At 72.9% G+C, this 55,867-nt stretch carries 54 protein-coding genes (2 of these 54 only partly in view); 26 read left to right on the forward strand and 28 right to left on the reverse strand.

What is annotated here, in order from left to right:
* A protein-coding gene (locus IE257_RS14765) for a CapA family protein (RefSeq protein ID WP_189968667.1) crosses the window boundary here: on the forward strand, positions 1–193 show its 3' portion. 1,007 nt of this gene lie to the left of the window's left edge; the window shows 193 of its 1,200 coding nt (coding positions 1,008–1,200); its start codon lies beyond the left edge, outside the window; it ends in the stop codon at positions 191–193.
* A gap of 73 nt (positions 194–266) precedes the next feature.
* Here IE257_RS14765 and IE257_RS14770 read toward each other — a convergent pair whose 3' ends face one another.
* Positions 267–728, reverse strand: a complete 462-nt coding sequence (locus IE257_RS14770; protein WP_189968669.1) for a universal stress protein — start codon at positions 726–728, stop codon at positions 267–269.
* 60 nt (positions 729–788) lie between these two features.
* On the opposite strand from IE257_RS14770, the gene lysX reads away from it, so the two are divergent.
* Together lysX and IE257_RS14780 are read left to right on the forward strand one after the other, a co-directional pair.
* The gene (gene lysX, locus IE257_RS14775; RefSeq protein WP_229920367.1) at positions 789–4,100 is read left to right on the forward strand and encodes a bifunctional lysylphosphatidylglycerol synthetase/lysine--tRNA ligase LysX; all 3,312 of its coding nucleotides are present in this window, start codon (positions 789–791) and stop codon (positions 4,098–4,100) included.
* 147 nt (positions 4,101–4,247) lie between these two features.
* Positions 4,248–5,150, forward strand: coding sequence for a polysaccharide deacetylase family protein (locus tag IE257_RS14780; protein ID WP_189968671.1), 903 nt, complete (start codon positions 4,248–4,250; stop codon positions 5,148–5,150).
* A 30-nt stretch (positions 5,151–5,180) separates the two neighbouring features.
* On the opposite strand, the gene IE257_RS14785 is transcribed toward IE257_RS14780, so the two are convergent.
* The gene (locus IE257_RS14785; RefSeq protein WP_189968673.1) at positions 5,181–5,843 is read right to left on the reverse strand and encodes a class F sortase; all 663 of its coding nucleotides are present in this window, start codon (positions 5,841–5,843) and stop codon (positions 5,181–5,183) included.
* 365 nt (positions 5,844–6,208) lie between these two features.
* Between IE257_RS14785 and IE257_RS14790 the strand changes: the two genes are divergently transcribed.
* Positions 6,209–6,727: a hypothetical protein gene (locus IE257_RS14790; RefSeq protein WP_189968676.1), complete on the forward strand. Its 519-nt coding sequence runs from the start codon at positions 6,209–6,211 to the stop codon at positions 6,725–6,727.
* 98 nt (positions 6,728–6,825) lie between these two features.
* Here the strand turns inward: IE257_RS14790 and IE257_RS14795 are convergent, their stop codons facing one another.
* From IE257_RS14795 to IE257_RS38915, 3 genes are all read right to left on the reverse strand, one after another.
* Positions 6,826–7,404 (reverse strand): hypothetical protein, encoded by a 579-nt coding sequence (locus IE257_RS14795; RefSeq protein WP_189968678.1) that lies wholly within the window; start codon positions 7,402–7,404, stop codon positions 6,826–6,828.
* A gap of 183 nt (positions 7,405–7,587) precedes the next feature.
* Positions 7,588–8,358, reverse strand: a complete 771-nt coding sequence (locus tag IE257_RS14800) for a bestrophin-like domain (RefSeq protein ID WP_189968680.1) — start codon at positions 8,356–8,358, stop codon at positions 7,588–7,590.
* Between the two features lie 40 nt (positions 8,359–8,398).
* A complete protein-coding gene (locus IE257_RS38915) occupies positions 8,399–8,524 on the reverse strand; it encodes a hypothetical protein (protein WP_268251405.1) in 126 nt (41 codons plus the stop codon).
* 895 nt (positions 8,525–9,419) lie between these two features.
* On the opposite strand from IE257_RS38915, the gene IE257_RS14805 reads away from it, so the two are divergent.
* Together IE257_RS14805 and IE257_RS14810 are read left to right on the forward strand one after the other, a co-directional pair.
* Complete coding sequence (locus IE257_RS14805) at positions 9,420–10,250, forward strand: SAM-dependent methyltransferase (protein ID WP_189969214.1); 831 nt, start codon at positions 9,420–9,422, stop codon at positions 10,248–10,250.
* On the forward strand, positions 10,247–12,484 hold the full coding sequence (locus tag IE257_RS14810; RefSeq protein WP_308277843.1) for a putative bifunctional diguanylate cyclase/phosphodiesterase: 2,238 nt from the start codon (positions 10,247–10,249) through the stop codon (positions 12,482–12,484). The genes IE257_RS14805 and IE257_RS14810 overlap by 4 nt, the downstream gene beginning before the upstream one ends.
* 112 nt (positions 12,485–12,596) lie before the next feature.
* Here the strand turns inward: IE257_RS14810 and IE257_RS14815 are convergent, their stop codons facing one another.
* A complete protein-coding gene (locus IE257_RS14815) occupies positions 12,597–13,688 on the reverse strand; it encodes an FAD-dependent monooxygenase (RefSeq protein WP_189968682.1) in 1,092 nt (363 codons plus the stop codon).
* Between the two features lie 105 nt (positions 13,689–13,793).
* On the opposite strand from IE257_RS14815, the gene IE257_RS14820 reads away from it, so the two are divergent.
* On the forward strand, positions 13,794–14,468 hold the full coding sequence (locus tag IE257_RS14820) for a TetR/AcrR family transcriptional regulator (RefSeq protein ID WP_189968684.1): 675 nt from the start codon (positions 13,794–13,796) through the stop codon (positions 14,466–14,468).
* A gap of 46 nt (positions 14,469–14,514) precedes the next feature.
* On the opposite strand, the gene IE257_RS14825 is transcribed toward IE257_RS14820, so the two are convergent.
* A complete protein-coding gene (locus IE257_RS14825; RefSeq protein ID WP_189968686.1) occupies positions 14,515–15,393 on the reverse strand; it encodes a LysR family transcriptional regulator in 879 nt (292 codons plus the stop codon).
* Positions 15,394–15,486: 93 nt separating this feature from the next.
* Between IE257_RS14825 and IE257_RS14830 the strand changes: the two genes are divergently transcribed.
* The 4 genes from IE257_RS14830 (at position 15,487) to IE257_RS14845 (ending at position 19,752) form a co-directional block, all read left to right on the forward strand.
* On the forward strand, positions 15,487–16,191 hold the full coding sequence (locus IE257_RS14830) for a succinate dehydrogenase (RefSeq protein WP_189968688.1): 705 nt from the start codon (positions 15,487–15,489) through the stop codon (positions 16,189–16,191).
* 2 nt (positions 16,192–16,193) lie between these two features.
* Complete coding sequence (locus tag IE257_RS14835; protein ID WP_189968689.1) at positions 16,194–18,173, forward strand: fumarate reductase/succinate dehydrogenase flavoprotein subunit; 1,980 nt, start codon at positions 16,194–16,196, stop codon at positions 18,171–18,173.
* Positions 18,170–18,916 (forward strand): succinate dehydrogenase/fumarate reductase iron-sulfur subunit, encoded by a 747-nt coding sequence (locus IE257_RS14840; protein WP_189968691.1) that lies wholly within the window; start codon positions 18,170–18,172, stop codon positions 18,914–18,916. Before IE257_RS14835 ends, IE257_RS14840 begins: the two co-directional genes overlap by 4 nt.
* Before the next feature lie 185 nt (positions 18,917–19,101).
* Complete coding sequence (locus IE257_RS14845) at positions 19,102–19,752, forward strand: hypothetical protein (RefSeq protein WP_229920368.1); 651 nt, start codon at positions 19,102–19,104, stop codon at positions 19,750–19,752.
* 5 nt (positions 19,753–19,757) lie between these two features.
* On the opposite strand, the gene IE257_RS14850 is transcribed toward IE257_RS14845, so the two are convergent.
* Together IE257_RS14850 and IE257_RS14855 are read right to left on the reverse strand one after the other, a co-directional pair.
* On the reverse strand, positions 19,758–22,178 hold the full coding sequence (locus tag IE257_RS14850) for an excinuclease ABC subunit UvrA (protein WP_189968693.1): 2,421 nt from the start codon (positions 22,176–22,178) through the stop codon (positions 19,758–19,760).
* 135 nt (positions 22,179–22,313) lie between these two features.
* Entirely contained in the window at positions 22,314–23,318 is a 1,005-nt protein-coding gene (locus IE257_RS14855) for an LLM class flavin-dependent oxidoreductase (RefSeq protein ID WP_189968695.1), read from the reverse strand.
* Between the two features lie 59 nt (positions 23,319–23,377).
* Here IE257_RS14855 and IE257_RS14860 point away from each other — a divergent pair, with 59 nt between their 5' ends.
* Positions 23,378–23,869 carry a phosphatase domain-containing protein gene (locus IE257_RS14860; protein WP_189968696.1) on the forward strand — a complete coding sequence of 164 codons (492 nt, stop codon included), beginning with the start codon at positions 23,378–23,380 and terminating at the stop codon, positions 23,867–23,869.
* Positions 23,870–23,911: 42 nt separating this feature from the next.
* On the opposite strand, the gene IE257_RS14865 is transcribed toward IE257_RS14860, so the two are convergent.
* Positions 23,912–24,127 (reverse strand): dodecin, encoded by a 216-nt coding sequence (locus tag IE257_RS14865; protein WP_189968698.1) that lies wholly within the window; start codon positions 24,125–24,127, stop codon positions 23,912–23,914.
* A 164-nt stretch (positions 24,128–24,291) separates the two neighbouring features.
* Between IE257_RS14865 and IE257_RS14870 the strand changes: the two genes are divergently transcribed.
* The 3 genes from IE257_RS14870 (at position 24,292) to IE257_RS14880 (ending at position 27,583) form a co-directional block, all read left to right on the forward strand.
* On the forward strand, positions 24,292–25,554 hold the full coding sequence (locus tag IE257_RS14870) for an extracellular solute-binding protein (RefSeq protein ID WP_372452977.1): 1,263 nt from the start codon (positions 24,292–24,294) through the stop codon (positions 25,552–25,554).
* Positions 25,555–25,784: 230 nt separating this feature from the next.
* Positions 25,785–26,636, forward strand: a complete 852-nt coding sequence (locus IE257_RS14875; RefSeq protein WP_189968700.1) for a GNAT family N-acetyltransferase — start codon at positions 25,785–25,787, stop codon at positions 26,634–26,636.
* On the forward strand, positions 26,633–27,583 hold the full coding sequence (locus IE257_RS14880) for a lysophospholipid acyltransferase family protein (RefSeq protein WP_189968702.1): 951 nt from the start codon (positions 26,633–26,635) through the stop codon (positions 27,581–27,583). The genes IE257_RS14875 and IE257_RS14880 overlap by 4 nt, the downstream gene beginning before the upstream one ends.
* Here IE257_RS14880 and egtD read toward each other — a convergent pair.
* From egtD to egtA, 4 genes are read right to left on the reverse strand one after another with little or no spacing between them, the layout of a single operon-like run.
* Positions 27,466–28,440 (reverse strand): L-histidine N(alpha)-methyltransferase, encoded by a 975-nt coding sequence (gene egtD, locus IE257_RS14885; RefSeq protein WP_189968704.1) that lies wholly within the window; start codon positions 28,438–28,440, stop codon positions 27,466–27,468. The two genes, IE257_RS14880 and egtD, sit on opposite strands and share 118 nt — an antisense overlap.
* Entirely contained in the window at positions 28,437–29,195 is a 759-nt protein-coding gene (egtC, locus tag IE257_RS14890; RefSeq protein WP_189968706.1) for an ergothioneine biosynthesis protein EgtC, read from the reverse strand. The genes egtD and egtC overlap by 4 nt, the downstream gene beginning before the upstream one ends.
* Complete coding sequence (egtB, locus tag IE257_RS14895; protein ID WP_189968709.1) at positions 29,195–30,541, reverse strand: ergothioneine biosynthesis protein EgtB; 1,347 nt, start codon at positions 30,539–30,541, stop codon at positions 29,195–29,197. The genes egtC and egtB overlap by 1 nt, the downstream gene beginning before the upstream one ends.
* Positions 30,538–31,848, reverse strand: coding sequence for an ergothioneine biosynthesis glutamate--cysteine ligase EgtA (gene egtA, locus IE257_RS14900; RefSeq protein WP_189968710.1), 1,311 nt, complete (start codon positions 31,846–31,848; stop codon positions 30,538–30,540). The genes egtB and egtA overlap by 4 nt, the downstream gene beginning before the upstream one ends.
* A 107-nt stretch (positions 31,849–31,955) precedes the next feature.
* On the opposite strand from egtA, the gene IE257_RS14905 reads away from it, so the two are divergent.
* Complete coding sequence (locus tag IE257_RS14905) at positions 31,956–32,789, forward strand: TIGR02452 family protein (protein WP_189968712.1); 834 nt, start codon at positions 31,956–31,958, stop codon at positions 32,787–32,789.
* 27 nt (positions 32,790–32,816) lie between these two features.
* On the opposite strand, the gene IE257_RS14910 is transcribed toward IE257_RS14905, so the two are convergent.
* The 6 genes from IE257_RS14910 to IE257_RS14935 all read right to left on the reverse strand — a co-directional run bounded on the left by IE257_RS14910 (position 32,817) and on the right by IE257_RS14935 (position 39,486).
* Positions 32,817–34,403, reverse strand: coding sequence for an immunity 49 family protein (locus IE257_RS14910; RefSeq protein WP_189968714.1), 1,587 nt, complete (start codon positions 34,401–34,403; stop codon positions 32,817–32,819).
* 161 nt (positions 34,404–34,564) lie between these two features.
* Positions 34,565–35,029, reverse strand: coding sequence for a type II toxin-antitoxin system PemK/MazF family toxin (locus IE257_RS14915; RefSeq protein ID WP_189968716.1), 465 nt, complete (start codon positions 35,027–35,029; stop codon positions 34,565–34,567).
* A gap of 92 nt (positions 35,030–35,121) precedes the next feature.
* Positions 35,122–35,784, reverse strand: a complete 663-nt coding sequence (locus IE257_RS14920; protein ID WP_189968718.1) for an O-methyltransferase — start codon at positions 35,782–35,784, stop codon at positions 35,122–35,124.
* A 116-nt stretch (positions 35,785–35,900) separates the two neighbouring features.
* Entirely contained in the window at positions 35,901–37,307 is a 1,407-nt protein-coding gene (locus tag IE257_RS14925) for an amidase (RefSeq protein WP_189968720.1), read from the reverse strand.
* Positions 37,308–37,368: 61 nt separating this feature from the next.
* The gene (locus tag IE257_RS14930; protein WP_189968722.1) at positions 37,369–38,064 is read right to left on the reverse strand and encodes an alpha/beta fold hydrolase; all 696 of its coding nucleotides are present in this window, start codon (positions 38,062–38,064) and stop codon (positions 37,369–37,371) included.
* A 129-nt stretch (positions 38,065–38,193) separates the two neighbouring features.
* The gene (locus IE257_RS14935) at positions 38,194–39,486 is read right to left on the reverse strand and encodes an MFS transporter (RefSeq protein ID WP_229920369.1); all 1,293 of its coding nucleotides are present in this window, start codon (positions 39,484–39,486) and stop codon (positions 38,194–38,196) included.
* A 306-nt stretch (positions 39,487–39,792) separates the two neighbouring features.
* Here IE257_RS14935 and IE257_RS14940 point away from each other — a divergent pair, with 306 nt between their 5' ends.
* The 8 genes from IE257_RS14940 (at position 39,793) to IE257_RS14975 (ending at position 49,290) form a co-directional block, all read left to right on the forward strand.
* Positions 39,793–40,875 (forward strand): LacI family DNA-binding transcriptional regulator, encoded by a 1,083-nt coding sequence (locus IE257_RS14940; protein WP_189968724.1) that lies wholly within the window; start codon positions 39,793–39,795, stop codon positions 40,873–40,875.
* A gap of 218 nt (positions 40,876–41,093) precedes the next feature.
* Positions 41,094–42,293, forward strand: a complete 1,200-nt coding sequence (locus IE257_RS14945; RefSeq protein ID WP_189968726.1) for a thiolase family protein — start codon at positions 41,094–41,096, stop codon at positions 42,291–42,293.
* 173 nt (positions 42,294–42,466) lie between these two features.
* A complete protein-coding gene (locus IE257_RS14950; protein ID WP_189968728.1) occupies positions 42,467–43,906 on the forward strand; it encodes an aldehyde dehydrogenase family protein in 1,440 nt (479 codons plus the stop codon).
* A gap of 81 nt (positions 43,907–43,987) precedes the next feature.
* Complete coding sequence (locus IE257_RS14955) at positions 43,988–44,395, forward strand: thioredoxin family protein (RefSeq protein WP_189968730.1); 408 nt, start codon at positions 43,988–43,990, stop codon at positions 44,393–44,395.
* 41 nt (positions 44,396–44,436) lie between these two features.
* On the forward strand, positions 44,437–45,864 hold the full coding sequence (locus IE257_RS14960) for a dihydrolipoyl dehydrogenase family protein (protein WP_189968732.1): 1,428 nt from the start codon (positions 44,437–44,439) through the stop codon (positions 45,862–45,864).
* 219 nt (positions 45,865–46,083) lie between these two features.
* Entirely contained in the window at positions 46,084–46,623 is a 540-nt protein-coding gene (locus tag IE257_RS14965) for a hypothetical protein (protein WP_189968734.1), read from the forward strand.
* Positions 46,624–46,679: 56 nt separating this feature from the next.
* Complete coding sequence (locus IE257_RS14970; RefSeq protein ID WP_189968736.1) at positions 46,680–48,434, forward strand: immunoglobulin domain-containing protein; 1,755 nt, start codon at positions 46,680–46,682, stop codon at positions 48,432–48,434.
* A gap of 91 nt (positions 48,435–48,525) precedes the next feature.
* Positions 48,526–49,290, forward strand: a complete 765-nt coding sequence (locus IE257_RS14975; protein ID WP_189968739.1) for a metallophosphoesterase — start codon at positions 48,526–48,528, stop codon at positions 49,288–49,290.
* Here the strand turns inward: IE257_RS14975 and IE257_RS14980 are convergent.
* On the reverse strand, positions 49,263–49,580 hold the full coding sequence (locus IE257_RS14980; protein ID WP_189968741.1) for a DUF2087 domain-containing protein: 318 nt from the start codon (positions 49,578–49,580) through the stop codon (positions 49,263–49,265). The two genes, IE257_RS14975 and IE257_RS14980, sit on opposite strands and share 28 nt — an antisense overlap.
* A gap of 165 nt (positions 49,581–49,745) precedes the next feature.
* Between IE257_RS14980 and IE257_RS14985 the strand changes: the two genes are divergently transcribed.
* Positions 49,746–50,150, forward strand: a complete 405-nt coding sequence (locus IE257_RS14985) for a hypothetical protein (RefSeq protein ID WP_189968743.1) — start codon at positions 49,746–49,748, stop codon at positions 50,148–50,150.
* A gap of 109 nt (positions 50,151–50,259) precedes the next feature.
* On the opposite strand, the gene IE257_RS14990 is transcribed toward IE257_RS14985, so the two are convergent.
* The 6 genes from IE257_RS14990 to IE257_RS15015 all read right to left on the reverse strand — a co-directional run bounded on the left by IE257_RS14990 (position 50,260) and on the right by IE257_RS15015 (position 54,524).
* Positions 50,260–50,910: a hypothetical protein gene (locus tag IE257_RS14990; protein ID WP_189968745.1), complete on the reverse strand. Its 651-nt coding sequence runs from the start codon at positions 50,908–50,910 to the stop codon at positions 50,260–50,262.
* Positions 50,907–51,365: a DUF6114 domain-containing protein gene (locus tag IE257_RS14995; RefSeq protein ID WP_189968747.1), complete on the reverse strand. Its 459-nt coding sequence runs from the start codon at positions 51,363–51,365 to the stop codon at positions 50,907–50,909. Before IE257_RS14995 ends, IE257_RS14990 begins: the two co-directional genes overlap by 4 nt.
* Positions 51,356–52,000, reverse strand: a complete 645-nt coding sequence (locus IE257_RS15000) for a DUF6230 family protein (RefSeq protein WP_189968749.1) — start codon at positions 51,998–52,000, stop codon at positions 51,356–51,358. Before IE257_RS15000 ends, IE257_RS14995 begins: the two co-directional genes overlap by 10 nt.
* 107 nt (positions 52,001–52,107) lie before the next feature.
* Positions 52,108–52,878 carry a MerR family transcriptional regulator gene (locus IE257_RS15005; protein ID WP_229920370.1) on the reverse strand — a complete coding sequence of 257 codons (771 nt, stop codon included), beginning with the start codon at positions 52,876–52,878 and terminating at the stop codon, positions 52,108–52,110.
* A 28-nt stretch (positions 52,879–52,906) separates the two neighbouring features.
* Positions 52,907–54,103 (reverse strand): methyltransferase, encoded by a 1,197-nt coding sequence (locus tag IE257_RS15010; protein WP_189969227.1) that lies wholly within the window; start codon positions 54,101–54,103, stop codon positions 52,907–52,909.
* Positions 54,104–54,173: 70 nt separating this feature from the next.
* Positions 54,174–54,524 (reverse strand): tetratricopeptide repeat protein, encoded by a 351-nt coding sequence (locus IE257_RS15015; protein WP_189968751.1) that lies wholly within the window; start codon positions 54,522–54,524, stop codon positions 54,174–54,176.
* A 105-nt stretch (positions 54,525–54,629) separates the two neighbouring features.
* On the opposite strand from IE257_RS15015, the gene IE257_RS15020 reads away from it, so the two are divergent.
* On the forward strand, positions 54,630–55,595 hold the full coding sequence (locus IE257_RS15020) for a pirin family protein (protein ID WP_189968753.1): 966 nt from the start codon (positions 54,630–54,632) through the stop codon (positions 55,593–55,595).
* Between the two features lie 36 nt (positions 55,596–55,631).
* Here IE257_RS15020 and IE257_RS15025 read toward each other — a convergent pair whose 3' ends face one another.
* Positions 55,632–55,867: the 3' portion of a hypothetical protein gene (locus IE257_RS15025; RefSeq protein ID WP_189969289.1), read on the reverse strand. It continues 157 nt past the right edge of the window; 236 of the gene's 393 nt are visible here — the last part of the coding sequence; the start codon falls outside the window, past its right edge — the gene reads right to left on this strand; the stop codon is at positions 55,632–55,634.

Here is a 55,867-nt window from a genome sequence, read left to right on the forward strand (position 1 = left end):
GCAGCGCTGGCAGGTCACCAAGGCCGAGTTCGTGCCGCAGATGATGGACCTGTCCGCGGGCCGGGTCGTCCACCTGCCCGACGCCCTCGCCAAGGGCCCCGGCCGCGAGGACTACGAGAGCGCCCGGGACGCCATCAGCGAGGCCGTGCTCAGCCGCGGCGCCGCCAAGGACGGCCTGACCATGGGCAAGTAGGACCGGGGAAGGAGCGGGAAACGACGGGGGAGGGGCCGGAGAGGGGCCGGGGAGGCTCTGGGGACCCGGGAGGCTACGGAACCACGGTGACGGGCCAGCGGCCCGCCTTGACCAGGCGGATCGCCACCGACCCCACGATGCGGTGGCCCGCCTGCTCGGAGGCGCCGACCACGACCGCGTCCGCCATCAGTTCGTCCGCCGCGCTCACCAGACCGGCGTACGGGTCGCCGCGGAAGGTGTGGAACTGCCAGCGCACCTCGTAGATGCCCCTGAGCCGCTCCGCCGACGCGCGGATCTCGGCCACCAGGCCCTCCGCGATCTCCCCGGTGGCGTCCGTGACCGGCGCGCCCATCGCGGCCCCGGCCGCGATCACCGGCTGGACGTACACCAGCGCCAGCAGGGTGTTCTGCCGCCGGGCCAGCCCCGCCGCGTAGGCCGCGGCCCGCAGTGAGGACTCCGACCCGTCCACCCCGGCCAGGATCACCTTGGGGCCGTCCGTACCGCGTTCGAATGCAGCGTTCACGTGCTCCGTCACCCTGCCGAGGATAGGCGGCTCGCCGCGCGCGCCGACGCCGCCCTCCCTACAGTGCGAACCATGAGTGCCATCAGTGCCACCGTGGAGGAGAAGCACGGGACCCGGAACCGCTTCCTGAACCGGGTGCCCGACGGATTCGGCGCGTTCTTCGGCGCGCTCGGCCTGCTGTGCGCCCTGCTCGCACTCTCGCCCACGCTGCGCCGCCTCCTGCGGCACATCGTGCGCTTCCTCGACCTGATCGTCGTCCCGGTCAGCGCGAACCTCGCCTACGCGGTCTTCCTCTTCCTCCTGGCCGCCGCCCTCGGCACCCGCAAGAAGGTCGCCTGGTGGATCGTCATCACCTATCTGGCCCTGCTGATCGTCGACGACGTGCTGGAAATGGCCGTCGGCGAGTACTGGATCGGCGTCCCCTCCATGATCATCGCGGTTGCCGCGCTGGCCGTGCTGATCGCCGCCCGCGACGAGTTCTACGCCGCCTCCCGGCCCGGGGCCCTGTGGCACGCCCTGTTCGTCCTCGGCCTCGGCCTGCTCGCCGCCGTCCTCGCGGGCTGGGCGCTCGTCGCCCTCTTCCCCGGGACCCTCCCCAAGGGCCAGTGGCTGGACTGGGCAGCCAAGGAGGTCTTCGGCGGTCTCTTCTCCGCACGGGAGTTCGACGGCCGCCCACCCCGCCCGCTCTCCTTCCTCCTCGGCCTCTTCGGCGCCGCCGCCCTGCTGAACGCGGCCATGACCCTCTTCCGCTCCCAGCGCCTGACCGCCGCCCTGCACGGGGACGAGGAACCCCGGATCCGCGCCCTCCTCGGCGCCTACGGACGCAACGACTCCCTGGGCTACTTCGCCACCCGGCGCGACAAGGCCGTCGTCTTCGCCCCCAACGGCAAGGCCGGCGTCACCTATCGCGTCGAGGCCGGCGTCTGCCTCGCCAGCGGGGACCCGGTGGGCGACCCCGCCGCCTGGACCGCCGCCATCGACGCCTGGCTGGCCGTGGCCCGCCGCTACGGCTGGCAGCCCGCCGTCATGGGCGCCTCCGAGGACGGCGCCACCGCCTACGCCCGCTCCGGACTCGGCGCCCTGCAACTCGGCGACGAGGCCATCCTGCACGTGGCCCACTTCGACCTCGACGGCCGCGACATGCGCGTCACCCGCCAGGCCGTCAACCGGGTCAGGCGCACCGGGGCCACCACCGTCATCCGCCGCCACTCCGCCCTCTCCGAGGACGAGATGCAGATGATCGTGGAGAGCGCCGACAAATGGCGCGACACCGAGACCGAACGCGGCTTCTCCATGGCCCTGGACCGGCTCGGCGACCGCGCCGACGGGGACTGCCTGCTGGTCGAGGCCTTCGACGACAAGGGAGAGCTGATCGCCCTGCTCTCCTTCGTCCCCTGGGGCAACGACGGGATCTCCCTCGACCTGATGCGCCGCGACCGCACCGCCCCCAACGGGGTCATGGAGTTCATGGTGGCCCAGCTCTGCGCCGCGGCCCCGGGCCTCGGCGTGCACCGGATCTCCCTGAACTTCGCCGTCTTCCGCTCCGCCTTCGAGGAGGGCGGCCGGATCGGCGCCGGGCCCGTGCTGAAGCTGTGGCGCAGGCTCCTGCTGTTCTTCTCGCGCTGGTGGCAGCTGGAGGCGTTGTACCGCTCGAACGTCAAGTACAACCCCGAGTGGTACCCGCGGTTCCTCTGCTACCAGGACGCCGGCTCGCTCGCCCGGGTCAGCCTCGCCTCCGGTATCGCCGAGGGCTTCGTCTCCGTACCCAGCCTGCGCACCCTGTGGGGCAACGGCCATCCCAAGGGCCTCACCGCCATCGCCTCCACCGAGGGACTGCCCTCGATCGAATCCCTCGGCCTGGACGCGGTGGAGCAGGAGACCGCGGGTGCCCCGGCCGAGCGGCTGCCCGAGCAGGTCCGCGTCCGCCACGCCAAACTGGACCGCATCCGGGCCACGGGCACCGACCCCTACCCGGTGGGCATCCGCCCGCGGACGCACACCGTCCTGGAGCTGAAGGCGGCCCACCCCGGCCACCCGCCCGGCGCCCGTACCGGTGCAGAGGCCACGCTCGCCGGGCGCGTGATGCTCGTACGCGACCTCGGCGGAGTGGTCTTCGCCGTCCTGCGCGACTGGTCCGGCGACATCCAGCTGATGCTGACCCGGGACGAGGCCGGCGCCGGCGTACTGGACTCGTTCACCTCCCAGGTCGACTTCGGCGACCACGTGCTCGTCAGCGGTGAGGTCGGCGCCAGCAAGGCCGGTGAACTGTCCCTCGTGGTCCGCTCCTGGCAGCTCACCGGCAAGTGCCTGCGCCCCCTCCCCGACAAGCGCAAGGGTCTCGCCGACCCGGAGGCCCGGGTCCGGCGCCGCTACCTCGACCTCGTCGCGAGCCCCGAGGCGCGCGACGTCGTACGGGCCCGCTCCAGCGCGGTCCAGGCCCTGCGCCAGGGACTCCTCGACCGCGGCTACCTGGAGGTCGAGACCCCGATGCTCCAGCAGATCCACGGCGGCGCCAACGCCCGGCCCTTCCGCACCCACATCAACGCCTACGACCTCGACCTGTACCTGCGCATCGCGCCCGAGCTCTACCTCAAGCGGCTCTGCGTCGGCGGCATGGAGAAGGTCTTCGAGATGGGCCGCACCTTCCGCAACGAGGGCGTCTCCTACAAGCACAACCCCGAGTTCACGATGCTGGAGGCCTATCAGGCCTTCGCCGACTACGACGTGATGCTCGACCTCACCCGCGAGCTGATCCAGGGCGCCGCGACCGCCGCCTTCGGCTCGCCCATCGCGCACAAGGCGGGGCCGGACGGGAAGCTCGTCGTCCACGACATCTCCGGAACCTGGCCGGTCAAGACCATGTACGGGGCCATCGGCGAGGCACTCGGGGAGGAGGTGGACGCCGACACCGAGGAACACGTCCTGCGCAGGCTGTGCGACCGCGCGTCCGTCCCGCACGCCCCCGAGGACACCCGCGGCGACGTCGTGCTGGAGATGTACGAGCGCCTCGTCGAGGAGCGCACCAAGCTGCCCACCTTCTACAAGGACTTCCCCACCGACGTCTCCCCGCTCACCCGCCAGCACCGCCGGGACCCCCGGCTCGCCGAGCGCTGGGACCTGGTGGCCTTCGGTACCGAACTGGGCACCGCCTACTCGGAGCTGACCGACCCGGTCGAACAGCGCCGCCGCCTCACCGCCCAGTCCCTGCTCGCGGCAGGCGGCGACCCGGAGGCCATGGAGCTCGACAACGACTTCCTGGACGCCCTGGAGTACGCGATGCCCCCCACCGGCGGCCTCGGTATCGGCGTGGACCGCCTCGTCATGTTCCTGACGGGCCTGACGATCCGCGAAACGCTCCCCTTCCCCCTGGTCCGCCGCGGCTGAGCCGGCGCCGAGGCCGGGGGCGCCCCGGCCGCGGCGCCGGCGCCCGGGGCGCCGGCGGATTGTGCCGCGTGGGCCGACCGGGTGAGGGGCAGAGGGTGCTTCCGCGCCTCTCGACAACTTCGGCCACGTCGTTGATACGTAGTAATAATGAAAAATGACGAGCCGACAGTAGGGCGGCGCGCGGTCCTGCGTACCGCCGTCTTCCTCGGAGTCGCCGCCGCCTCCGGACTGCTCAGCGTGGGTGGTGAGGACGGCGCTCCCGGACCCGGACCCGGACCCGGAGCGGGCGGCGGGACCGGGCCGCAGGCCGGCCCCGGGGCGCGGCCCGCGGCCGGTGCACCGGGGCTGCGGGCGCAGGCACTGCCCGAGAAGTCGTACCGGCTGCGACCCATGACCGCCGAGGAGCCGATGCGGCCGGCCGCCGTCAAGCCGGCCGTACGGACCCGGCCCATCCTGGAACTCCCCGCCGAAGCCGCCGCGTCGGGGGGCATGGTGCTCACCTTCGACGACGGGCCGGACCCCCGCTACACCCCTGCCATCCTCGACACCCTCGCCCGGTACGGCGTACGTGCCATGTTCTTCGTCTGCGGCGAGATGGCCACCGAGAACCGGGACCTGCTGCGCCGGATGGTCGCCGAGGGCCACGTCATCGGCAACCACACCTGGACCCACCCGCTCATCCCCAAGCTCAGCCGGCCCGCCCTCGCCTCCGAGATCGGCCGCACGAGCGAGGTCGTGCTGCAGGCCATCGGCGAGGCGCCGCTGTGGTTCCGGGCGCCCTATGGGGCCTGGAACCGGGCCGCCTTCGAGATCGGGTCCGAGCTGGGCATGGAGCCGCTCGCCTGGACCGTGGACACCCTGGACTGGAAGGAGCCGGGCACCCCGACGATCATCTCCAGGGTCCTGGGCGGCGCCGCCCCCGGCGTGATCGTCCTCTCGCACGACGCGGGCGGCAACCGTTCGCAGAGCGTCCAGGCGATCTCCTCGTACCTGCCCCAACTGCTCGCGCGGGGCTACCGGATGACCCTCCCGACGCTGCCGCCCCGCTGAGCCGGAGCCGCCCGGCGGATGCTCACCCGCTCAGCGGGTGGCCACCATGCGGGCGAAGACGACCACGTTGCCGTCGTAGCCGCGGGCCTTCGAGTATCCGCCGCCGCAGGTGATCACCCGGAGTTCGGGGTGCCCGGTGTCCCCGTACACCCGGGCTCCGGGGAAGGCCTCCTTGGAGAACACCTCCACGCCGTAGACCTCGAACACCGCCGTGCGGCCGTCGTACCGCTCCACCTCGATCTGGTTGCCCGGTTTGACCGAGCCCAGGCCGTAGAAGACCGCGGGGCCCTGCGCGTTGTCCACGTGACCCACGATCACCGCCGAGCCCCGCTGGCCCGGTGAGATGCCGTTGAGGTACCAGCCGGCGAGATTGCGGTCCTGCGGGGGCGGGGCGTCGATCCAGCCCTCCGCGTCCAGCCCGACCGTCATCACCGGCGCGTCCACGTTGATCGTGGGAATCCGGACGCGCTGCACCGACGAGTGCTCCAGCACCTCCATGTCCGCCGGCGGCGTCGGTGGATTCGCCGGCAACTGGTCCGCCGTCACCGCGACGGCCGAGGCCGCGGTGGGCTGGGGCGGTCCGTCGCCGACGGCCACACCGTTTCGCACCATGGCGAGGCCGGTGAGCATGACCAGGGCGAGTACGCCCCACGGTGAGCGTTTGCGTGACTGCCCGGTCTCGTCCTCGCCCATCGTTCTCCCTTCCCGACGCGGGGGTCCCGACCCGCGTTCCTGTCCCGCCCCCGTACGCCCTACTTCACGCACGCTAAGGCTGAGTCGGCAGGACGGCGAGGGGGGAGGGGGCGAACGGGTGGCCGCCACCCGGAGGGAGCCGGACGGGGTGCGGCCATCCAGGTAATCGTCACATAAATGGCTGACGGGTCGTGACCTGCGGATCCGTCAGTTGCATTTCCCGTGCTTCGGCGTGTCGCTCAACCGGGCGGCCCAAAGCCGGAAATGCGGAGGTTGCGGGTCCGCCCGAGGGTTCGACGTGGGAGGCGTTCTCGTCGATCATCCGGGGCCGACGCTCCGGGGCGCTTTCCGCTGGAGGTTCCACCATGCGTGTCTTGCGCGCTCTTACCGTGACGGCGGCAGCCTGCGCCGTGATCGGCCTCAGTGCCCCACTCGCCTCCGCGAACCAGGACCCCGGGGGCCGGGGTGGGAACGGGGGTGGGAACGGCCCCAGCAACATCTCCGTCAACCCGTACTCCGTGCACCAGGGATCCACGATGCAGGTGAGCGCCGCGGGCTGCGGCCACGGCGGTACCGTCACCTCGCACGGAAACTTTCCGCCGGCCAACCTCTCCGCGGGCTCGATCGGCTTCGCGACCGTCCGGATCTTCAACCACGCCTCTCCGGGCCACCACACGCTGTCGGTCAAGTGCAACGACAGCAACCTGGTCGCCACGCACCGCTTCACGATCTTGGAGGGCAACCCCTCGCAGGGCGGCATCGGCGGGTCCATCGGCCCGTCCACCGCCGAGACCGCCATCGGCGCGGGCCTCGTCGGCGCCGCGGCGCTCGGTGCGGGTGCCCACGTGCTGCGCCGTCGCCGTCCGCTCCGCAGCCGGGCCTGATCGGCCTCCCCGGACGCAGGTCCCCCGCTACCGCCGGTCGCCCCGAGTCCTGACCAGGACTCGGGGCGACCGGCGGTAGCGGGGGATGTCCGGCGGGTTCAGTGACTACGGTCCGACCCCCTGCGGCGCAGTGCGAACACGGCGCCGCCCGCGGCGGCGAGGAACAGGCCGGCGCCGGCGCCGAACTCCACGGGGTCCATGCCCGCCACGCTGCCGCCCAGACCGCCGCGGACGCCGAGGGCGGAGGACGGGGTCGGGAGGGCGGCCGCGCCGGTGGCGGTCCGGGTGGAGCTCGTGGTCGGTGTCGTGGTGCCGCCGGCGATCGTCAGGTCGGCCGAGCCGGTCTCGCCGTTGCAGGTGAAGGAGACGGAGTAGACGGCTCCGCGCCGCGCGTCGCGGTCCACGGTGACCCGTACGGTCTGGCCCCGCGCGATGCTCACGGTGTCGAAGACCCCGGAGGAGGCGGTGGCGTAGGCGGCGTTGCAGCGACTGACCGCGAGGGCCGTCTGCCCCCCGGGGGCGACGGTCGACGGTGTGAGGGTGAAGCCGAACGAGGTGATCGTGGGCCGGTCCTCGGCCGCGGTCGCGGCGGGCGCGCCGAGGGCGCCGAGCGCGAGTACGGCGCCCGTGGCACCGGCGCTGAGCAGGGCGGTGGCGGAGGTAGGTATCGCACCCATGGTTGGTTCTCCGGATCCCCGAGGAGCAGCCGCGGAACGGTTTCCGCACGTGGGGGGTCGTGCGCCTCGATGTCCGACACGCTAGGTCCGGGTGCGGTGACCCGCGATCAGGAACGGGCGAATGGGGCACAGCCGTAGGCCGAACCGGGGACGGGAGGCCCGTCCCCGGTTTGCGGGCGGCCCTCAGCCGACGAGGTCGAGGTGGGGGAACTGGGCGAGGAACGGTTCGGCGGTGGCGGAGATGCCCCGCCCGAACGGCGCGTCGAAGTCCCAGATGAGGAAGAGCAGGAAGGCGATGAGGGCGCTGAACAGGCCCGCCAGCAGCATCTCCCGGAACGACCGCCTGATCTGCAGGGTGAAGATCAGCCCGACCGTCACCAGGGCGCCGACGATCAGCCCGAACCACACCACCCCCGGCATGGTCGCCCCGGCGCTGGAGCCGCGGGCGCTGCGGGCGTCGTCGGCCACCGCGACCTGGTCGACCAGCGGCTGGTACGCCTGCCCCTCGTGGTCGGTCTGCGGCTCGTAGTCGGTGACGTCGCGGCGGATACGTTCCAGCAGCTCCCCGCCGCGCTCGGTGAGCTCGCCGTGGTCGGCCATCCGCTGCCACTCCGTGTCCACGACGTGGGTCACGTACGCGTCGACGTCGGCGCGGATCCTCTTGCGCACCTCGGCCGGGTAGACCTCGGAGCGGACACTGATCTCGTGCAGGGCCTGCGCCTCCTGGCGCACGTACTCCTGGGCGGCCCCGCGGCCCTCCCAGACGCCCGCGATCGCCAGGCCCAGCACGATCGCGTAGATCACCCCGATCATCATCGTCATGTACTCGATGACGTCCGGGGTCTCGTTCGGATCGTCGTCCTCGCCGATCCTGCGGTGGTTGAAGAAGGCGATGGACAGCACCACGGCACACGCCGCGGCCATCGCGAGGGACAGGACGAGCCATTCCGACAAGATGACTCCCATATCGGTTACTGGTGGGGCGGAAGAAGCGCTAGCGGGAGCGCAGGGCGACGATCGCGAGCACCGCGGGAGCGGCGGTCATCAGGGTGAAAGTCACCGGCGAGATGTGGTGCTCGACGGGTTTGCGGGCCGCGGCGTGATAGGCGGGTCGGGCCACCGGTTTCGGCGGTGCGGGTTTCACCTCCGGGGCGGGTGGGGGCGGTGGGGCGAGTGGGGCGGGTGGTGGCGGTGCGGGAGCCCTGACCACGCGCGGCGGAGCGGGAGCGGGCTTCGGCGGGGGAGGCGCGGGCAGGACCGGCTTCGGCGCGGGCTTCGGTAGCGGCTTCGGCGGCGGCGGTGGCGGCGGAGGGGTGGGCTTCGGGGGCGGCGTGGGCTCGGGCGGGGGAGTCGGCTTCGGTGGTGGCGTGGGCTTCGGCGGCGGCTTCGGCGGGCAGGGCGGCGGGGGCGGCGGCGGTGGGCAGTGCGGGTGGCCGTGACGGCCCCCGCCATGACCGCCCCCACGGCGTTTCCCGTGGTCGGAGCCCTGGTCGTCACCGTGATGTCCGCCACGCGGGCCGCGTCCCCTGTCGCTGCCGCCGGCCGCCGCGGCCACTACGGTGGCGGCCGGGCCGTCGCCGGAGTCGGTCGTCGCGTAGGCGCGGCTATCAGCCACGGCCGGCGTGACGGACAAGGCCGCCCACAGCAGGACCGGGACTGCCAGCAGGCGCCTGGCACAGGCTCTGTTCACCCCGGGAGCATGGGGCCGCGCGCGCCCGGGCACGCGAGGCTCAGCCCCGGTTCGCCTGAACGGGTGGACCGGCGACCAGAAAGGTTTGAGCCAGTCCTGGGTCGCTCCTGTCGTCGGTCCGATCGTCCGCCGGCCAATTCCCATAAGGGACTTGTCGGTATCGGTCATTCCCTCACCCGGCGCGGTGGCGCCTTTGGTGTGTGACGAAGAACGGATCGCCAATTTCCGCTTTTGCTCGCCCTGTTGGGAAATGATCAGTACATTCGGCTCGGACAGGAGTCCGACCTCACACGGACGACCGCAGGACCAACGCTTGGAGACCCCGATGGAGCGCCCCGCCTGGGCCCCGCCAGGCATCGACATATCGGTGCCGAGCGTGTCCCGCATCTATGATTACTACCTGGGCGGGTCCCACAATTTCGAGGTCGACCGCCAGACGGCTCGCCGCGCCATGGAATTCATGCCGGGACTGCCCAAGATCATGCAGGCCAACCGGGCATTCATGCGCCGCGCCGTCAGGCATGCCGTCGCCGAGGGCGTGACCCAGTTCCTCGACATCGGCTCCGGCATCCCCACCTTCGGCAATGTCCACGAGATCGCCCGGGCCGCCACGCCGCAGGCGCGTGTCGTCTACGTCGACCACGACCCCGTGGCCGTCGCGCACAGCCGCGCCGTCCTCACGGGGGACGAGCACACCGACATCGTCGCCGCCGACCTGCGCAGGCCCAAGGAGATCCTGGCCGCCCCCGAGGTCGGCCGGCTGCTCGACCTCGGCCGCCCCGTCGCCCTGCTGCTCGTCGCCGTCCTGCACTTCCTGGAGGACACGGACGACCCGTACGCCGCCGTCGCCGAGCTGCGCGACGCCCTGGCCCCCGGCAGCCTGCTGATCCTCACGCACGCCTCGTACGAGGGCATCCCGCTCCCCGAGGAGGTCGCCGGCGGCACCGTGAGCGTCTACCGGGACATCCGCAACCCCCTCGTCATGCGCACCGGCGAGCAGATCCGCGGCTTCTTCGACGGGTTCGAGTTGCTGGAGCCCGGCCTCGTGTCCATGCCCGACTGGCGGCCGGACCGGGCCGAGGACGGCGCGGACGCGGAGTCGCCGGAAGACCCCTACGCCTTCTCGGGCTTCGGCGGCGTGGGACGCAAGGCGTGAGACTTCCGGCACAGACGGCGGGCGCGCCGAAGGCCGCCGCGGCGCCCACCGCGGCACCGGTCACCGGGGCGTCGGCGGCCCCGCACGGCGGCATCGAGGACCGGATCGCCCGCTTCGCGACGATCTGGGGGCGGGCGATCTTCCCGGTCACGGCGACCTCGCTGACCCGCACCGAGTTCGAACGGCACCTCCTGCCGCTCACCCGCAGGCTCACCGAGGCCCTGCACGCCCGGCCGTTCGACGCCTCGGTCGCCCAGCAGGTGGGGGCGGAACTCGTCGCCGTGCACTGCACCGACCCCGAGGCCCTGGCCGGCACCCTCGGCGTGATCGAGTCGTACCTGGTGCTCTACTGCGGCCCGGACGGGCCCGAGGGCTCCGGCGTGGAGGGCACCGAGGAGTACCGCTCCCGCTGCGCCCGGCTCCAGCACGCCATCGCGGCGGGATACGCCCGGGCCCTGCGCGAGCGCACCCTCAGGGAGCAGGAGGCCATCGCGCGCTCGGCGCTGACCGCCCGCACCGACGCGCAGCAGGCCCTGCACGCGAGCGAGGAGCGCTTCCGGGCGGTCTTCGAGGGCGCGGCCGTCGGCATCGGCATCGCCGACCTCGACGGGAACGTCCTGGAGGTCAACGACACCCTGCTGCAGATGTTCGGCGGCCTGGAAGGGCACGTCCGCAGCCGCAACGTCAGCGAGTGGGGGCACCCCGACGACACCCCGCACGTGTGGCGGATGTACGGCGAGCTGGTGCGCGGCGAGCGCGAGAGCTACCGCGTGGAGAAGCCGTACTACCGGCACGACGGGACCGTGCTCTGGACCAATCTGACGGTGTCGCTGCTGCGTGACGCCGACGGGACGCCGCAGTACCAGCTGGCGCTGATGGAGGACACCACCGAACGCCGGCTGCTGAACCTGCGCCTGCGCTACGAGGCCACTCACGACGCCCTCACCGGCCTGCCCAACCGGACGCTGTTCTTCGAGCGGCTGGAGAAGGCCCTCGGCGGCGCCGGGGGCGACCGCTACGGGCTGTGCTACCTGGACCTCGACGGCTTCAAGGCGGTCAACGACAGCCTCGGGCACTCGGCGGGGGACCGGCTGCTGGTCGAGGTCGCCGACCGGCTCCAGAGCTGCGCCACCGGCCCCGGCGAGGTGGTGGCCCGGCTCGGCGGCGACGAGTTCGTCGCCCTGACCACCGGCTCGGACACCGAGCAGAAGGTCACCGATCTCGCGATCCGCATCCTGACCGCCCTGTCCACCCCGATCCGGCTGGAGGGCCGGGAACTGACGGTCCGGGGCAGCATCGGCATCGTCGAGGGCCGGGCCAAGGAACGCACCCCGGCGGAGGTCCTGCGCAGCGCCGACATCACGATGTACCGGGCCAAGGCGGCCGGCGGCAACCGCTTCGAATTCGCCGACGCCGAGGCCGACGCCCGCGCGATCACCCGCCACGGCCTCACCAACGCCCTGCCGGCGGCGCTGGAACGCGGCGAGTTCTTCATCGAGTACCAGCCGCTGGTCCACATGCGCGACGGCAGCGTGCACGGAGCCGAGGCCCTGGTGCGCTGGTCGCACCCGCAGTACGGGGTACTCGGACCGGACCGCTTCATCCCGCTCGCCGAACGGACCGGGCTGATCGTGCCGCTCGGCCGCTGGGTGCTGGAGGAGGCCGTCCGCCAGGCCCGCATCTGGCAGCGCCAGCACGGAGGCTCCGCCCTGCGGATCAACGTCAACCTCTCCCCGACCCAGCTGCACCACCCGGGCCTGGTCGCCGACACCGTGGCGGTGCTGGAGAAGTCCGGCCTCGCCCCGGGCGCATTGTGCCTGGAGGTCACCGAGTCGGCGCTGATAGGAGCCGACGACGAGCTCCTGGAACCGCTGCGCCGGCTCGCCGCCCTCGGCGTGGACATCGCGCTCGACGACTTCGGCACCGGCTACTCGAACCTGGCCAACCTCCGGCGGCTGCCCGTCAGCGTCCTCAAGCTCGATCGCTCCTTCACCCAGGGGATGCAGCAGCAGCCGGCCAACCCGGTCGACGTCAAGATCGTGGAAGGGATCGTCGCCCTGGCCCACAGCCTCGAACTCGCCGTGACCGTCGAGGGTGTGGAGACCGGAGCCCAGGCCGCCCAGCTGCGCGCCCTCGGCTGCGACACTGCGCAGGGCTGGTACTACGCCCGGCCCGGCGCCCCCGACCGCATCCACACCCTCTCCCTCTCGGACGCCGTGCCCACACCCTCCTGACGATGCCCGCCCCGCCGGGGGCCAGGCTCCAAGACCGGGAACCCCGGGGCGGGAACCCCGGGGCCGGGATGCCGGGGCGGGGATGCCGGGGCGGGGGCCGGCCGGGGCCGCTTCAGGCCCCGGCGGGCGGCTGCGCCCGGTTCATGCCGACCTCCGTCCCCTGGCCGGGGGTCCGGACGGCCTCCACGACCCGCTCGTACCGCTCCGCCGTGTCGGCCAGGACGTCGGCGACCACCGGCAGCCGCTCCGCCTCGTACGCGTCGAGCACCTCCTCACCGCCGGGCCCGCTCAGCGCGGCGGCCAGCGTCCGGCCGAGGGCGGCCGCGTCCTGGATACCGGTGTTCATACCGAGCCCGCCGGCTATGGGCTGCACGTGCGCGGCGTCCCCGGCGAGGAAGACCCGGCCCTCCCGCATCCGCGTGGCCATCCGGACATTGACCCGCCAGGCCGAGATCCAAGTGGCATCGACGAGCCGGATCCCGGGTACTCGGGCATGGCGGTCGAAGAGCCGCTGGAAGCTCTCCAGGGAGGGCGGGACCGGCTCGCCCCGCTCGCCCCGCTCGGGCGAGGCCTGCAGCTGGAAGCTGTCCGTCCCCGGCATCGGGCAGAGCAGCATGCCGCCGCCGTCCGAGGTGAACCACTGGTGCCAGGCGTCCCGGCCGAGCCCGGGTGCCCGGACGTCCCCGATGACCATCGCGGGCTCCTCCTGGCCGTTCCCCTCGAAGGGGATGCCGAGCAGCTTGCGGGTGGTGCTGCGCCCGCCGTCGCACCCGGCGACATAGCGGGCTCCGATCACGGTGCCGTCCGCCAGCTCCGTGTGCACACCGGACTCGTCCTGGCTGATGCCGGCGAGCTCCGATCCGTACTCGACCCGCACCCCCAGCCCGGCGAGCCGGTCGCGCAGGGCCGCCTCGATCTGCCACTGCCCGAGCAACAGACCGGCTTCGGTGGGGGTGTCGTTGATGTGCTCGCCGTCGAAGTACTTGCGCAGGACCACCTTCTTGTTGCCGGTGGCTTCGAGGGCCTCGAGCACGCCGAGCCGCCGGAAGACATCGAGGCTGCCCGGCAGCAGCCCCTTGCCGCGGGATTCGTGGTGCGGCTCGGTGCGCCGGTCGATGACACGCACGGCGAAGCCGCGCAGCGCCAGGTCGCAGGCGAGCGTCAGTCCGGTGGGGCCGGAACCGGTGATCAGTACGTCGGTCATGGGTTGTCCTCTCCTCGTCGATGTCTCAAGGAAAGCGGCTCCCGACAGAAAAAGCAACCCGGTTACAAAAGTAACTCGGTCACGAATCCATGCTACGCTGTGCGCATGGAGAACACGACGGGTCTGCGCGAGAACAAGAAGCTCCGAACGCGTCACCGCCTGGCGGCCACGGCGCTGGAGCTCTTCCTGGAGCGTGGCTTCGATGCGGTGTCGGTGGCGGACGTCGCCGCGGCGGCCGAGGTCTCCAAGCCCACCCTCTTCCGGTACTTCCCGAGCAAGGAGGACCTGCTGCTCGACCGGTTCGCCGACCATCAGGACGAGGCGGCGCGCATCGTGCGCGAACGGCCCGCCGGCTGCACGCCGGTGGGTGCGGTGCACGCGCACTTCCTGTCGGCGCTGGCCGAGCGGGACCCGATCACCGGGCTGTGCGACCACCCGAACGTGATGGCCTTCCAGCAGCTGGTCTACAGCACCGCCAGCCTGCAGACCCGGCTGAGGAGCTACACCGACCGCGAGGTGGAGTTGCTCGCCCTCGTGCTGGAGGCGGAAGCCGTCCCGCCGCTCGCCGCCCGCCTGGCGGCCATGCATCTGGTGGCGGTTCGCCGCGAGCTGGGCCGGGAGAACTGGCGGCGGATCGCATCTGGGCAGAGCGCCGACGAGGCTCACGCGGCCGCGGTGGCCGAGGCCGATCAGGTCTTCGGGATGCTCGCCGAGGGGCTCGACAGAACCCTGCCGACAGCCCCGGCTTCCGCCCCGGCCACGGCTTCCGCCCCGGAGTGACCGCAAGTTCCCCCCGGGGGCGGCCGGTGCCCCCGCCGCGGCGGAATCAGCCGGTCAGTATGCGCTGCAGCTCGCGAGCCGCGCGCGGGGGAGCCACGTCGGTGCGGTGGGCCAGGGCGATCGTGCGGCGCAGCGGGGAGCCGGCCAGCGGGGTCACCCGCAGGCCGGGTCCGGCCCGGTCCACCACCATCGCCGGGACCACTGCGATACCGAGGCCCGCCCGGGCGAAGCCCAGGACCGCGTCCATCTCCCCGCCCTCCACGGTGAAGACCGGCTCGAACCCCTCCGCGCGGCAGGCCGCCACCGTGAGCTCACGCAGGTCGTAGCCGTGCCGGAACATCACCATCGGCTCGTCCCGCAGCCCCCGGATGGTCAGCTCGCCGCCCCCGCCGGGCGCCGGACGGTCCGCCGACGAGACCACCACGAGGTCTTCCGTCAGTAGCTCGACCGTGGTCAGGGCCGGGGCCGAAGGGGGGAGCGGCAGCGCGATCAGGGCCAGGTCCAGGGCCCCGCGCGCGAGCTCCCGTACGAGGTCGAGCGAGCCGCTCTCCTCGATCAGCAGCTCGATCCCCGGGTGCGCGTCGTGGAAGGCGCGCAGCACGTCCGGCAGCATGCCCGTGCAGATGCTGGGTGTGACGCCCAGCCGGACGCGGCCCCGGCGCAGCTGCGCCAGTTCCTGCACCTCCAGCCGCGCGGTATCCGCGTCCGCCAGGATCCGCCGGGCCAGCGGCAGTAGCGTCTCGCCCGCGTCGGTGAGCGTGATGTTGCCCCGCGCCCGGCTGAACAGCTCGGCCCCGAGTTCCCGTTCGAGCGCCTTGATCTGCTGGGAGAGCGAGGGCTGGGCCACGTGCACCCGCTCCGCGGCCCGGGTGAAATGCCGGGTCTCGGCGACCGCCACGAAGTACAGGAGCTGCTGGAACTGCATCGGCCCAGGGTACGCCCCGATAGCCATCCTCTATCGATATCAGCTCCATCATGTCTTGGACCTTTCGGCGCCTCCGTCCGTACCGTCGAGGACATGGCTCTGGCAACCCGGACGGATCGACGGCCGTCCACCACGCGCACGATCTGGGACTCCTCCGTCGGCAAGAAGTCCGTGATGGCCGTCTCCGGCCTGGTGATGCTCGGCTACCTCGTCGTGCACATGCTCGGCAACCTCAAGATCTTCTTCGGGGCGGACGAGTTCAACGGCTACGCCCACTGGCTGCGCACGCTCGGCTCGCCCTTCCTGCACCACGAGTGGGCCCTGTGGATCGTCCGCGTGGGACTGCTCGCCGCCGTCGTCGCCCACGCGGTGTCCGCGTACCAGCTCAGCCGCCGCGACATCAGGGCGCGCCCGGTGAAGTACGCCCACAAGCGCCGCCGCGCGAGCTACGCCACCCGCACCATGCGGTGGGGCGGGGTCATCCTCGGCCTGTTCATCGTCTGGCACCTGCTCGACCTGACCACGCTCACCGTCAACGAACGTGCCTGGGCCGGCCACCCGTACGAGAACGTCCTGTCCACCTTCTCCACCTGGTACGGGAACACGATCTACATCGTGGCGATGGCCGCCCTCGGCCTGCACGTCCGGCACGGCTTCTGGAGCGCGGCGCAGACCCTCGGCGCGGGCAGCGCTCGACGCGACCGGACGCTGAAGTTCCTGGCCAACGGGCTGGCCCTCGTCCTCTTCGCCGGTTTCGTGTCCGTCCCCGTAGCCGTCATGACCGGAGTGGTGAACTGACCATGAGCGACCCGCAGCACGACCACAGGCGTCACCCCGCTTTCGCCGACTACACCACCGGTGAGCCCGTCGCCGACACCAAGGCCCCCGAGGGCCCGATCGCCGACCGTTGGGACCGCCGCCGCTTCGAGGCGAAGCTCGTCAACCCGGCCAACCGCCGCAAGCACACCGTCATCGTCGTCGGCACCGGTCTGGCGGGCGGCGCAGCCGGCGCGACCCTCGCCGAACAGGGCTACCACGTGGTCCAGTTCTGCTTCTCCGACTCGCCGCGCCGCGCCCACTCCATCGCCGCCCAGGGCGGCATCAACGCAGCCAAGAACTACCGCAACGACGGCGACTCGGTGCACCGCCTCTTCTACGACACGGTCAAGGGCGGCGACTTCCGCGCCCGCGAGTCCAACGTCCACCGCCTCGCCCAGATCTCGGTCGAGATCATCGACCAGTGCGTGGCCCAGGGCGTCCCCTTCGCCCGCGAGTACGGCGGCCTCCTCGACACCCGCTCCTTCGGCGGCGTCCAGGTGTCCCGCACCTTCTACGCCCGCGGCCAGACCGGCCAGCAGCTGCTCCTCGGCGCCTACCAGGCACTCTCCCGGCAGATCGCCGCGGGCAATGTCGAGATGCACGCCCGCACCGAGATGCTCGACCTGATCGTCGTCGACGGCGTGGCACGCGGCATCGTCGCCCGCGACCTGATCACCGGTGAGATCTCCGCCCACTACGCCGACGCGGTGGTGCTGGCCAGTGGCGGCTACGGCAACGTCTTCTACCTCTCCACCAACGCCATGAACTCCAACGCGACCGCCGTCTGGCGGGCGCACCGGCGCGGCGCCCATTTCGCCAACCCCTGCTTCACCCAGATCCACCCCACCTGTATCCCGCGCACCGGTGACCACCAGTCCAAGCTCACCCTGATGAGCGAGTCCCTGCGCAACGACGGCCGTATCTGGGTGCCCAAGGCCAAGGGCGACACCCGCGCCGCGGCCGACATCCCCGAGCCGGAGCGCGACTACTACCTGGAGCGGATCTATCCCTCCTTCGGCAACCTCGTGCCCCGCGACATCGCCTCCCGCGCCGCGAAGAACGTCTGCGACGAGGGCCGCGGAGTGGGCCCCGGCGGCCAGGGCGTCTACCTCGACTTCGCGGACGCCATCCGCCGCATGGGCCGTGACAAGGTCGCCGAGAAGTACGGGAACCTCTTCGAGATGTACGAGCGGATCACCGCGGAGAACCCGTACGAGGTCCCGATGCGGATCTACCCCGCCGTCCACTACACGATGGGCGGCCTGTGGGTCGACTACGACCTCCAGACCACCCTGCCCGGCCTCTTCGCCATCGGCGAGGCCAACTTCTCCGACCACGGCGCCAACCGCCTCGGCGCCTCCGCCCTGATGCAGGGCCTCGCCGACGGGTACTTCGTACTGCCCTCCACGATCAACGACTACCTGGCCCGCCACCCGCACCGGGACACCGTGGACGACAGCCACCCCGAGGCCGCGGCGGCGATCCGCGAGACCCGCGACTGCCTGGCGAAACTCCTCGCCGTCGACGGCGACCGCACCCCCGACTCCTTCCACCGGGAGATCGGCGAACTGATGTGGGAGTACTGCGGCATGGCCCGCAGCGAGGAGGGCCTGCGCAAGGCGCTCGACCGCATCCCCGAGATCCGCGAGGAGTTCTGGCGCCGCATCAAGGTCCCCGGCCGCGGCGAGGAGTTCAACCAGTCACTGGAGAAGGCCAACCGCATCGTGGACTACCTCGAACTGGCCGAGCTGATGTGCCTCGACGCGCTCCACCGCGCCGAATCCTGCGGCGGCCACTTCCGCGAGGAGTCCCAGACCCCCGACGGCGAAGCAGCCCGCCGCGACGAGGAGTTCGGTTACGCGGCCGCCTGGGAGTACCAGGGCACAGGCGCCGCCCCCGTCCTGCACAAGGAAGACCTCGTCTTCGAGTACGTCCACCCCACCCAGCGGAGCTACGCATGAAGCTCACCCTGCGCGTCTGGCGCCAGCGCGGCGCCGACGCCCCCGGCCACATGGCGTCCTACGAGGTCGACGGCATCTCGGAGGACATGTCCTTCCTGGAGATGCTCGACACCCTCAACGAGGACCTGATCCTGCGCGGCGAGGACCCGGTCGCCTTCGACCACGACTGCCGCGAGGGCATCTGCGGCGCCTGCAGCCTCGTCATCAACGGCGACGCCCACGGCCCGGAACGCACCACCACCTGCCAGCTCCACATGCGGTCCTTCGACGACGGCGACACCATCGACGTCGAGCCGTGGCGGGCGGCCGCCTTCCCGGTGGTCAAGGACCTGGTCGTCGACCGCGGCTCCTTCGACCGGATCATCCAGGCCGGCGGCTACATCACCGCACCCACCGGCGCCGCCCCCGAGGCGCACGCCACCGCCGTGCCCAAGGCCGACGCCGACTTCGCCTTCGAGCACGCCGAGTGCATCGGCTGCGGTGCGTGCGTGGCGGCCTGCCCGAACGGCTCCGCGATGCTCTTCACCTCCGCCAAGGTGAACCACCTGAACGTGCTGCCGCAGGGCTCGCCGGAGCGCGAGACCCGGGTGCTGGACATGGTGGCCCGGATGGACGAGGAGGGCTTCGGCGGCTGCACCCTGACCGGCGAGTGCGCCACGGCCTGCCCGAAGGGGATCCCGCTGCCCTCAATCGCCGCGATGAACAAGGAGTGGCTGCGGGCCGTGCGCAAGGGCCCCCGCTGACCCGCGTCGTCCGGGCCTGAGCGGGGTGTCCTGCCGGTCGGGCCCCGGCCGCTGCACCCGGCTGTTCGGCCCCCCGGCCGCTGTACCCGGCCGCCGCATCCCGCCCGTGCGCCGATCGGCTGACCGGTGCGGCCCGCGCCGCGCCGGACCCCGCCGCCACCGGGGCCATGGGGGACAGTGACCCCATGCCAGAAGCCCCCGCCGGGTCCGGACCCCGCCGCCGAGCCGTACTGGCCGCCGCCCTCACCCCGCTGGCCGGGTCCGGGTGCTCCGGCGGGGAAGCCCCCCGCACCCCGGCGCCCGGCGCGCAGGCCGGGCCCAAGGACGCCCTGATCATGGTGATCCGGCACGCGGAGAAACCGTACGCCGGTGACGTCGGCCGGGACGCGGAGGGCGAGGACGATCCCGGCTCGCTGGCCGGCCGGGGCTGGCGCCGCGCCGAGGAGCTCCCGCGCCTCTTCCCGCCGGCCCGCAGCTCCTCGCTGCCCCGCCCCGCGGCGGTGTTCGCGGCCGGCGGTGAACGGGGCGCCCCCGCGCGGTGCCGGCAGACCGTGACGGCGCTGGCCGCCGCGCTGCGCACCCCCGTCCGTACCGAGTTCGCCGTCGGCGCCGAAGCCGCCCTCGCGCAGGCCGCGTCGGCCGCGCCCATGCCCGTACTCGTCTGCTGGGAGCACACCGGGATCCCGCGCCTGGTCAGCGCCCTCGGCGCCGGCGGCGTCCCCGGCGTCCCGGCCACCTGGCCCGACCGCCACGACCTCGTCTGGATGTTCACCCGCCGCCGGGGTCGGTGGAGCTTCCGCGAACTGCCGCAGCACCTGCTCCCCGGCGACGCCTGAACCGCCTACGCGCGCCCGGCCTCCCCCTCCCGGCCGGCCCCGAGGGCGCGCGCCAGGTACGGAGCGGTACGGCTGTCCACCGCCCGGGCCACCTCCGACGGAGTGCCGGCGGCGACCACCCGGCCGCCCGCCGCGCCGCCGCCCGGTCCCAGGTCGATCACCCAGTCCGCGCCCGCCACCACCTCCATGTCGTGCTCCACGACCACGACCGAGTGCCCGGCGTCCACCAACCCGTGCAACTGCCGCAGCAGCACCCGTACGTCGGCCGGATGCAGCCCGGTCGTCGGCTCGTCCAGCAGGTACAGGGTGTGGTCCCGGCGCAGCCGTTGCAGCTCCGTCGCCAGCTTGATCCGCTGCGCCTCGCCGCCCGACAGCTCGGTGGCCGGCTGCCCCAGCCGCAGGTAGCCGAGCCCGATCTCCTCCAGCGCCCGCAGGCTCCGCGCCGCCGCCGGAACCTCCGCGAAGAAGCCGGCCGCCGACTCCACCGTCAGGCCCAGTACCTCCGCGATGTTCAGCCCCGCGTACCGGACCTCCAGCGTCTCGGCGTTGTACCGGGCTCCCGCGCACTCGGGGCACGGGGCGTACGTACTCGGCAGGAACAGCAGCTCCACCGAGACGAAGCCCTCGCCCTGGCAGGTCTCGCACCGTCCGCCCGGCACGTTGAAGGAGAACCGGCCGGCCTTCCAGCCGCGCGCCCGCGCCTCGGGTGCCGCCGTGAACAGCTTGCGCACGACGTCGAACAGTCCGGTGTACGTGGCCAGGTTGGACCGAGGGGTCCGGCCGATCGGCTTCTGGTCCACCTCCACCAGCCGCCGTACGGGGAAGTCCGTGTCCGTGAGCCGCTCGCCGACCTCCCGGGCCAGTACCTGTCCCACCAGTGTGGACTTGCCCGACCCCGATACTCCGGTGACGGCCGTGAACACCCCCAGCGGGAACTGCGCCTCCAGGTCCCGCAGATTGTGCCGGTCCACCCCGGTCAGCCGCACCGTCCCGGTCGCGGGGCGCACCGCCCGCGGCGCACCGGCCGCCTCCCGCGCCGCGAACAGGTGCCGGGCCGTCGCCGACTCCGCCACAGCGGCCAGGGCCTGCGGCGGCCCGCTGTGCAGCACCCGGCCGCCGTGTTCTCCGGCCAGCGGCCCCACGTCCACCAGCCAGTCCGCGTGCCGGACCACGTCGAGGTGGTGCTCCACGACGAAGACCGTGTTGCCGGCCTCCTTCAGCCGGTCCAGTACGCCGAGCAGCGCCTCGGTATCGGCCGGGTGCAGCCCCGCCGAGGGTTCGTCCAGTACGTACACCACGCCGAACAGCCCCGACCGCAGCTGCGTGGCCAGCCGCAGCCGCTGCAGCTCGCCCGCGGACAGGGTGGGTGCGGTCCGGTCCAGGCTCAGGTAGCCCAGCCCGAGCTCGGTGACGGGTCCGATCCGGGAGCGCAGGTCCTCGGCGAGCACCCGCGCGGCCTCCCCGTCGAGGGACGCGGAGGCCAGTACGGCGTCCAGGTCGGTCAGAGCCAGTGCCGCGAGCTCCGCGATGGTCCGCCCCGCGAAGGTGACGGCGAGGGCCTCCGGCCGCAGCCGCCGCCCCTCGCAGGCCGGGCACGGGGAATCGGCGAGGAACTTCTCCGCACGGGCCCGCAGGGTGGCGCTCCTGCTGTCGGCGAAGGTCCGCATGACATAGCGGTGGGCGCTCATGTACGTGCCCTGGTACGGCCGTTGGATCCGGTCGGCCTCCCGCACCGGGTGCACGGTCACCACCGGCTGATCCTCGGTGAACAGGATCCACTCGCGATCCTCCGCCGGCAGCTCACGCCAGGGCCGGTCCACGTCGTGGCCGAGGGTCTCCAGGATGTCCCGCAGGTTCTTGCCCTGCCAGGCACCCGGCCAGGCGGCGATGGCACCCTGACGGATCGACAGTCCCGGATCGGGGACGAGGAGTTCCTCACTGGTGCGGTGGATCCGGCCCAGCCCGTGGCAGGAAGGGCAGGCACCGGCAGCGGTGTTGGGCGAGAAGGCGTCGGAGTCGAGCCGCTCCGCCCCCGGCGGATAGGTCCCGGCCCGCGAGTACAGCATCCGCAGGGAGTTGGACAGCAGGGTCACCGTCCCGACCGAGGAGCGGGAGCCGGGGGAGGAGCGCCGCTGCTCCAACGAGACGGCCGGGGGCAGCCCGGTGACGGAATCCACCTTCGGCGCGCCGATCTGGTGGATGAGACGGCGGGCGTACGGGGCCACGGACTCGAAGTACCGGCGCTGGGCCTCGGCGTAGAGCGTGCCGAAGGCGAGCGAGCTCTTCCCGGACCCGGAGACCCCGGTGAACACGGTCAGCGCGTCGCGCGGGATGTCCACGTCGACGCCGCGCAGATTGTGCTCCCGGGCGCCCCGGACCCGTACGTAGCGGTCGCCATGGGCCGTAGGTGCAGTGGGCTGGTGCATTCGTCCCAGTTTAGGGCCCTGCCGGTGGGGGCCCGGCCCCGGGGGCGGCGGGCGATGTCGATCGCGGGCCGATCCGCCACCCCGGCCGGCACCGGGACCGGCGTGCCCGTCGGGAGGACCGCGACGCCATGGACGTCAGTGCGCCGGGTCCCGGAGGCCGGCGATCCGGGCCAGTCGTGCGTAGGAGTCCAGGAGTGCCGTGCGGTCGAACGTGGAGGTGGTGACCAGTAGTTCGTCCGCTCCGGTCCGCTCCGCCACCTCGGTCAGCTCGGCCGCCACCCGGTCCTCCGTGCCGTGGATGTGGCCGGTGAGGGCGCCCTCGTAGAGCTCGTGCTCCTTCGGGGCCATCTCCAGGGATTCGATCTCCTCGGCCGGGCGCAGCGGTGGGAAGCTGCCCCGGGTGCGGGAGTGCGCGAGGGACCAGGCCTCCGGGACCAGGATGCGGCGGGCCTCCTCCTCGGTGGCCGCGACCGCCACCGTGCCCGAGACCACGACGTACGGCTCCGCGCCGTGGGCGGACGGCCGGAACTCCTTGCGGTACGCCCGGGCGATCTCGCTCACCCGGTCGCGGGCCCGGAGGTCGCCCACGACCAGCGGCAGCCCCGCCCGGGCGGCGATCCCGGCCCCTTCGCCGGTGGCCAGGACGTAGGCGGGGATGTGCAGTCCCTCGGCGGGGCGGGCGTGCACCTCGGGGTGGGCCCGCTGGGTGCCGTCGAGCCAGCCCAGCAGTTCGGTCAGCTGTTCCTCGAAGCGGTCGGCGTCGCCGGTGTCGCGTCCCAGCGCGCGCCGGATGCCGCCCGTGAAGCCGACCGAGCGGCCGAGCCCCATGTCGATCCGGCCGGGGAACAGGGACTCCAGGACCCCGAACTGCTCGGCGACCACCAGCGGCTGGTGGTTGGGCAGCATGACCCCGCCCGTGCCGACCCGGATCCGGTCGGTCGCTCCGGCGACAGCCGCGGCCAGCACGGTCGGCGCCGAGCCGGCGACACCGGGCACGCTGTGGTGTTCCGACACCCAGAAGCGGTGGTAGCCGAGCTGTTCGGCCGTCCGGGCCAGCTCCACGGTGTCGCGCAGGGCCTGCGGGGCCGGGTGGCCCCGGCGGGTGCGCGACCGGTCGAGTATCGAGAGTTTTCGGATCACACAGGACTCAACGCCGGCCGGCCGTGAGGATTCCCGTTCGGCTCTCCTACGCTGGCGGGATGAGCGAGCACACCACCCGGCCGCTGGCCGTCTTCGACCTCGACAACACCCTGGCGGACACCGGTCATCGCCAGCACTTCCTGGAGAGCCGGCCCAGGGACTGGACGGGCTTCTTCGCGGCGGCCCCGGCCGATCCGCCGCTCGGGCGCGGGGTCGCGCTGGCCGTGGAGAGCGCGGCCGACTGCGAGGTCGTGTACCTGACCGGGCGGCCGGAACGGTGTCGTGCGGCCACGCTCGACTGGCTCGCCCGGCACGATCTGCCCGAGGGGCGGCTGTTCATGCGCGGGAACCAGGACCGCCGGCCGGCGCGCACGACCAAGATCGAGGTGCTGCGGCGGATCTCCCGTGGCCGCGAGGTGCGGATGCTCGTCGACGACGACGAGCTCGTCTGCCGGGCCGCGCGCGCCGCCGGGTTCCGGGTGGTCCTGGCCGACTGGGCGGCGGACGCGCCGGAGCTGGAGACCGCCCAGGAGGTCGACGGCCGGACGTGATCGGGACTCGGGCTCCGGGGATGCGAAAGCCCGCGGCCCTCCTCAGTCCTCGCCGTCGAGACGGAAGCCGACCTTGAGCCCCACCTGGTAGTGGGCGATCTCCCCGTTCTCGATGTGGCCGCGTACCTGAACCACCTCGAACCAGTCCAGATTCCGCACGGTCTGGCCCGCCCGGGCGATCCCGTTGCTGATGGCCTGATCGATGCCCTCGTGGGAGGTGCCGACGATCTCGGTCACCCGGTACGTGTGATTGGACATGGAAGTCTCCCGACAGTGGGTGGCTTTTGCCTGGTTCTACGGTGCCCCAGTAAGTCCGACTGCGCGAACTTTGGGCGAACAATCCCGAGCGAAAGGCTCTTGACCGGCCTATTGGTCTATGCCAATTTCGAGCCATCTGAGATCGAGCCCAGAAGGTGACCCTCTTGAAGATGCGCTTCCTCGCCGTGTGCACCGCCCTCGCGGCCGCTGCCGCCCTCACGGGATGCAGCCAGTCGGCCGACTCGGCCGGAGGGTCGCAAAAGGTCACGCTCTGGCTGATGAAGGGCAGCGCCTCGGACGACTTCATCACCGAGTTCACCGCGGCGTTCGAGCAGGAACACCCCGGGATCGACCTGGACGTCAGGATCCAGGAGTGGACGGGCATCGGCGACAAGGTCAACGCCGTCCTCGACGGCACGAGCAAGGAGAGCGCCGACGTCATCGAGGTCGGCAACACCCAGGTCGCCACATACGTCGAGACCGGCGGCCTCGAAGAGCTCACCCTCGAAGGCCTGCGCGAGTGGGGCAGCAAGGACTGGCTCAAGGGCCTCGCCGACCCCGCGACCATCAACGGCGCCCAGTACGGAGTGCCCTGGTACGCCGCCAACCGGGTGGTCATCTACCACAAGGACCTCTTCGCGAACGCCGGGATCAAGACCCCGCCCAAGAACCGCCAGGAGTGGATCCAGGCCACGCAGAAGCTCGACAAGGGCGACCAGCAGGGCATCTACCTCGCGGGCCAGAACTGGTACGTCCTCGCCGGCTTCATCTGGGACGAGGGCGGCGAACTCGCCGTCGAGACCGGCGGCAAGTGGGTCGGCGCCCTCGACGACGACAAGGCACTGGCCGGCATGGACTTCTACAAGCAGCTCCAGGCCCTCGGCGACGGCCCCAAGGGCGCCGACGAGGAGACGCCCCCGCAGTCGCAGGTTTTCGCCGGCGGCGGGGTCGCCCAGATCATCGCCCCGCCCGGCCAGGCCGCCGAGATCGAGGCGGCCAATCCCGCCCTCAAGGGCAAACTCGGCTTCTTCCCGATACCCGGCAAGACCTCCGACAAGGTCGGCGCCGTCTTCACCGGCGGTTCCGACCTGATCATCCCGGAGCGGACGAAGCGGCGGAAGGAGGCGGTGGACGTGATCACGGCCCTCGTCAGTGAGAGGTGGCAGACCGAACTCGCCCGCACGATGAGCTACGTGCCCAACAAGACCACCCTCGCGCACGTCGTCGAGGGCAATGAGGGCGCCGCCAACATGGCCCCCGGCGCCGCCCAGGGCCGCGCCACCCCCACCTCCGCCCGTTGGGCCGAGGTCGAGGCGAAGAACCCGATCAAGCCCTTCATGACGGCAGTGCTCACCGGCCGGGATCCCAAGCAGGCCGCCCGGGCCGCCTCGGAGGAGATCGGCAAGGTACTCAGCTCCGACCGCTGATCCGGGGGCGCCGCCCGAGACGGGGCCGCCCGACCCGGGGACGGCGCCCGACCCGGGGACGGCGCCCGACCCGGCGGCACCTCCCGGGACGGGGGTACCGCCGAGTTCAGCGTCCGCACATCCGAGGGCCGCTGAGCGGTCATGTCGAATCCAGCCGGTCACGGAAGAAGTAAAGGAGCCGGGCCACGCACCTGCGGGCCCGGCCCTCCGTGCCCGGATCAGGAGCCGCCATGACCATCGCACCCCTGTCCCCGTCCCCCCTCACCGCCCCGCAGCTGTCCCCCTCGGCCGCACCCTCCACCCGCCTCGCCCCCGCCGGGACCCGGCGCCCGGCGCCCGGCGCGCCGTCCCAAGGACCGCGCTACGCCGTGCGCCTCGCCCGCGACGAGGACGAGGTCCGCGCCGCCCAGCGGCTGCGCCACCAGGTCTTCGCCGGCGAGCTCGGCGCCCGCCTGGACGGCCCCGAGCCCGGCCTCGACGCCGACGCCTTCGACGCGTACTGCGACCACCTCCTCGTCATCGACGAGGAGGCCGAGCAGGTCGTCGGCACCTACCGGCTGCTGCCCCCGGAGCGCGCCGCTGTCGCGGGCCGCCTGTACTCCGAGGGCGAATTCGACCTCTCGGCCCTCGCCCCCATCCGCCCCGACCTCGTCGAGGTCGGCCGCTCCTGCGTCCACCCCGACCACCGCAACGGCGCCGTCATCGCCCTCATCTGGGCCGGCCTCGCCCACTACATGGACCGCACCGGGCACAACTGGCTCGCCGGCTGCTGCTCGATACCGCTCGCCGACGGCGGGGTCCTGGCCGCCGCCACCCGGGAGACCGCCCTGACCCGCAGCCTCGCCCCCGAGGAGTACCGGGTCACCCCCCACCTCCCCTGGAGCCCCGAGGGCATCACCTTCCCCGACCGCATGGAGCTGCCCCCGCTGCTGCGCGGCTACCTCCGCCTCGGTGCCTGGGTGTGCGGCGAGCCCGCTCTCGACGCCGAGTTCGGCTGCGCCGACCTGTACGTCCTGCTCTCCCTGCGCCGGACCAACCCGCGCTACCTGAAGCACTTCCGCTCGCTCGTCCCGGGCGCATGAGCGTCTGGCTGCCCACCTCGCCCTGCACCCCCGAGGCCTGCGCCGGCCACGAGGGGGACAGCGCGAGCCTCCCGCACGCGGTGCTCAGACTCGCCGCCGCTGTCGCGCTGATCGTGCTGGGGATCCTGGGCGCCCCGCCGGTCCGGCTGCTGCCGGCCGGCCCCCGGCACCGGGTGGTACGGGCCTGGTCCACCGCGCTCGTACGGGCCTTCGGCATACGGATCACCGTGCACGGCAGCCCGGGCCCCGGCGGCGGCCGGCTCCTGGTCGCCAACCACATCTCCTGGCTGGACATCCCGCTCGTGGCCGCCGCCCTGCCCTGCCGGATGCTGGCCAAGAGCGACATCCGGGCCTGGCCGGTCCTCGGCCGCCTCGCGAGCCGGGCCGGCACCCTGTTCATCGAGCGCGACCGGATCCGCGCCCTGCCCGCCACCGTCGAGACCATCACCGGCGCACTGCTGGCCGGCGACCGGGTCACCGTCTTCCCCGAGGGCTCCACCTGGTGCGGGCGCGCCCAGGGCACCTTCCGCAGGGCCGCCTTCCAGTCGGCCCTGGACGCGCAGGTCCCCGTACAACCCCTGCGGCTCACGTACCTGCGGTGCGACGGGAACCCGGCCGGGGCGCCCGCCTTCGTCGGGGACGACCCGCTGACCGCCTCGCTGTGGCGGATCGCCCGGGCCCGCGGGGTGCGGGCCGAGGTCAGGCTGCTGCCGCGGATCCCGCCGGGCCGGTACGCGCACCGGCGGGACCTCGCGGCAGCGGCTCAGCGGGCGGTCGTCGGCACCTGTACGCGCCCCACCGACCCGAACCCGCTACCGGGCATCCCCGCTCAGCCGGCCACCCCGTCGGCCACCGACAAGGACAGCGCGAACCGGCCGGCCGCGTCCGTCCACCACTGGGTCAGCTCCAGCCCGGCCGCGGCCAGCTCCTTGCGCACGCCCTCCTGACGGAACTTCGCGGAGACCTCCGTCAGGATCTCCTCACCCGCCGCGAACGGCACCACCAGATCCAGCGCCCGGATCTTCACCACCAGGTCCGACCGGGCCCGCAGCCGCATTTCGATCCACTCCTGCTCCTCGTTCCACACCGCCACGTGCGAGAAGTCGGCCGTGTGGAAGTCCGCCCCCAACTCCCGGTTGATGACCGCCAGCACGTTCTTGTTGAACTCGGCCGTCACCCCCCGCGCATCGTCGTACGCCGCCACCAGCACGGCCTCGTCCTTCACCAGGTCCGTCCCCATCAGCAGCGCGTCCCCGGGCGACAGCATCGCCCGTACGGACGCCAGGAACACCGCCCGCTCCGGCGGCAGCAGATTTCCGATCGTCCCGCCCAGGAACACCACCAGCCGGGGCCCGGGCGAGTCCGGCAGCCGCAGCGCGCGGGTGAAGTCGGCCAGCAGGGCGTGCACCCGCAGCCCCGGATGATCCGCGAGCAGCGACTCGGCAGCACCGCGCAGCGCGCTCTCGCTGACGTCCACCGGGACGTACGTGTCCAGCGCAGGCATCGCCTCGATGAGGTGCCGGGTCTTCTCCGAGGACCCGGAGCCCAGCTCCACCAGGGTGCGGGCGCCGCTCTCGGTGGCGATCTCCCGCGCCCGCTCCAGCAGGATCTCCCGCTCCGCGCGCGTCGGATAGTACTCCGACAACCGGGTGATCTCCTCGAAGAGCTCACTGCCCCGCGCGTCGTAGAACCACTTGGGCGGCAGCACCTTCGGGGTGTGGGTCAGCCCGTGCAGCACGTCCGTCCGCAGCGCCGTCTCCGCGGTGCGCTCGTCGAGTGTCCGGGTCAACTGAAAGTCGTTCACGGGGAGTTCTCCTTGAGCGGGGTCAGTTCGACCCGCGTACGGGTGGCGGTCAGCAGGGTCCGGTCGGGCACTTCGCGCCACCGGGTGTCGTCGTCGTGCGGCTCGGAGGCCACCACGGTGCGCCGCTGCTCCGCGTCGGCCAGGTACCAGAGCGAATCGCCCCAGGCCGTCGCGGCGATCGTGGCGCCGTCCGTGAGCAGCAGGTTCAGCCGGGAGCCCGGCGCGGCCGTGGCCAGTTCCCGGACCGGCTCGGCCAGCGCCGTGCCCAGGTCGTCCCCGGCCCGCAGCCGGTGCAGGACCAGGGCCCAGATCAGCGCCGAGTCCGTGCGAGCGGCCAGCCGGAGCAGCTCCGCGGGCGACAGCGCGGCCGCGAGCGGGGCGGCGGAGTCCGGCCAGTTCCGCACCGCGCCGTTGTGGCTGAACAGCCACGGCCCGTCCGAGAACGGCGCGGCCGCCGCCTCCCCGTCCGCCCCGGGGTTCGTGGCGTCCCGCACGGCGGCCAGCACCGCCCCGGTCCGGACCACGCGGGCCAGGTCGGTGAAGGTCAGGTCGCCCCAGATCGGCCCGGACCGCCGGTAGCGGGCGGGCACCGGGTCGTCCGGCGCGTACCAGCCGATGCCGAAGCCGTCGGCGTTGACCGTCCCGGACCGCTGCCGGCGCGGCTCCCACGACTGGCGCACCAGCGAGTGCTCCGGCTCACTGAGAAGCTCCTCGAGCGCCACCACCGGCCCCAGGTAGGCCAGATGACGGCACATCAGACATCCCTCGCGGTCCGGAAGCCGGAGAAGATCTGCCGCCGCACCGGAAGGTCCCAGTTGCGGAAGGTGCCCCGGCAGGCCACCGGGTCCACCGCGAAGGAGCCACCGCGCAGCACCTTGTGCTCCGGACCGAAGAACACCTGCGAGTACTCCTTGTACGGGAAGGCGCGGAATCCGGGGTACGGCAGGAAATCGGAGGACGTCCACTCCCACACGTCGCCGATGAGCTGGTGCACCCCGAGCGGGGAGGCGCCTGCCGGGTAGCTGCCCGCCCGCGCCGGGCGCAGGTGGCGCTGGCCGAGGTTGGCGTGTGCGGGAGTCGGGTCGGCGTCGCCCCACGGATAGCGCGTGGAACGGCCGGTCCCCGGGTCGTGCCGGGCGGCCTTCTCCCACTCCGTCTCCGTGGGCAGCCGCCGCCCCGCCCAGCGGGCGTAGGCGTCCGCCTCGTACCAGCTGACGTGCAGCACGGGCTCCTCGTCCGGCACCGGTTCGACCACCCCGAAGCGGCGGCGCAGCCACTGGCCGGCCTCCTGGTGCCAGAACAGCGGGGCCTCGATGGAGTGCGCGCGGATCTGCTCCCAGCCCGGCGCCGCCCACCAGCGGGGGTCGCGGTAGCCGCCGTCCGCGATGAACGCCAGGTACGCGGCGTTCGTCACCGGCGCTGTGTCGATCCAGAAGGGCGCGGTGTCCCGGACGTGCGCCGGCCGCTCGTTGTCCAGGGACCACGGCTCGGCCGAGGTGCCCATGGTGAACGGGCCCCCGGGGACGAGGACTTCGGCGGCGACCGGCGGGTCGAAGGGGGCGTCCGGTTCCGGCGCGGTCAGCACGGGGGTTCCGGCCCGCAGCTGATGCGTGATCAGCATGGTCTCGTCGTGCTGCTGTTCGTGCTGGGCGATCATTCCGAAGGCGAAGCCGTCGTCGAGGAGCGTGCTGCCCTCCAGTGGGGTCTTCTCCAGGAGGTCGAAGACCCGGCCGCGCACTTCGGCCGCGTACCTGCGTGCCTCGGCGGGCCCGAGCAGCGGCAGCTTGGGCCGCTCGGCGCGCGGGTGCTCGAAGGCGTCGTAGAGCGGGTTGATCTCGGGGCGCATCGACTCGCGTCCGGCGACCCGGCGGAGCAGCCAGAGCTCCTCCTGGTTCCCGATGTGCGCCAGGTCCCAGACCAGCGGGGACATCAGCGGGGAGTGCTGGGCGGTGAGGTCCTCGTCGGTCACCGCGTCGGTGAGCCCGGCCGTCCTGACGCGCGCAGCGGTCAGGGCGGCTGCCGCCCGCTCCCGCAGGTCGGAGTCGGCGCGGGTCCCGGTGTGTCCGGTGGGTGCGGTGTGTCCGGTGGGTGCGGTGGTCATCGGCGGACCTCTTTCCCGGTGAGCACCTCGGTGGACTCGTCGTCGGCCGGACATCGGCCGCGCAGTGCGTAGCGTTCGGTGAAGGCGCCGACCACCTCCTGGACGTGCCTGCTCGCGCCCAGTCGGGGCAGGGCCTCGGCGGCGGCCCGGAAGCAGGCCTTCGCGGAGGCCCGGAGCTCGGGATCGGCCAGACCGTGCCGGGCCGCCGACCGCCAGAGCGGATTGCGCGGCGCCGGCCGGGTGCCGTAGGTGTCGGCCAGCCCCTTGGCCACCCGGTACGCGGTCTCGGCGGCCTCCGGGTCGTCGAACAGCGCGTGCACGACCGCCACCGGGACCAGCCAGCCGTCGTCACCGGGCTGCGCGTCGATCATCCGCAGTTCCAGGTGGCCGCGCGGCCGGACGGGCGGGAACAGCGTGGTCAGGTGGTAGTCCAGGTCCTCGAACGTGGGCGCCCGCAGCGCGGGGCCTCCGCCCGAGCGCAGCCAGTCGCGGAAGGTCGTGCCGCGCGGGATCTCCCACGGGTCGCCGTCGTAGGACCGGACGCACATGACCTCGGTGTCCAGCGCCTGCCGCGTCCACGCGGCCCGGGGATCCACGTCGAGGGGCGGGGCGAGCGCGCGCCGGCTGTCCAGGTCGCTCCAGATGCCCTGGCGGGCACAGCGCCACCCGGCGTACGGGCCCTCGTGCGCGGGGGAGTTGGCGAACGCGGCCACCATGACCGCGCCCAGCAGGTGCGCCAGCCGCCAGCGCCGGCCGTGGCCGAGTACGCCCGGTTCCTCGTATCCGGCGTCCACGCAGACCTGCACGGAGGCAGAGGCGCACATCATGGCGCGCCCGGCCGGGCCGGTGCGGTCGAAGTAGGCCTCCATCGCGTCGTACCGCGGACTGCTCAGCAGCCGGTGGTAGGGGCGGCGGGGATCGCGGCCGAGGCCGCGCAGGACCAGGCCCTGGGTCAGCAGGGCGGCGCGCACGGCGGTGAGGTCGGCCTGCAGGCCGTCCACGCAGCCGGTGAGGGAGGTGGCGGGGGCCGAGCTGAGTTCGAGCTGGCCGCCCGGTTCGACGGTCAGCCGGGAGTTCAGGGGCAGCGCGCGGGCCGCGGTGTGGGCGGCGCGCAGCCGTTCGGGAGGCAGCGGCTGCTCCGGGCGCTCTGCGTCCAGGACCAGCCATTCCAGCTCGGCGCCTATCAGGCGCGGCGGGCCGGTCTTGAAGCAGATGCCGTGGAGCAGGTCCTCGGCCTGCGTCTCGCTGATCGAGGGTGGCGGGCTCGGGTCGGGCGCGGGTGGGGGAGCGGTTGAGTCCTGGGACATGACCGGGTCCTCGTCTCCTGTCGTCGGCTGTGACATCACCCGTGCCTACCCCTCCTCGCGGCACAAATTCCTTTGCCGCCGGGAATCGAACGGTGGAGCATGACGGCGTGAGCAGCAGATTGCGCGAAATCGCGCGGGAGAACGCGCAGATCCTGGCGGCCGGGGGGTACCGAACGCGGTCGGGACGGCAGGTCGAGCTGGCCGCCGCCCTGGCGGAAGCCAAGGCAGGAACCAGGATATATGGACCAAACCGGGTCATTCCAGATGGGCAACCCGTTTCCGGCGGCAGCGTGACGGTCGTCGAGGTCACCGGGGAGAGCAGCACGGTCGCCGCCCGCAGGCTCGCGACCGCCACTCCGGCCGACCCGGATCCCGCTGCCGTGGCGGTCCTGAACTTCGCCTCGGCCCGTAATCCCGGGGGCGGTTACGTCCGCGGGGCCAAGGCCCAGGAGGAAGCGCTGTGCCGCGCGTCGGCGCTGTACGAGACCCTGCTCGAAGCTCCGGAGTACTACGAGGTCCACCGCGCGGAGCGCAGTACCTTCTACACCGACCGGGTGATTCACTCGCCCGGGGTCCCCGTTTTCCGCGACGACCGGGGCGGGCTGCTGGAAGCCGCCTTCCGGGTCGGCTTCCTCACCTCTCCGGCGCCGAACGCGGGCACGATCCGGCGGCAGGAACCGGAGCGGGTCGCCGAGATCCCGGGGGCGCTGGCACGGCGCGCGGAGCTCGTACTGGAGGTCGCGGCCGTGCACGGCTACCGGCGGCTGGTGCTGGGCGCCTGGGGCTGCGGGGTGTTCCGCAACGACCCGGAGCAGGTGGCCGAGGCCTTCCGGGGCCTGCTGGCCGGCCGTTTCGCCGGAGCCTTCGACCGGGTCGTGTTCGGCATCCTGGACCCCGCCCCCGCCACCCGCGAAGCCTTCGCCCGGGCATTTCCGGCCTGAGGTCCAGGTGTGCGGGGTCCGCGGTGCTCAGAACGGTTGCGCCGCCCCCAGCAGGCTCTCCGGGAGGTAGGGCGACGAGACGCGGATCCGCCAGCCGCGGCGGCGGGCGTGGCAGGCCAGGGCCAGGACGTCGAGATTGACCGCGGCGGCGGCCCCGACCGCCCGGTCGGACACCGAGTAGTGGTCGCGATGGGCTTCCAGGGCATCGGCCAGGGCCAGGTTGAAGCTTTCCTCGTCACCCTCCACCAGCTGGGAGAAGGCCACGGCGGGCGCCGGCAGGAAGCCCCAGTCGCGGGACCGCGCGACGTCGGCGACGGCCCGGTCGGTGGCGGGCTCCGGATCCTCACCCCGCAGGTAGTTGTGCAGGGCCCGCCGGTAGGAGGCGTACGCGGAACGATCCTCCTGCCGGGCGGTGGGCCCGCTGATGACGAGCGGGGCGAGGTCGGCGCGGCTGCCGGTGATCAGCGCCCGGTTCAGGGCCGCGCCCCACGAACCCGGGTCGAGCGGGCTGTCCCGGTGGGTGGCGCCCCCGGCCGCGGCCCCTGCGCGCGTGGCCTCGTGCAGCTCGTGCACCAGGGCGTCGGCTGCCGCAGTGCACCGCGGCAGCTCCGGGCGCTCGACGACCAGGGGACCCGCGGCCAGCGCCGCGACGGCGTCCGCGCGCCGCTCGCGCCCGTACGGCCCCACCCGCGGCGGAGGAGCCTCGAAACCGGTGACCAGCGCCTGCGGCAGGTAGTCCGAGTCGACGGGCGGCTGCCAGCCCTCGCGGCGGTACCCGAGCGCGGCCAGCGCCAGCGGCAGCAGCGGCAGCAGGGTGCGCGGCTCGGCCCGGCGGTCCTCCAGGTGGGAGTACGGGAGCAGCAGCGCGGCCAGCTCGGCGCCGAACCTCTCCCGGTCCCGGGCGGCCAACGCACGCAGTGCGCGGAGCGCGCCGGTGGCGGGGTCGGCCGATTCGGCCGTATCGGCGGCCTCGGGCTCATGGGCCGCGGCCCGGGCTCCGGCCCGTCGCCCGGCGACCCGGGCCAGTGCGGCGTCCAGGGCGGCGAGCTTCTCCTGCGGGGAGGGCGGGAACGTCTGGTCCTCGACCCCCAGATCCCCGCTGACATACGCCAGCAGGCCGTTGATCAGCTCCACCGACGGGAGGCCGGGCCCGCCGGTCCGCTGGGGTGTCAGACGGGCGAAGTGGAAGGCCTCGCCGTGCCGTTCGGCCTTGTCGGCGAGGATCGCCACACAGAACGCGTCGATCCAGCGGGCCGCGCTGACCGGTTGCGGGTCGCCCCCCGATCCGGAGTCGTAGTCGCGTCCGTAGTCGACGTAGGTGAGGAAAACGTGGAACGACACCTTCGGGTAGTAGGCGGCGAACGACACGGCGCCGGCGGCCGCTTCGGCCGCGTCGCTCAGGATGGCCTTCGCCTCCGGGGTGTCGAGGCCGCGGGGCGCCGCCGACAGCGCGCCGAGACCATCGAGGAACCCCAGCGTGATCTGCCACCAGTCGTAGGCGTCGATCAGGCCGGCCCTGGACCTGGAGTACACGTCCGAGATCATCCGGTTCGCGAAGTCATCGCGCACCGCTGCCAGGGCGGCCTCGCTCACCCGGTGTCGTTCTATCCGCATGCCCGCTACTCCCTGTGTCCGTCTACGGGCCTCACCCTAGAAGACCACCGGACCGCTCGCGGACGCTGAGGGCCGGGGCAGAGCAGGCCGGGCGCTGTCGGTGCCCCGGCCGGTGGCGGGCGGGCGGGCGGGCGTGACAGGCCCGCCCGGCCCGGTGGACGTCACTGCCAGTCGTAGCGTTCGCGCAGGCAGGTCACCACCAGGTCGAAGCGGCCGCGGTCGAGCGCGCAGGCCTCGCGGCGCATCCCCGACTCGTGCACCCGCAGCACCCGGTCCACGTCCACCCAGGACTCGCGCCCGGCGCTGTCCCACGGGCCCGTCCCGATCGGCACCCACTCACGGTCGTGGTCGTGCCGCTTGCTCGACAGCTGTACGGCCAGCAGCGTGCGTCCGCCCGCCTCCCGGGCCACGACCAGCACGGGGCGGTCCTTGCCGCGGCCGTCGTTCTCCTCGAAGGGGACCCAGGTCCAGACGATCTCGCCGGGGTCGGGGTCGCCGTCGGGGTCCGGGGCGTACTCCGTCCGGACCCGGCCGATGGCGCGCGGGTCGGCTTCCGTGGTCGCGGTGTCGCCGCCCTGCCCGGGCTGGTCGGCTCGGCCGTTGCTGTGGTGGGAGAGTGCCGTCATCCGGGTGAGGCTACTGGTTGCGGTGCCTGCGGTGCCTGCGGTGCCTGCGGTGCCTGCGGTGGAGGAGGCGGGCGCGCCGCCCGTGCCGCGGGTCAGTCGGTGACCAGGGCCAAGATGAGGCCGTCGTAGCCCTTGCCGCCGACGGTCTGCAGGGCGGTGGCCGTCAACCGGGGGTGCTCGGCGATGAGTTCCGTGAACCGGCGGACGCCCTGGACGCGAGGGTCGGGACTGTCCACCTCGACCACGGCGCCGTCGCGGACGACGTTGTCGCCGATGATGATGCTGCCGGGCCGGGTCAGCTCGATCGCCCACCGAAGGTACGCGGGGTTGGAGGGCTTGTCGGCATCGATGAAGACCAGGTCGAACGGAGCTTCCCCGGCGAGGCCGGGCAGCAGGTCCAGGGCGTGTCCGCGCCGGACCTCGACGACGGCGTCCAGGCCGGCCCGGGCGATGTTCGCGGCCGCGACGTCGGCGCACCGCTCGTCGACCTCCAGTGTCACCAGCCGGCCGCCGGCCGGGAGCGCGCGGGCCAGCCAGATGGTGCTGTAGCCGCCCAGGGTGCCGATCTCCAGGATGCGGCGGGCGCCGCGGATGCGGGCGAGGAGGTTCAGCAGCTTGCCCTGGTTGGGGGCCACTTGGTGGGCGGGCAGGCCGGCGGCCTCGGAATCGGCGGCCGCGGCGACCAGGGCCTTGTCCTCTTCGACCAGGAGACCGTCGAAGTAGTCGTCGACGGCCGTCCACGTCTGCTGCACCATGGTTCGCTCTTTCCGGTGAGGAGGCGCTTATCAGTTCCCACTGGGAACGTACATGAGTGAAGAGGTTTCAGCAGTGCGTTGAAGTGAGGGGCCTCCCCGGCGGGCCCCTGGCGCTCCTACCGGCCCGGCCGCAGTGCGGCCCAGTCCTCCGCCGCCTCCACCTGCGCGGCCAGCCCCAGCAGCAGCGGCTCCGAGTGGGCCGGGCCCAGCAGTTGGGCCCCCATGGGCAGTCCGTCGTCCGTGAGGCCCGCCGGAATGTTCACCCCGGGCCAGCCGAGGACGTTCCACGTCCAGGCGTACGGGCACGCGGCGATCATCGCCCGGTCCGTGGCCAGGGCTCCCAGCCCGGCCAGCGCGCCGATCCGTAGCGGCGGCGTGGCCGTCGTCGGGGTCAGCACCACGTCGAAGCGGCCGAAGATCTCGCCGACCCGCCGCCGCAGCACCGTCTCCGCCCGGCGGGACACCCGCAGCCCGAGCCCGCCCAGGACACGGGCGGTCCGTACGGCCTCGTGCGTGCGCGGATCCAGCAGCGCCGGATCCGGCACCCGCGCCACCCAGTCCCGTACGCCACTGGTCGCGCGGGGTACGAAGGTCAGCCCGATCGGGCCGTAGCGGGGGTCCTCCGGAATCACCTCGTGGCCCAGCGACTCCAGTCGCGCGGCCAGCCGCTCCACCGCCGAACGGACCTCCGGATCCAATGACTTGGGCGTCGCCGTGAAGGCCATGCCGAAGGAGAGGGCGATCCGCAGCCGGCGGGGCGTGCGGCGGGCCGCCTCCACGGCGCGGATACGTGCCGGGCGGTGCAGGTCCTCGGGATGCGGGCCGCTCGCCGCGTCCAGCAGGAGCGCCGCGTCGGCCACGGTGCGGGCCAGGACGCCGTTGACCGTGAGGCCGTGGAAGGACTCCGGCTCCGGCCAGGTGGATATGCGCCCGCGCTGGGGTTTCACCCCCACCAGGTGGGTCCAGGCCGCGGGGATCCGGACCGATCCGGCCCCGTCGGAGCCCAGGGCGGCCGGGACCAGCCCCGCCGCCACGGCCGCCGCCGAGCCGCCCGAGGAGCCGCCGGGCGTGTAGGCCCGGTTCCACGGATTGCGGGTCTCGCCGAAAGCTCCGCCCTCGGTGAAGGGCCACTGCCCCAACTCCGGTGTCTGGGTCTTGCCGACGATCACCGAGCCGGCCGCGCGCAGCCTTCGTACCGCCTCGCTGTCGGCGGTCTTCGGGGCGAAGGCCCCCGCGCAGCCGAAGGCGGTCGGCTCCCCGGTCACGTCCATGTCGTCCTTGACCGCCAGCGGTACCCCCAGCAGCGGCAGCCGCTCGCCCGCGGCCAGCCGCCGGTCCGCCGCGTCCGCCTCGGCGAGCGCGGCGTCGGCGCGCACGCTCCGGAAGGCGTTGAGCTCCGGCTGGGACGCGGCGATCCGGCGCAGTGTCTCCTCGGTCAACTGCCGGGACGAGAGCGTCCCTTCGGCGAGCGCACCGACCATGTCCACCAGGCCGTAGGCCGTCGGGACCGCTGTATCCGACATCGCGAACCACTCCCCATTACCGATCGGTAGGGAGACCGTAGTGGGGAGTGGTCGCGCAGTTCTAGAGCCAGCCCTCCAGGGAGGCCATGAACCCGTCGAAGTCGTCCCGGTGGATGGTGTGTCCGGCCCCGGGGACCGACCGCACCTCGAAACCACGGCTCTCCAGTACCTGCGCCCGCTCCTCGCTGATCAGGGCGCTCGGGTCGGCGAGCTGCACGAGCGAGGGGACCACCGGCGCGGCCGGCATCAGGTCGGTGCCGACCAGCGGGGCGAGGCTCAGTGCGGTCTGCTCGTCCCAGACCGCCAGGGTGGCCAGTTCGATGTCGACGTCCACCTCCTCCCAGCGCGGGCTCATCGCCCGTATCTGCTCCCTGGTCGCCGATTTGAACTGCGCGAACAGTTCCGGACCGAAGCCCTCGGCGGGGGCGGCCAGGTGCCACGCCGGGTCGGAGAACACCGCCCTGGCCGGGCGCAGCCGGTCCACCGCCAGCGACAGGGTCAGGCCGCCGAGGGAGTGGCCGATGGCGAGCTCGGCGCCGACCGGGAGGGACTCGACCACGTCGTCGGCGTAGAGCGCGGGGCCGTACTCGCCGCGACCGCTGGCGCCGTGGCCCCGCAGGTCGACGGCGATGACGCGGTAACCGCGGTCGGCGAGGGCGGGGCCGACCCGGCGCCAGGTCCGGTGGTCGGCCATCAGGCCGTGGATCAGGAGGGCGACGCGGTCGCCCTCGCCCCAGGTCTGGGTGTGCAGTTGCACGGTGGTGTTGCCTCTCTAGACGGATCTCGACGGATCTTGACGGCGAATTTCGGTCGAAGGTACGGACCAGGGAAGTGCGGTGCGCGTCGGCGTGCGCCACGCGTCGGCGCGCACGGCGCGCACGGCGCGTCAGCGCACGCTGCGGATCGGCTTCACGGCCAGGGCCCCCGCCACGGCGAGCACGGCCGCAACGACGAACAGCGCGGTGTACCCGCCGCTGATCGAGACGATCACCGAGGCGATGAAGGGCGCGATGATCTGCGGGCCGGCGTTGGCGATGTTGAGCACGCCCATGTCCCGGGCGGCGTCCTCCGCCTTGGGCAGCACCATCGTCACCAGCGCCGTGTCCACCGCCATGTAGCAGCCGAACGCCAGCCCGTTGACCGCGGCGAAGGACAGCATCGCGGTCCAGCTGGTCGACACGGCAGGGATGACGAGCGCGACGGCGGACAGCAGCGCGGAGGCGCCGACGAAGAGCTTGCGGCGGTCGAACCGGTCGGACAGGTAGCCGCCGAGCACCGTGGAGACGACCATCGCCACGCTGGTCAGCGGCATCAGCACGGCCACCGCGGCCTCCGGCTTCATACCGTCGGGCAGCACGGTGTGGTCCTGCAGGATGTAGAGCTGGTAGCCGCTCACGGCGAAGTACCCGAGGACGAGCAGCGCCCGGCCGATGAAGGCCCAGCGGAAGTCGTGGTCGCGCAGCGCGCTCGTGAAGGCGGCGAGCTGGGCCCTGACGGGCATCGGGGCGCGGGCAGGGAGCCGCCCCTCGCGGCCGCAGGCGGTGAACAGGACGGCCGCGCCCGCCACCAGCGCGCCGAAGACGAGGTACCCGGTGCGGTAGTCCTCGGAGAAGGCGGCGCCGATCAGGGCGCCGAGGGTGGAGCCGAAGGGCAGGCCGAGACCCACGGCCGCGGAGGCCTTGCCCCGGGCGTCCAGGGGCACCCGGTCGGGGACCACGGAGGTGATGGCCGCCTGGTAGACGTTCATGACGGCCTGCCCGAGGCACCAGGCGATCGTGATCAGCAGGATCGTGTCGGCGAGGCCGAGCAGGAACATCGCCGGTACGGCGGCGAGTCCACCACCGAGGATCCAGGGGTTGCGGCGTCCGCTGCGGTCGGACAGGGCGCCCGCGACGGGGTTGAAGACCGTGGCGAAGATCGCCGAGACCCCCGCGATCAGGCCGAAGTTCGCGACCTTGTCCGCCGGGTCGATCTCCTCGACCTGGAGCGCGAGCAGGACGCCGGCCACCCCGATGTAGAGCGCGTACATGGCGCTGTTGCCGACGAGCAGCAGGGGCAGCAGGCCGCGCCGCGCGAGGCCGGGACCGGCGCCGGGCCCGGGGGACGCGTCGGCGGTGGTGGCGGCGGAGCCGGTGTCGGATCCGGTGTCGGATCCGGTGTCGGAGGGGAAAAGGGCCACGGTGCCCTCCTGGGCAGATGAGGGTGGACGAGGGGAGGTACGGGCTGGTGGAGGCGATGTGGAGTGGCTCGAAGGCGGGCCGGGGCGGGGTGGGGCGAGGGTGCGCGCCGCCCCGTCACGACGGCGGGGGTGCGACGGAGCGCGACAGGGCGGCGGCACGGCGGGGCACGGCATCGGCACATCGACCGAAGGGGGATGCGACGCCGTGGTTACACGTGTCAATGACTCGTGTAACCACTGTGTAGCATTCGTTTCCGGCCATCCGCCAGCCCCCGGGCGCAATCGGTCTGGAAAGATGCCACGGCAATGTCTCAGTCATCGAAATCGCCGAAGCCGCCGACGCCGGCCTCCGGATCGGCCGCCGCATCCGCCTCGGGATCGGCCTCCGGATCGACGGCCCCGCCGCCCCCTGTTCCGACGAGCGCCGATGTCGCCCGCCTCGCCGGCGTCTCGCGCGCGACGGTCTCGTACGTCCTGAACAACGCGGAAGCCGTACGCATCAGCGAGCCGACCCGGCGCAAGGTTCGTGAGGCCGCCGAGGAACTCGGCTACGTCCCGCACGCGGCAGCCCGCAGCCTGCGCGCCGGACACACCAGGATCGTCCTGCTGCCCACCTCCCACGTGCCGATCGGGCCGCTCTACAGCACCTTCCTCAACGAGCTCCAGTGGGCGCTGCGCCGCCTCGACTACACCGTGGTGCAGTACGGGAGCCTCGGACTCAGCGGTGACGAAGCCGTGCGGGCCTGGGCGGAACTGCGCCCGGTGGCCGTCATCTCCCTCGGCGAGATCTCCCTCTCCGCGCGCAACGTCGCCACCCTCAAGCGGGCCGGGGCCCGCGCGGTGATCACGATGGGGCCGGTCGGGGTACCGGGGGCGCACGCGCTGGTCATGGACCAGCAGGAGGTCGGCGTCCGGGCAGCCGCCCACCTCGTCGAGCGCGGACGCGGGCGGATCGGTGTGGTGGTCCCGGAGGAGGAGGGCCTGGAGCTGTTCTCCGTGCCCCGGCTGACGGGCGCCCGGTCGGTGGAGGGCGCCGAGGTCTCGGCCCTCCCGATGGCCTACTCCGAGGAGTCGGCCGCGGCCCTCGCGGCCCGCTGGCGCGGGCTCGGGCTGGACGCCGCCTTCGCGTACAACGACGAGTACGCGATGCTCCTGATGCGGGCCCTCCAGGACGAGGGGCTCCGCGTTCCCGAGGACGTGGCCGTCATCGGCGCCGACGATCTGCTCATCGGGCGGCTGCTGCGGCCGCGGCTGAGCACGGTACGACTGGAGATGCCGACCGGCGCCCATCTGGCCTCGCTGGTGGACCACGCGGTGCGCGAGCCGTCGGAGGTCACCGAGCGGCACGACCTGATGGCGGCCGCCGCCATTCCCCGGGAGTCGACCTGACGGTGCCCCCCTGCGGGCCGTGCGGGCCGTCCGCGCAGTCCGGGCCGTGCGTGTCGGGAGCCGGCCGGCCCGGGTCGCACCGGGGGGCCGTTGACAGGCGGTGACGTGCGGACGGAGACTGCGGGCGCGCCCCACCGGGCGTGCCCGGCGGCGTGCCCCGGTGCCCACACCGGCACCGCCGCGCCGCCGCCCGTACGGATCCGCCCAGGAGAGCCCCCATGAGCATCCGCACCGTCCGCGACGTCTACGTCGTCGACGCCGTCCGCACACCGATCGGCAAGTTCGGCGGCGCCCTCGCCGGGGTCAGGCCGGACGACCTGGCAGCGCACGTCGTGCGCGCGCTCGTGGACCGTACGCCCGACCTCGATCCGGCCCGTATCGACGACGTCGTCTTCGGTGACGCCAACGGCGCGGGCGAGGACAACCGGGACGTGGCCCGCATGGCGGTGCTGCTGGCGGGGCTGCCCGTGAGTGTCCCCGGGGTCACCGTCAACCGGCTGTGCGGATCCGGTCTCGAAGCCGTGATCCAGGCCGCCCGCGCCATCGCGCTGGGCGACGCCTCCGTGGCCATCGCGGGCGGGGTCGAGTCGATGAGCCGCGCCCCCTGGGTCGTGCAGAAGCCGGAACGGGCCTTCCCGGCCGGGCACCAGCAGATGTGGTCCACCACCCTGGGCTGGCGGATGACCAACCCGCGGATGCCCGAGGAGTGGACCGGCTCGCTCGGCGAGGGCGCCGAACTCGTCGCGGACAAGCACGGCATCACCCGGGAGGCGCAGGACGCCTTCGCCCTGGAGAGCCACCGCAAGGCGGCGGCCGCCTGGTCCGCCGGGCTGTACGACAACGAGGTCGTCCCGTACGCCGGCGTCGACCTGGTGCGCGACGAATGCATCCGGGAGGGTTCCACGCCCGAGGCGATGGCCCGGCTCAAGCCGGCCTTCCGCTCGGACGGCACCGGCACGGTCACGGCCGGCAACGCCTCCCCGCTCAACGACGGGGCCGCCGCCCTGCTGCTGACCGACGAGGCGGGGCTGGCGGCCACCGGCCGGGAGCCGCTCGCCCGGATCAGCGCCTCGGCCGTCACCGGGATCGAGCCCCAGCTCTTCGGCCTCGGACCGGTGGACGCCGTGCAACGGGCGCTCGCCAAGTCCGGCCGCGGGCTCGCCGATCTCGCCGCCTTCGAGCTCAACGAGGCTTTCGCGGCGCAGGCGTTGGGATGTCTCGCTGCCTGGCCCGAGCTCGACCCTGCCGTGGTCAACCCGCGCGGCGGCGCCATCGCCATCGGCCATCCGCTCGGTGCCTCCGGTGCCCGGCTGGCCGGCTCGGTCGCGCACCAGTTGGCGGCGGCGGGTTCCGGCACCGGTATGGCGGCGCTGTGCATCGGGGTCGGGCAGGGCATCGCGCTCGTCCTGGAGCGCTGACGCCCGCCGTGGCCCCGCCGTGACCCCCGCCCCACCTGGGCGTCGATCGTTTCCGGTCAGCGGCACTCCTCAACTGCCCAATAACTGAACAGAAGTGGAGCCTCCGGTCTGGCACGATGGCGCGTGCTGCCGCCCCCCGCCGCCCGCCCATCCCCACCCGGAGGCCCCGCGCCATGCCGCTCCTCGACCCGACGCTCTGGCAGGACGGACCCACCCTCACCGGCGGCGCCGCCCCGGTCGTCGAACCCGCCACCGGCCGCACCCTCGCCACCATCGACCTCGCCGCGCCCGCCGATGTCGCGGAGGCCGCCGTACGGGCCCGCGCGGCGCAGGGGGACTGGGCGCGCGCCACCCACCCGGAGCGGGCGGCCGTGCTGCGCCGCGCCGGTGACCTGTTCACCGCCCACGCCGACGAGCTGCGGGAATGGCTGGTCCGCGAGTCCGGTTCGATCCCCGGCAAGGCCGACTTCGAGCTGCACGTCGCCGCCCAGGAGTGCTACGAGGCCGCCGCGCTGGCCTCCCGCCCCACCGGGCAGGTGCTTCCGAGCGAAGCGCCCCGGCTGTCCTTCACCCGCCGGGTGCCGGCCGGCGTGGTCGGGGTCGTGGCCCCCTTCAACGCCCCGCTGATCCTGTCCATCCGCTCGGTCGCGCCCGCGCTGGCCCTCGGCAACGCGGTGCTGCTCAAGCCGGACCGGCGCACCGCCGTCTGCGGTGGCCTGGCCCCCGCCGCCGTCCTGGCGGCGGCCGGACTGCCGTGCGGGCTGCTGCAGGTCCTGCCGGGCGGCGCCGGGACGGGCGCGGCCGTGGTCGCCGACCCGCGGGTCCGGGTGGTGTCCTTCACCGGATCCACCGCTGCCGGCCGCTCCGTCGGGGAACTGGCGGGACGTCACCTCAAGCGTGTGCACCTGGAGTTGGGTGGCAACTCCGCCCTCGTCGTGCTCCGCGACGCCGACATCGAGTCCGCCGTGGCCCAGGCCTCCTGGGGCTCCTTCTTCCACCAGGGCCAGATCTGCATGACGGCCGGGCGCCACCTCGTCCACGCCTCGCTCTACGACGAGTACGTCGAGCGGCTCGCCGCGCGGGCGGAGGAGCTCGCGGTGGGGGACCCGTACCGCGAGCAGGTCCACCTGGGCCCGCTGATCGACCGGGCCCAGCTGGAGCGCGTGCACGCCCTGGTGGAGGCCAGCACCGAGCGGGGCGCCAAGCTCGTCGCCGGCGGCACGTACCGGGACCTCTTCTACCGGCCGACCGTCCTGGCGGGCGTCGCCGACGACACCCCCGCGTACGCCGAGGAGGTCTTCGGGCCCGTGGCGCCCGTACGGTCCTTCGCGACGGAGGAGGAGGCGGTGGCCCTGGCCTCGGCGGGCCCGTACGGCCTCTCCCTCGGGATCGTGACCCGGGACGCGGCGCGCGGGCTCGACCTGGCCGAGCGGATCCCGACCGGAATCGCGCACGTCAACGACCAGACGGTCAACGACGAGGCCGTCGCCCCGTTCGGCGGAGTCGGCGCCTCCGGCACGGGCGCCCGCTTCGGCGGCGAGGCGAACCTGGACGCCTTCACCGAGCTGCGCTGGACCACGGCCCGCAGCACCCCCGCCGGGCACCCGTTCTAGGCAGCCCCCGTTCGGGGCGGAATGCACGGGACAGGTCGTTCGTTCAAGGAGCAGACGGCTCAATCAGGAGGTCTGGAAACCGTGGCTACAGTCGAGCTCACCAAGGAAAACTTCGACCAGACGGTCAGCGAGAATCCGTTCGTGCTGATCGACTTCTGGGCGGGCTGGTGCCGGCCGTGCCTGCAGTTCGCCCCGGTCTACGAGCGGGCTTCCGAGGCGCACCCGGACCTCCTCTTCGCCAAGGTGGACACCGAGGCGCAGCAGGAGCTGGCCGGGGCCTTCCAGATCACCTCGATCCCGACCCTGATGATCGTCCGGGACCAGGTGGCCATCTTCGCGCAGCCCGGCGCACTGCCGGAGGCGGCGCTCACGGACCTCATCCGGCAGGCCCGTGACCTCGACATGGACGAGGTTCGCGCCAAGATCGCCGCGGAGCAGAAGGGCGCCGGGGGCGGCGGTACGGAGGAACCCGGCACGCCGCAGGCCTGAGGGTCCGCCGCCCGGGCGGGCCGGCGGAGACACTGGTCCGTATGACTGAAGCGGTGGAGTACGACGTAGTGGTCCTCGGCGGGGGCCCGGCCGGCGAGAACATCGTCGACCGGACCCGTGCCGCCGGATTGAGCACGGCGCTCGTCGAGAGCGAACTGGTGGGCGGCGAGTGCTCGTACTGGGCCTGCGTCCCGAGCAAGGCGCTGCTGCGCCCGGCCCTGGCCCGGGCCGACGCCCGCCGGGTACCGGGGCTGGCCGGGGCGGTCCAGGGCCCCCTGGACACGGCGGCGGTGTTCGCGCACCGCGACTACTGGACCGGTGACTGGAAGGACCAGGGCCAGATCGACTGGATCGATTCGATCGGGGCCCACGTGTACCGGGGTCACGGCCGGCTCTACGGCGTCCGCAAGGTCGCCGTCACCAGCCCCGAGGGCGAGCACCACATCCTGTCCGCCCGGCACGCGGTGGTCGTGGCCACGGGCACCCGGGCCGTGGTCCCCGACCTGCCCGGCATCGCCGGGGCCCGCCCCTGGACCAGCCGGGAGGCGACCTCGGCGAAGGAGGCCCCCGGGCGGCTGCTGATCGTGGGCGGCTCGGTGGTGGCCGTCGAGATGGCCACGGCCTGGCAGGCCCTCGGCTCGCAGGTCACCGTCCTGGCACGCGGCTCCGGGCTGCTGCCGCGGATGGAGCCCTTCGCGGGGGAGCTGGTGGCCGACGCGCTGCGCGAGGCCGGGGCGGAGGTCCGTATCGGAGTGTCCGTCGAGGCGGTCGTACGGGACGGCCCGACCGGGCCCGTCAGCGTGGTCCTGGAGGGCGGCGAGACGCTGGAGGGTGACGAGCTGCTGATGGCCACGGGCCGCACCCCGCGGACCGAGGACATCGGACTGGACACCGTCGGGCTCCCGGCCGGGAAGTGGATCGACGTCGACGACACCTGCCGGGTGCCCGGGCACGACTGGCTGTACGCCGTCGGGGACGTCAACCACCGGGCGCTCCTCACCCACCAGGGCAAGTACCAGGCGCGCATCGTCGGAGCCGTGATCGCCGCCCGTGCGGCGGGCGCCCCGCTGGACACCGAGCCCTGGGGCGCGCACACCCCGACTGCCGACGTCCGCGCCCTCCCGCAGGCGGTCTTCACCGATCCGGAGGCTGCGGCCGTGGGTCTGACCGTGGCCGAGGCCGAACGGGCCGGGCACCGGGTGCGGGCGGTCGACTACGACATGTCCAAGGTCTCGGGTGCCGGGCTGTACGCCGACGGCTACCGCGGCCGGGCGCGGATGGTCGTCGACCTCGACCGCGAGGTCCTCCTCGGGGCCACCTTCGTCGGTCCGGGCGCCGCCGAGCTGATCCACGCGGCGACCATCGCCGTCGCGGGAGAGGTCCCGATCCAGCGCCTGTGGCATGCGGTACCGGCCTTCCCGACCATCAGCGAGATCTGGCTGCGGCTGCTGGAGACCTACCGGGGGTGAACCGCCCCTCGGGTGCGACAAGGACATGGCCCGGCTGCGCCGCACGGCGCAGCCGGGCCCTTTCGTTGCCCGCCGCCCTGGATCGGCGTGTACGGAAACGGAGTTGACCGGCCGTCACAGAGCCGGGGATGGCGTGAAGCAGGCATACAACCTTGATCGATATTAGGTTAGCCTTACCTCAGTTTTTGCGACTTCCTGTGCCTGAAAGGTGTTCCAGTGATGCGTGCTGCCTCCCTGCCCCGTACCGCCGCCCGCGCGGCCGTCGCCGCCTCCGCCGCCGTGGCGATCGCCGTCGGCGCGGCCGGCTCCGCCTCGGCCGCCACCTCGACGCGTACGGTCACCGACGGCGCCACCACCTACAACCTCAGCCTCACCGCGCCCTCCACCGCCGCCGCGGCCGGCCAGAACGTCACGGTCACCGGCAGCGGTTACAACACGGCCAAGGGCGTATACGTGAGCCTCTGCGCCGTGAGCGGCGCACCGGGCGCGAACAAGCCCACCCCCTGCCTGGGCGGTTCGGACCAGTCGGGCACCACCGGCGCCTCGCACTGGGTCAACAACGTCTTCGGCGGGACCCTGGCCAACACCTCCAAGTTCGGCTCCGGCGGCAGCTTCAGCGTCACCATCCACGTCAAGGCCGACCTGGGCGGCGGCCAGATCTGCGGAGAGACGGTCGAGTGCGCCATCGTCACGCGCGCCGACCACTTCAACTCCTCGAACCGCAAGTACGACGTCCACGTCCCGGTGACCTTCAACTGACCGGTCCGGGACCAGCCCGGCCCGGGACCGACCCCCGACCCGCCGACGAGGAAGCCATGACACCCCGACACCCCCTCACCCCCGGTCGCGCGGGCGCCGCCTCCGCCGCGCTCGCGCTCGTGCTGGCCTCGGCCGCCACCGTAAGTCCCGTATCGGCGGCCGGGGGTGAGGGGGCCGACGCACCCCGGAGCACCGTCGCGTACCGGTCGGTGGCGCAGTTCGGTACCGCGGGCAAGCCCCGTGACCTGCTGCTGCACCCGGACTCGAAGAAGCTGTACGTCGGTTCGGACGATCTGCCCGAGACCGCCGACGTCAACGAGAGCGGCTTGCACGTACTGGACCCCGTCGACGGCAAGGTGCGCAGCACCGTCGGACAGGCCCCCGGCCCCACCGGGACCCTCGGCCGCCGGGCGGTGCGCCAGCTCCTCGCGGCGCTGCCCGGCGACGGGGCGGTCTTCTTCTATCCGCTGCGCGGCATCGGAACCGCCAAGGACGGCGACGCCGCCGCGGCGGGGGCGTGGGTGCCGGGTGCGGCCGTCAGCCACGCCACTGCGGGACTCACGCCCTCCACGGTGCTGGTCGCGCAGGGCTCCGTCCTCTCGGAGGTGGAGATCGCGACAGCGGCCGTGAAGCGCTCCGTCACGCTGGAGGGCGGCGACGGCTTCGCGGTGGACGCGGCGCGCGGCGCGGTGTGGTTCACGGACTTCGGCAACCGCCGCATGCACCGGATCGACGCGGCCACCTTCACGGTCACCGCGACCGTCGAACTCCCGGCCGGTGACGGGTTCGCCGGGTTCACGGAGGTGGACGCCGAGACCGGCGCCGTGTGGGTCGGGCTGGACACCTCCGTCGTCGTCCACGACGCGACCGGCAAGCGGCTGGGCATCCTCAAGGGCGGCGCAGACCTGCCCCGCGCCGCGAGTTTCGACGCGGCCACGCACGAGGCGTTCGTGGTGTGGCAGGACGCGGGCGACTCCTCGCAGCAGGGCAGCGACAACAACGGAACGCTCACCGTCCACCGGACGCGCGACCTCCAGGAGGTCGTGAAGCCGGTCGTACTACCGGGAGCCCACACCCAGTCGGGAAGCGCGTCCGTGGCCGTCGAGCCCGGTGGCGCGGTCGTCTTCGTGTCGGACCCGGTCGCCGGGAAGATCACCAGGCTGGAACGGGCGACGTCCCCGCGGGTCACCAGGAACCCGGCGGACCGGGCGGTCACGGCCGGTACGCGGGTCTCGCTGACGGCAGAGGCCGAAGGGACCCCGCGGCCCGCCGTCGCCTGGCAGGTCAGTACGGACGCGGGCCGGACCTGGCGGGCGGTGGAGGGTGCTACCTCGCCGGCGTATTCCTTCACGGCGGCCGTCTCCGACAACGGCCGCCGCTACCGAGCCGAGTTCGCCAACGACGCCGGTACGGTCCACAGTGGCGCGGCCACGCTCACCGTCACCGTCGCGGACACCACGACGGGCGGCACCGGGGGCACGGGCGGGACGGGCGGCACCGGCGGGACGGGCTCCACGGGCTCTACCGGCTCCACCGGTTCGACGGGGGGTGCGGCAGGAGGGTCCGACGGCGACTCCGCCGGAGGTTCCGCAGGTACGGGCGGCGCCGCGGGCACCCCCGGTACCGTGGGCGGCGGCTCGGCCGGCGCCACGATCGGGGCCACGGTCGGCGGCGGTACGAACGCCACCGCCACCGGTGGTGCGCTGGCATCCACCGGAGTCGCCGTGGCCTTCCTCGCCGGGAGCGCCGTCGTGCTCACGGCGGCCGGGTGGGTGCTGATCCGCCGCGCACGGCAGCGCGCAGACGGCTGATCGGCCACAACCCGGCCCAGGTGGGCGGTGGTTCGGCGTGTTGAATGGGTGTCGCCCCCTCTCTGGACCGGAGACGAAGGAGACACCGCACGTGATCGTGATCGCCCCCCTCAGCGACGTCCATCTCGACGGTGACCGGCGCGCCGCCGACCGCACCCGCGCCGTCATGGAGTACCTCGACGCACTGCCCCACGACCTGGACGCCGTGCTCGTCAGCGGGGACGTAGCCGACCACGGCGAGGACGCCGAGTACGAGCAGGCCGCCGAGCTGCTGCGCTCGCGCCACCCGGTGGTGGTCTGCCCCGGCAACCACGACGAGCGGGCCGCGTTCCGCCGCGGCCTGCTGGGGGAGACGTCCCTCTCCACCGCGCCCGTCGACCAAGTGCTGCGCGGCGAGGGCTTCGTCCTCGCCGTGTGCGACTCGTCCGTTCCCGGCGCGCACCACGGCTTCCTGGAGGACTCGACCCTGGCCTGGCTGGACGGCCTGCTGACCGACACCCCGCGGGAGACTCCGGTCCTGGTCGCCTTCCACCACCCGCCGGCCGCGCTGCACACCCCGTACGTGGACGAGATCCGCCAGTTCGGTGAGGAGCGGCTCGCGGCCCTCGTCGAGCGCCACCCGCACCTGACGGCGTTCCTGTGCGGGCACGCCCACACCGCCGCGGCCACCACCTTCGCCGGGCGGCCGGTGCTCGTCGCGCCGGGGGTGGTCTCCACCCTTCGGCTGCCGTGGGAGGCGCCGACCGGATCCTCCGAGCACGTCCACCTCGACGAACCGCCCGCCGTCGCCTTCCACGTGATCGGTGACGACGGCCGGCCGGTGACCCACTACCGAGTGGTCGTCGACCGCCGGTAGGTACGGCCGTCACGGGTCCGCGTGAGCAGGCCCGAGGTGATCAGATAGCGCCGCAGCGCCGAGCAGTCCTCGTGCACGGTGCGCAGGGCTTCGTTCACCTCGGGCTCCGTGTAGTCCCGGTCCACCGCGAAAAGGGTCTCGGCGAGGTGGACGAGCAACTGCTCGCGCCGGGCGGCCCGGCGAGGGATCGCGAGCAGGCGGCCGCCGGAGAAGAGGTCGGACACGTCCCGCTGCGGTCGGTGTGCTGTGGAGGGCTGCGAAGGCTGATGGAGGTCGGTGCTGTCAGGCATGTCCGCGAGCCTCCTCCGTCCGCTCCGGGGAGGCAACGCATTTTCTCCCCGGCCCTCCCGGCCGCTCGGCCTCCCTCGAAAAAGTGACGGTCGTTCATCTTACTGATCGGTAGTCGCGCCAGTACCCTCCCCGTGACCGGTTCCTGCCCCCACGGAGGAGCACGTATGCGACGTCCCACCGCACGCATGAGAACCGCCGTCGCCGCCGGGCTGATCGCCCTCGGCGCCGCTCTGTTCTCCCCGCTCGCCCCGGCAGCCGCCGCGGGCTCCGCCGCCGATGCGGCTGGTGGAGCTACGCGGACGAGGATCTGCGCATTGGTGCTCGGGCGGCCGGTCGCCGACCCGCCGCCCCGGGTCCACTGCGGGGGCGGCTCGCTCTCCGGGTGCCGGGACGCCGTGGCCGCCGCGCTCAAGCAGGCGGCCGCCGCCACCCCGGCTGCCGTGTACCCGGCGGACGGGACCTGCGCGGCCGGCACCAGTGGTGCGCAGACTCGATCGTCCAGCGCCCGGTCGGCGGGCTCGGCCACCCGCAGATCAACTGGCAGAACCGGCCCACCTACCAGCAGGTGACGGAGTTCGCCGCGCACCGCTGACGGTGCGGGGTGCACAGCGGCCCGCCCGGTCCCGGAGGAATCCGGGGCCGGGCGGGTTCGTTCCCGTTCGTTCGGCAGGCAGCGGGTCAGGGACCGACGGTGATCTGCTGCGCCGGGTCGGTGGTGTCGGTCACTTTGTAGACCGCGTTGAAGGTGGACGTGGTTGCGCTCGTCGGGCAGCCGAACCCGCCGGTGACGGTGACCGGTACGGAGGCGTTCGTGAAGGTCAGGGTCGACGGAGCACCGTTGACCCAGGTGCCGCCGACGTTCGCCGGGGCGGTGGGGGCGGCGGTGACCGTACAGGAGGCCAGCCCGCTCGTCTGGACCACCAGGCCGCCGACCGGCAGGCCCATGGTGGCGGTGACCGGGGCACCGTTCTGCATCGACACCGACCAGGCCCCGCTGGTGGTGACCGTGGGCGTCACTCCCCACATGCTCGAGGTGCACGAGCTGTACGTGGGCGCCGAGATCGGCGAGGACACGGGTCCGGCCGGGTTGCTGTTGCCGGGGGCTCCCGGCACGCTGCCGGTGGCGACGGAGACCGTACAGGTCACGGTGACCGAACCGGCCTTGAGGGTGGCCTTCCCGCTGAGGGTGGCCTGGAACGCGTGCCCGGCCGGGGTGACGGTGGTCGACCCGGCCAGCGGTAAGGGTGCGGCGGAGGCGGTGACCGAGGCGAGCGCGATGGCTCCGGCGACGGCCGTCCCGAGGGCGAGCGCGGTGCGCGTACGGCTCATGGCTGTGCTCCTTGGGGATCGTGGTGCGGGGTGGGGGGAGGGGGTGCGGCCTCGACGGACTCCGCTTGCCCGGCGGCGGATTGCGCTTTCCAGGCCCGCCCGCCGGCGTATGGCTGCCAGGCGAACATCAGGCCGCCGCCGAGGATGCCGAGCAGCGTGCCGATCAGGAACCCGCCGAGGTTCGACAGGACCAGAGCGGCGGTGGCGATCAGGGTGGTGAGGACACCCGCGAGAGAACGCTGAGGGGGAGAGAACCAGGCGGTGAGTCCGAGCACGATCATCACGATGCCCATCAGGACGGACGGGATCCCCGCCACGCCCTGCTGGAGCATGATCTTCAGCGGTGCCAGCGGCAGGACGCAGATCCACGACCCGGCCAGGATCGCGAACAGCCCGCCCCAGAAGGGTCTGCTGCGCCGCCACCGCTGCCAGCGCCGCCGCAGGTTCAGAAGCATTCCTTCTTGCCCTTGCTGACGTTCATGCTGAGCCCGGAGAGCTTGAAGGTGCCGGCGTTCGTCGCCCATGCCGTCTGCCGGAGATCGGTGATGCTGACCGTGTCGGCCTGCTGGGCGAAGAGGTCCTGCATCCCCTGGGCCTCGGCCGGACCCTTGTCGAGGGTGGAGGCGTCGCGCCCGATCTCGATGTTGCTGAAGACGGCGTCGCCCGAGAGCTGGGTCGCGTCGACGAAGAGGTTGCTCGCCTCGACCGGGGTCTTGCGTCCGGCCGTGAGGTTGAGCGAGATGTCCCCGATCACCGGGAGCGAGGTGACCACGGACTGGCAGAGGCTGTGCAGCTTGGCCTCCCTGATGGCGGTGACGGCCACCGGGATGAGTTCCTGGCGGGCGTTGACGTCCACGCTGCCGTACTGCGCGAAGCCCTCGCCCTCCAGGCTGCTCGCCGACACCTTGAACTGCTGTCCCGACACCGCGAACGAGGCGGCGAGCACGCCCTGCGCGAGGGCGATGCCGAGGCCGGCGGTCACAGCCACGGCGGGGATGGTCAGGACGGCGAACCGGCGCCAGCGGACGCGCCCGGAGCCATCGTCGGAGGGTTCGTCGGAGGGGTCGGATAAATGGGGGGAACCGGTCATGGGAGCGTCCCTTATTTCGGCTGTGCACCGTTGTTACCGACGAGTTGAATGTAAGAGTGCCAATGGGGGTTGGCAAGGTTGTGCGAGTGCACCCTTTGAGCCGACTCCTACTGCTCCGTACGCAGCAGTTCGGCGACCTCCGCATCCACCCGCCGGGCCATCGCCCGCGCGAACTCCGAGGTCACCACCTCGCCGGCCACCGGCCGCAGGGCTGCCACCGCCGCCGTGATGTGCTGAAGCTGCGTGGCCGAAAGCCGTTCGAGGCCCTCAAGGCCCTCCGGGCCCGCCGCATCGATCACGTAGCGCCGGAACAGCCCCACGAACCGGTCCGCGACCGCCGCGGCCTGCGCCTGTACGAACTCCCCGGCATCCAGGATCTCCCCGAGCGGCACCCCCTGCCGCACCAGTGTCAGCGTCGCCTCCAGCAGCCGGCGGTTCGGGTACGTGACCAGGTCCCCGTCGATCGTCACGTAGCCGAGCTCGGCCGCCCGCCGGGTGTCCTCGGCGGTCGCCGTCGGACCGAACAGCTCCCGCAGTTCGCCCCGGGACAGCGTCACCGGCTCCTCCTGGACCCAGTCCCGGGTCATCTCCCGTTCCAGACCCAGCAGTTGGGACAGGCCGCCGCCCTCCTCCCACGCGTGCAGCAGCTCGGCGATGCCGTTGACGGTGTAGCCGCGGCCCAGCAGATCACTGATCAGGCGCAGCCGGGTCAGGTGGTCGTCGGAGTACCAGGCGATCCGGCCCTCCCGGCGCGGCGGCGGCAGCAGCCCGCGCTCCTGGTAGTAGCGCAGGTTGCGCACCTTGACGCCGGCCGCCCGGGCCACGTCCTCCCGGCGGTAGCGCCCGCCACCGCTTCCGTCCTCCACCTGGCTGCTCACGGGCCAGAGTGTAGGAGCTACCGGCAGGTCACATGGGCCGCGGGCGATCCTGCTTGACCGCCCGCAGGACCACGAACTTCGGCTCGCTCGCGACGACTTCGCTGTTGCCGAAGAGCCGCCGCAGATGGGTGTGGTAACCCATGTGCCGGTTGGCGACGATCCACAGCTCGCCGCCCGGGCGCAGCACCTTCCGCGACTGCGCGAACATCCGCAGGGCCGTCGCGTCCGTCGTGGCCTGGTGGGAGTGGAAGGGCGGGTTGCTCAGCACCAGGTCCACGGAGCCGGGGGAGAGCATGGCGACCCCGTCACCGACGTGGAACTCGGCGGTCCGGCGCCCCTCGCGGACGTTCGCCCGGTAGGTCTCCCGCGCCGAGGCGACCGCCTGGTAGGACTCGTCGGTGAACACGACCTCGGCGTCCGGGTCGTGGACCTGGACGGCCGTGCCGACGACGCCGTTCCCGCAGCCCAGGTCCACGACCCGGGCGCCGTCGGTGTTGGTCGGCAGGTTCTGCAGGAAGAAGCGGGTGCCGACGTCGAGCCGGTCGGCGCAGAAGATCCCGGCGTGGTTGACCACGGACAGGCCGGATGCCGAGCCGGCGTCCTCGTCCACCGTGTACGTCAGCGGCCACGGCCCGGCGGAGGTGGGGCGGGTCGCCCCGGGGGTGCCGGGCGTGCAGAAGATCAGCCGGGCCTTCTTCTCCGCGAGCGAGGTCTTCGTGGGGCCGAGGATCTTCTCGAAGAGGCGCAGCGTGGAGGTGTGGATCTCCTTGACCATGCCGGTGCCGACCACGACCGTACCCGCGTGCACGTGCGGGGCCAGGCGGTACAGCTGGTCCTCCAGCAGCGCCAGGCTCTTGGGCACGCGCACCAGCAGGACATCGATCCGCTCCGGTGGCGGGTCCTGCGTGGTCAGCAGGGTCACCGTCGACTTCGAGGTCCCGATACCGGCCCGGTCCAGGTTCGCGGCGGTGGCGGCGCGCGTCAGGGCGGAGTCGGTGATCTGCGTGGGACGGTGCGCGGCGAGCGCCGTCGTCAGCGTCCCCCAGCGGTCCCCGAGCACGGTGATCCGGCCGGCGGCGGCGGCGAGGTCCACCGGTCCCCGCTCCCCGGTACCGGAGTCGAGGTGGCGCAGCAGGTACTCGTCGGCGGCGTCCCAGGCACGGAGCCGGTCGCGCGGGTCCTCGGGGAAGCGGGTGAGCTCGTAGGAGCCGAAGGGTGTGGTCAGGCGGTTCATATGGGACCCAGGCTATCGGAGCCGGAGGCCCGACCCCGCATGCGCGGGGCCGGGCGGCCCACTACTCGGACAACTCGCCCGCCATGGCGGCCGCCATCCGCAGGTGGGGGCGGGCCTCGGCGGCCCGGCCCAGGCGCTCCAGGGTGCGACCGAGCATCAGCTGTGCGTAGTCCTCCACCGGCCAGCGTTCCAGGATGGCGCGCAGCTCGTGCTCGGCGCGGGAGAGCTGGGCGGAGTGGTAGTAGGCGCGGGCCAGCAGCAGCCGGGGAGCCAGCTGCTCGGGGACCTCGCCCGCCAGCCCGTCCAGGATGCGGGCGGCCGTCGCGTACTCCTTCGCGTCGAAGAAGAGCTGGGCGCGCGCCCAGCGCTCGGCTGCCGTCCCGTGCTCGAAGTACGTCGTCGGCGCGTTCATCGCGTCCCTTCCGCCGTTCAGGTGGTTCGTCCGCTGCCTCCAACACACCCTGGCCTTCGAACATTCCGCTCTCCGGCACCGCCGTCTCGGGGCTAGGTTGTCCGCATGAGCAATCTCGATCGCCAGCCCGCTCTCTCCGCCTGCGGCGGCCGCGGCTTCGTCGTGGCCGAACCGGTGCGCGAGCTCCTCAGCCCGCGCACGGTCAAGCTCGGTGAGTCCACCGAGGTCCGCCGACTCCTGCCGAACCTGGGTCGCCGCATGGTGGGCGCCTGGTGCTTCGTGGACCACTACGGCCCCGACGACATCGCCGACGAGCCCGGCATGCAGGTCGCACCGCACCCGCACTCCGGCCTCCAGACGGTGAGCTGGCTCCACCAGGGCGAGGTGCTGCACCGCGACAGCGTCGGCAGCCTCGAGACGATCCGGCCCCGCGAACTGGGCCTGATGACCTCCGGCCGCGGCATCAGCCACTCCGAGGAGAGCCCGCGCCCGCACGCCCGCTTCCTGCACGGCGCCCAGCTGTGGGTCGCCCTGCCGGACGCCCACCGGGACGTGGAACCCCACTTCCAGCACCACGCCGACCTCCCGCGGGTCACGGCCCCGGGACTGACGGCGACGGTCATCCTGGGCACCCTGGACACGGCGACCTCGCCGGGCACGGCGTACACCCCGATCGTGGGCGCGGACCTCACCCTCGTGTCGGGCACCGAGACCCGCCTCCCGCTGGACCCGGACTTCGAGTACGCGGTCCTGTCGATGTCGGGCGAGGCCCACGTGGACGACGTCCCGGTCCTCCCGGGCTCGATGCTCTACCTCGGCTGCGGCCGCACGGAACTCCCCCTGCGGGCAGCCTCGGACGCGAGCCTGATGCTCCTGGGCGGCGAGCCGTTCGAGGAGGAGATCGTGATGTTCTGGAACTGGATCGGCCGGAGCAACGAGGAGATCGTACAGGCGCGCAAGGACTGGATGGAGGGCACCCGGTACGGCGAAGTGAAGGGCTACGACGGTCCCCCGATTCCGGCGCCGCAACTCCCGCCGGTGCCCCTGAAGGCGCGCGGACGGGTGCGCTGACCTGCATGTTTCCAAATTGGGCCGGTGGGCCTGAGGCTAGCCGGAGCGAAGGTGACGCCTCCCGGCCGCGAGAGCGTCGAACGGGGTGAGGACGTCGAGGCTGTCGAACACGTAGTAGAGGGGGAGCACGGTCCACGCGACGAGCTGGAGGTGTGCGCGGACCGCGGCGCTCTCGATCGCGTGGCGGTGCGTCGCCCGACTGGTCATGCTGCTCTTGCAGTCGATCATTGCGACATGGCCGTCCTTGGCGGCAAGGAGGTCAGGGGTCCACC

It is taken from the genome of Streptomyces avidinii (assembly GCF_014650695.1).
GTDB lineage: Bacteria > Actinomycetota > Actinomycetes > Streptomycetales > Streptomycetaceae > Streptomyces > Streptomyces avidinii.

Bases quoted from the DNA above. Each gene is read 5' to 3' on its own strand.
- lysX (WP_229920367.1), top strand. From the start codon at position 789: ATGAGTGCCATCAGTGCCACCGTGGAGGAGAAGCACGGGACCCGGAAC.
- IE257_RS14780 (WP_189968671.1), top strand. From the start codon at position 4,248: ATGAAAAATGACGAGCCGACAGTAGGGCGGCGCGCGGTCCTGCGTACC.
- IE257_RS14785 (WP_189968673.1), bottom strand. From the start codon at position 5,843: ATGGGCGAGGACGAGACCGGGCAGTCACGCAAACGCTCACCGTGGGGC.
- IE257_RS14790 (WP_189968676.1), top strand. From the start codon at position 6,209: ATGCGTGTCTTGCGCGCTCTTACCGTGACGGCGGCAGCCTGCGCCGTG.
- IE257_RS14795 (WP_189968678.1), bottom strand. From the start codon at position 7,404: ATGGGTGCGATACCTACCTCCGCCACCGCCCTGCTCAGCGCCGGTGCC.
- IE257_RS14805 (WP_189969214.1), top strand. From the start codon at position 9,420: ATGGAGCGCCCCGCCTGGGCCCCGCCAGGCATCGACATATCGGTGCCG.
- IE257_RS14815 (WP_189968682.1), bottom strand. From the start codon at position 13,688: ATGACCGACGTACTGATCACCGGTTCCGGCCCCACCGGACTGACGCTC.
- IE257_RS14820 (WP_189968684.1), top strand. From the start codon at position 13,794: ATGGAGAACACGACGGGTCTGCGCGAGAACAAGAAGCTCCGAACGCGT.
- IE257_RS14825 (WP_189968686.1), bottom strand. From the start codon at position 15,393: ATGCAGTTCCAGCAGCTCCTGTACTTCGTGGCGGTCGCCGAGACCCGG.
- IE257_RS14830 (WP_189968688.1), top strand. From the start codon at position 15,487: ATGGCTCTGGCAACCCGGACGGATCGACGGCCGTCCACCACGCGCACG.
- IE257_RS14835 (WP_189968689.1), top strand. From the start codon at position 16,194: ATGAGCGACCCGCAGCACGACCACAGGCGTCACCCCGCTTTCGCCGAC.
- IE257_RS14840 (WP_189968691.1), top strand. From the start codon at position 18,170: ATGAAGCTCACCCTGCGCGTCTGGCGCCAGCGCGGCGCCGACGCCCCC.
- IE257_RS14845 (WP_229920368.1), top strand. From the start codon at position 19,102: ATGCCAGAAGCCCCCGCCGGGTCCGGACCCCGCCGCCGAGCCGTACTG.
- IE257_RS14850 (WP_189968693.1), bottom strand. From the start codon at position 22,178: ATGCACCAGCCCACTGCACCTACGGCCCATGGCGACCGCTACGTACGG.
- IE257_RS14860 (WP_189968696.1), top strand. From the start codon at position 23,378: ATGAGCGAGCACACCACCCGGCCGCTGGCCGTCTTCGACCTCGACAAC.
- IE257_RS14865 (WP_189968698.1), bottom strand. From the start codon at position 24,127: ATGTCCAATCACACGTACCGGGTGACCGAGATCGTCGGCACCTCCCAC.
- IE257_RS14875 (WP_189968700.1), top strand. From the start codon at position 25,785: ATGACCATCGCACCCCTGTCCCCGTCCCCCCTCACCGCCCCGCAGCTG.
- IE257_RS14880 (WP_189968702.1), top strand. From the start codon at position 26,633: ATGAGCGTCTGGCTGCCCACCTCGCCCTGCACCCCCGAGGCCTGCGCC.
- egtC (WP_189968706.1), bottom strand. From the start codon at position 29,195: ATGTGCCGTCATCTGGCCTACCTGGGGCCGGTGGTGGCGCTCGAGGAG.
- egtB (WP_189968709.1), bottom strand. From the start codon at position 30,541: ATGACCACCGCACCCACCGGACACACCGCACCCACCGGACACACCGGG.
- egtA (WP_189968710.1), bottom strand. From the start codon at position 31,848: ATGTCCCAGGACTCAACCGCTCCCCCACCCGCGCCCGACCCGAGCCCG.
- IE257_RS14910 (WP_189968714.1), bottom strand. From the start codon at position 34,403: ATGCGGATAGAACGACACCGGGTGAGCGAGGCCGCCCTGGCAGCGGTG.
- IE257_RS14915 (WP_189968716.1), bottom strand. From the start codon at position 35,029: ATGACGGCACTCTCCCACCACAGCAACGGCCGAGCCGACCAGCCCGGG.
- IE257_RS14920 (WP_189968718.1), bottom strand. From the start codon at position 35,784: ATGGTGCAGCAGACGTGGACGGCCGTCGACGACTACTTCGACGGTCTC.
- IE257_RS14925 (WP_189968720.1), bottom strand. From the start codon at position 37,307: ATGTCGGATACAGCGGTCCCGACGGCCTACGGCCTGGTGGACATGGTC.
- IE257_RS14940 (WP_189968724.1), top strand. From the start codon at position 39,793: ATGTCTCAGTCATCGAAATCGCCGAAGCCGCCGACGCCGGCCTCCGGA.
- IE257_RS14945 (WP_189968726.1), top strand. From the start codon at position 41,094: ATGAGCATCCGCACCGTCCGCGACGTCTACGTCGTCGACGCCGTCCGC.
- IE257_RS14950 (WP_189968728.1), top strand. From the start codon at position 42,467: ATGCCGCTCCTCGACCCGACGCTCTGGCAGGACGGACCCACCCTCACC.
- IE257_RS14960 (WP_189968732.1), top strand. From the start codon at position 44,437: ATGACTGAAGCGGTGGAGTACGACGTAGTGGTCCTCGGCGGGGGCCCG.
- IE257_RS14965 (WP_189968734.1), top strand. From the start codon at position 46,084: ATGCGTGCTGCCTCCCTGCCCCGTACCGCCGCCCGCGCGGCCGTCGCC.
- IE257_RS14970 (WP_189968736.1), top strand. From the start codon at position 46,680: ATGACACCCCGACACCCCCTCACCCCCGGTCGCGCGGGCGCCGCCTCC.
- IE257_RS14980 (WP_189968741.1), bottom strand. From the start codon at position 49,580: ATGCCTGACAGCACCGACCTCCATCAGCCTTCGCAGCCCTCCACAGCA.
- IE257_RS14985 (WP_189968743.1), top strand. From the start codon at position 49,746: ATGCGACGTCCCACCGCACGCATGAGAACCGCCGTCGCCGCCGGGCTG.
- IE257_RS14990 (WP_189968745.1), bottom strand. From the start codon at position 50,910: ATGAGCCGTACGCGCACCGCGCTCGCCCTCGGGACGGCCGTCGCCGGA.
- IE257_RS14995 (WP_189968747.1), bottom strand. From the start codon at position 51,365: ATGCTTCTGAACCTGCGGCGGCGCTGGCAGCGGTGGCGGCGCAGCAGA.
- IE257_RS15000 (WP_189968749.1), bottom strand. From the start codon at position 52,000: ATGACCGGTTCCCCCCATTTATCCGACCCCTCCGACGAACCCTCCGAC.
- IE257_RS15015 (WP_189968751.1), bottom strand. From the start codon at position 54,524: ATGAACGCGCCGACGACGTACTTCGAGCACGGGACGGCAGCCGAGCGC.
- IE257_RS15020 (WP_189968753.1), top strand. From the start codon at position 54,630: ATGAGCAATCTCGATCGCCAGCCCGCTCTCTCCGCCTGCGGCGGCCGC.